This is a genomic window from Rhodopirellula sp. UH5 (assembly GCF_056839225.1).
In genome coordinates this window covers 7,406,247-7,463,917 of sequence record NZ_CM166390.1, presented here as the reverse complement: position 1 = coordinate 7,463,917, position 57,671 = coordinate 7,406,247, and the positions used below count along the sequence as shown (strand labels likewise).

40 protein-coding genes and 1 tRNA gene (2 of these 41 cut by a window edge) are annotated in these 57,671 nt (G+C 57.6%); 21 read left to right on the top strand and 20 right to left on the bottom strand.

Annotation, left to right across the window (positions count from 1 at the left end; all coding sequences use genetic code 11):
- The 5 genes from UH5x_RS26805 to hisD form a co-directional block, all read right to left on the bottom strand.
- Positions 1–287: the 5' portion of an NADP-dependent isocitrate dehydrogenase gene (locus tag UH5x_RS26805; RefSeq protein ID WP_047816002.1), read on the bottom strand. Its footprint begins 1,945 nt before the window's first position; only the first 287 of its 2,232 coding nucleotides appear in the window; its start codon is at positions 285–287; its stop codon lies off the left edge, out of view.
- Between the two features lie 161 nt (positions 288–448).
- Entirely contained in the window at positions 449–1,843 is a 1,395-nt protein-coding gene (locus tag UH5x_RS26800; protein ID WP_047816001.1) for a phytoene desaturase family protein, read from the bottom strand.
- Positions 1,844–2,070: 227 nt separating this feature from the next.
- Positions 2,071–2,322 carry an acyl carrier protein gene (locus UH5x_RS26795; RefSeq protein ID WP_047816000.1) on the bottom strand — a complete coding sequence of 84 codons (252 nt, stop codon included), beginning with the start codon at positions 2,320–2,322 and terminating at the stop codon, positions 2,071–2,073.
- A gap of 379 nt (positions 2,323–2,701) precedes the next feature.
- Complete coding sequence (locus UH5x_RS26790) at positions 2,702–3,961, bottom strand: beta-ketoacyl-[acyl-carrier-protein] synthase family protein (protein WP_047816058.1); 1,260 nt, start codon at positions 3,959–3,961, stop codon at positions 2,702–2,704.
- 201 nt (positions 3,962–4,162) lie between these two features.
- Entirely contained in the window at positions 4,163–5,545 is a 1,383-nt protein-coding gene (hisD, locus tag UH5x_RS26785) for a histidinol dehydrogenase (RefSeq protein ID WP_482636085.1), read from the bottom strand.
- A gap of 188 nt (positions 5,546–5,733) precedes the next feature.
- On the opposite strand from hisD, the gene UH5x_RS26780 reads away from it, so the two are divergent.
- The gene (locus UH5x_RS26780) at positions 5,734–7,413 is read left to right on the top strand and encodes a hypothetical protein (protein WP_482634247.1); all 1,680 of its coding nucleotides are present in this window, start codon (positions 5,734–5,736) and stop codon (positions 7,411–7,413) included.
- An 83-nt stretch (positions 7,414–7,496) separates the two neighbouring features.
- Positions 7,497–9,029, top strand: coding sequence for a carboxypeptidase M32 (locus UH5x_RS26775; RefSeq protein ID WP_482634246.1), 1,533 nt, complete (start codon positions 7,497–7,499; stop codon positions 9,027–9,029).
- Positions 9,030–9,387: 358 nt separating this feature from the next.
- On the opposite strand, the gene UH5x_RS26770 is transcribed toward UH5x_RS26775, so the two are convergent.
- Positions 9,388–11,112 carry a glutamine--tRNA ligase/YqeY domain fusion protein gene (locus UH5x_RS26770; RefSeq protein ID WP_047816056.1) on the bottom strand — a complete coding sequence of 575 codons (1,725 nt, stop codon included), beginning with the start codon at positions 11,110–11,112 and terminating at the stop codon, positions 9,388–9,390.
- A 234-nt stretch (positions 11,113–11,346) separates the two neighbouring features.
- Between UH5x_RS26770 and UH5x_RS26765 the strand changes: the two genes are divergently transcribed.
- The 5 genes from UH5x_RS26765 to UH5x_RS26745 all read left to right on the top strand — a co-directional run bounded on the left by UH5x_RS26765 (position 11,347) and on the right by UH5x_RS26745 (position 20,461).
- Positions 11,347–12,378 carry a sugar phosphate isomerase/epimerase family protein gene (locus UH5x_RS26765; RefSeq protein ID WP_236696476.1) on the top strand — a complete coding sequence of 344 codons (1,032 nt, stop codon included), beginning with the start codon at positions 11,347–11,349 and terminating at the stop codon, positions 12,376–12,378.
- 675 nt (positions 12,379–13,053) lie between these two features.
- Positions 13,054–16,188, top strand: a complete 3,135-nt coding sequence (locus UH5x_RS26760) for a type II secretion system protein GspD (protein WP_236696475.1) — start codon at positions 13,054–13,056, stop codon at positions 16,186–16,188.
- Between the two features lie 1,151 nt (positions 16,189–17,339).
- A complete protein-coding gene (gene rpe, locus UH5x_RS26755; RefSeq protein ID WP_047812487.1) occupies positions 17,340–18,047 on the top strand; it encodes a ribulose-phosphate 3-epimerase in 708 nt (235 codons plus the stop codon).
- A complete protein-coding gene (locus UH5x_RS26750; protein ID WP_047812486.1) occupies positions 18,044–18,625 on the top strand; it encodes a histidine phosphatase family protein in 582 nt (193 codons plus the stop codon). The genes rpe and UH5x_RS26750 overlap by 4 nt, the downstream gene beginning before the upstream one ends.
- A gap of 411 nt (positions 18,626–19,036) precedes the next feature.
- Positions 19,037–20,461: a Gfo/Idh/MocA family protein gene (locus UH5x_RS26745; protein WP_047812485.1), complete on the top strand. Its 1,425-nt coding sequence runs from the start codon at positions 19,037–19,039 to the stop codon at positions 20,459–20,461.
- A 383-nt stretch (positions 20,462–20,844) separates the two neighbouring features.
- Here the strand turns inward: UH5x_RS26745 and UH5x_RS26740 are convergent, their stop codons facing one another.
- From UH5x_RS26740 to UH5x_RS26725, 4 genes are all read right to left on the bottom strand, one after another.
- Positions 20,845–21,732 (bottom strand): hypothetical protein, encoded by an 888-nt coding sequence (locus UH5x_RS26740; protein ID WP_047812484.1) that lies wholly within the window; start codon positions 21,730–21,732, stop codon positions 20,845–20,847.
- Between the two features lie 266 nt (positions 21,733–21,998).
- The gene (locus UH5x_RS26735) at positions 21,999–25,814 is read right to left on the bottom strand and encodes a secretin N-terminal domain-containing protein (protein WP_482634245.1); all 3,816 of its coding nucleotides are present in this window, start codon (positions 25,812–25,814) and stop codon (positions 21,999–22,001) included.
- A gap of 242 nt (positions 25,815–26,056) precedes the next feature.
- Positions 26,057–26,141, bottom strand: a tRNA-Leu gene (locus tag UH5x_RS26730).
- A 255-nt stretch (positions 26,142–26,396) separates the two neighbouring features.
- The gene (locus UH5x_RS26725) at positions 26,397–27,647 is read right to left on the bottom strand and encodes a cupin domain-containing protein (protein WP_047812481.1); all 1,251 of its coding nucleotides are present in this window, start codon (positions 27,645–27,647) and stop codon (positions 26,397–26,399) included.
- A gap of 196 nt (positions 27,648–27,843) precedes the next feature.
- On the opposite strand from UH5x_RS26725, the gene UH5x_RS26720 reads away from it, so the two are divergent.
- Together UH5x_RS26720 and UH5x_RS26715 are read left to right on the top strand one after the other, a co-directional pair.
- Positions 27,844–29,028 (top strand): aldose 1-epimerase family protein, encoded by a 1,185-nt coding sequence (locus UH5x_RS26720; RefSeq protein WP_047812480.1) that lies wholly within the window; start codon positions 27,844–27,846, stop codon positions 29,026–29,028.
- Positions 29,021–30,937 (top strand): serine/threonine-protein kinase, encoded by a 1,917-nt coding sequence (locus tag UH5x_RS26715; protein ID WP_482634244.1) that lies wholly within the window; start codon positions 29,021–29,023, stop codon positions 30,935–30,937. The genes UH5x_RS26720 and UH5x_RS26715 overlap by 8 nt, the downstream gene beginning before the upstream one ends.
- A gap of 23 nt (positions 30,938–30,960) precedes the next feature.
- Here UH5x_RS26715 and UH5x_RS26710 read toward each other — a convergent pair whose 3' ends face one another.
- Positions 30,961–32,331 carry a hypothetical protein gene (locus tag UH5x_RS26710; protein WP_482634243.1) on the bottom strand — a complete coding sequence of 457 codons (1,371 nt, stop codon included), beginning with the start codon at positions 32,329–32,331 and terminating at the stop codon, positions 30,961–30,963.
- Positions 32,328–33,668, bottom strand: a complete 1,341-nt coding sequence (locus tag UH5x_RS26705; protein ID WP_482634242.1) for a B12-binding domain-containing radical SAM protein — start codon at positions 33,666–33,668, stop codon at positions 32,328–32,330. The genes UH5x_RS26710 and UH5x_RS26705 overlap by 4 nt, the downstream gene beginning before the upstream one ends.
- A 100-nt stretch (positions 33,669–33,768) precedes the next feature.
- On the opposite strand from UH5x_RS26705, the gene UH5x_RS26700 reads away from it, so the two are divergent.
- Positions 33,769–34,551 carry an SGNH/GDSL hydrolase family protein gene (locus UH5x_RS26700; protein WP_047812476.1) on the top strand — a complete coding sequence of 261 codons (783 nt, stop codon included), beginning with the start codon at positions 33,769–33,771 and terminating at the stop codon, positions 34,549–34,551.
- Between the two features lie 63 nt (positions 34,552–34,614).
- On the opposite strand, the gene UH5x_RS26695 is transcribed toward UH5x_RS26700, so the two are convergent.
- From UH5x_RS26695 to UH5x_RS26685, 3 genes are all read right to left on the bottom strand, one after another.
- Positions 34,615–35,541 (bottom strand): YdcF family protein, encoded by a 927-nt coding sequence (locus UH5x_RS26695; protein WP_482634241.1) that lies wholly within the window; start codon positions 35,539–35,541, stop codon positions 34,615–34,617.
- Between the two features lie 291 nt (positions 35,542–35,832).
- Positions 35,833–36,315: an Ig-like domain-containing protein gene (locus UH5x_RS26690; RefSeq protein ID WP_047812475.1), complete on the bottom strand. Its 483-nt coding sequence runs from the start codon at positions 36,313–36,315 to the stop codon at positions 35,833–35,835.
- Positions 36,312–37,415 carry a DUF1559 domain-containing protein gene (locus UH5x_RS26685; RefSeq protein ID WP_047812474.1) on the bottom strand — a complete coding sequence of 368 codons (1,104 nt, stop codon included), beginning with the start codon at positions 37,413–37,415 and terminating at the stop codon, positions 36,312–36,314. The genes UH5x_RS26690 and UH5x_RS26685 overlap by 4 nt, the downstream gene beginning before the upstream one ends.
- A 223-nt stretch (positions 37,416–37,638) precedes the next feature.
- On the opposite strand from UH5x_RS26685, the gene UH5x_RS26680 reads away from it, so the two are divergent.
- Positions 37,639–37,890, top strand: coding sequence for a hypothetical protein (locus UH5x_RS26680; protein ID WP_482634240.1), 252 nt, complete (start codon positions 37,639–37,641; stop codon positions 37,888–37,890).
- A gap of 218 nt (positions 37,891–38,108) precedes the next feature.
- Here UH5x_RS26680 and UH5x_RS26675 read toward each other — a convergent pair whose 3' ends face one another.
- Entirely contained in the window at positions 38,109–38,288 is a 180-nt protein-coding gene (locus tag UH5x_RS26675; RefSeq protein ID WP_150122462.1) for a hypothetical protein, read from the bottom strand.
- Between the two features lie 85 nt (positions 38,289–38,373).
- On the bottom strand, positions 38,374–39,633 hold the full coding sequence (locus UH5x_RS26670) for a DUF1559 domain-containing protein (RefSeq protein WP_047812472.1): 1,260 nt from the start codon (positions 39,631–39,633) through the stop codon (positions 38,374–38,376).
- Between the two features lie 641 nt (positions 39,634–40,274).
- On the opposite strand from UH5x_RS26670, the gene UH5x_RS26665 reads away from it, so the two are divergent.
- The 5 genes from UH5x_RS26665 to UH5x_RS26645 all read left to right on the top strand — a co-directional run bounded on the left by UH5x_RS26665 (position 40,275) and on the right by UH5x_RS26645 (position 48,125).
- Positions 40,275–43,343 (top strand): FG-GAP-like repeat-containing protein, encoded by a 3,069-nt coding sequence (locus UH5x_RS26665; RefSeq protein WP_482634239.1) that lies wholly within the window; start codon positions 40,275–40,277, stop codon positions 43,341–43,343.
- 39 nt (positions 43,344–43,382) lie between these two features.
- On the top strand, positions 43,383–44,072 hold the full coding sequence (locus UH5x_RS26660; RefSeq protein ID WP_047812470.1) for an ABC transporter ATP-binding protein: 690 nt from the start codon (positions 43,383–43,385) through the stop codon (positions 44,070–44,072).
- Positions 44,069–44,956, top strand: a complete 888-nt coding sequence (locus UH5x_RS26655; protein WP_047812469.1) for a DUF58 domain-containing protein — start codon at positions 44,069–44,071, stop codon at positions 44,954–44,956. The genes UH5x_RS26660 and UH5x_RS26655 overlap by 4 nt, the downstream gene beginning before the upstream one ends.
- 1,082 nt (positions 44,957–46,038) lie before the next feature.
- Positions 46,039–47,658 (top strand): hypothetical protein, encoded by a 1,620-nt coding sequence (locus UH5x_RS26650; protein WP_047817468.1) that lies wholly within the window; start codon positions 46,039–46,041, stop codon positions 47,656–47,658.
- Complete coding sequence (locus UH5x_RS26645) at positions 47,655–48,125, top strand: hypothetical protein (RefSeq protein WP_482634238.1); 471 nt, start codon at positions 47,655–47,657, stop codon at positions 48,123–48,125. Before UH5x_RS26650 ends, UH5x_RS26645 begins: the two co-directional genes overlap by 4 nt.
- 148 nt (positions 48,126–48,273) lie before the next feature.
- Here UH5x_RS26645 and UH5x_RS26640 read toward each other — a convergent pair whose 3' ends face one another.
- Positions 48,274–48,840, bottom strand: a complete 567-nt coding sequence (locus UH5x_RS26640; protein WP_047817469.1) for a GNAT family N-acetyltransferase — start codon at positions 48,838–48,840, stop codon at positions 48,274–48,276.
- 72 nt (positions 48,841–48,912) lie between these two features.
- On the opposite strand from UH5x_RS26640, the gene miaA reads away from it, so the two are divergent.
- Positions 48,913–49,917 carry a tRNA (adenosine(37)-N6)-dimethylallyltransferase MiaA gene (miaA, locus tag UH5x_RS26635; protein WP_047817470.1) on the top strand — a complete coding sequence of 335 codons (1,005 nt, stop codon included), beginning with the start codon at positions 48,913–48,915 and terminating at the stop codon, positions 49,915–49,917.
- Here miaA and UH5x_RS26630 read toward each other — a convergent pair.
- Positions 49,903–51,108 carry a hypothetical protein gene (locus UH5x_RS26630; RefSeq protein ID WP_482634237.1) on the bottom strand — a complete coding sequence of 402 codons (1,206 nt, stop codon included), beginning with the start codon at positions 51,106–51,108 and terminating at the stop codon, positions 49,903–49,905. The genes miaA and UH5x_RS26630 overlap by 15 nt on opposite strands.
- Positions 51,090–51,491: a response regulator gene (locus UH5x_RS26625; protein ID WP_083435202.1), complete on the bottom strand. Its 402-nt coding sequence runs from the start codon at positions 51,489–51,491 to the stop codon at positions 51,090–51,092. The genes UH5x_RS26630 and UH5x_RS26625 overlap by 19 nt, the downstream gene beginning before the upstream one ends.
- A gap of 292 nt (positions 51,492–51,783) precedes the next feature.
- Here UH5x_RS26625 and UH5x_RS26620 point away from each other — a divergent pair, with 292 nt between their 5' ends.
- The 4 genes from UH5x_RS26620 to UH5x_RS26605 all read left to right on the top strand — a co-directional run.
- On the top strand, positions 51,784–52,812 hold the full coding sequence (locus tag UH5x_RS26620) for an AAA family ATPase (protein WP_482634236.1): 1,029 nt from the start codon (positions 51,784–51,786) through the stop codon (positions 52,810–52,812).
- Entirely contained in the window at positions 52,809–54,224 is a 1,416-nt protein-coding gene (locus UH5x_RS26615) for a DUF58 domain-containing protein (protein ID WP_047817474.1), read from the top strand. The genes UH5x_RS26620 and UH5x_RS26615 overlap by 4 nt, the downstream gene beginning before the upstream one ends.
- A 432-nt stretch (positions 54,225–54,656) precedes the next feature.
- Positions 54,657–57,107 (top strand): DUF1592 domain-containing protein, encoded by a 2,451-nt coding sequence (locus tag UH5x_RS26610; RefSeq protein WP_482634235.1) that lies wholly within the window; start codon positions 54,657–54,659, stop codon positions 57,105–57,107.
- A gap of 76 nt (positions 57,108–57,183) precedes the next feature.
- A protein-coding gene (locus tag UH5x_RS26605) for a DUF1552 domain-containing protein (RefSeq protein ID WP_047817475.1) crosses the window boundary here: on the top strand, positions 57,184–57,671 show its 5' end (the start). It continues 805 nt past the right edge of the window; the window shows 488 of its 1,293 coding nt (coding positions 1–488); it begins with the start codon at positions 57,184–57,186; the stop codon falls past the right edge of the window.

Below are 57,671 nucleotides of genomic sequence, written 5' to 3'. Positions count from 1 at the left end.
ACCAACTGCGGGATCGAAGCGCTGATGTTGGGCAGCTTGATCACGTTGGCTTGCGGTTGAGTGACCAACTCGCCGAGCTCCGCCAGCGCATCTGGCACCTGCTGGTCTGCTGGCAGACGGTCGGCAAAACCGGCCAAAATTCGCGCGGCCAAGGAAATGTCCTTGGTCTCAAACGACAAGCCACTGCCGTTGGTGAACGCTCTCAAGATCGGCAGCAACGAACGAGTCGCCAGGGCGGGGGCTTCGTCGGTGTGCGTGTAGACAATCGCGGCAGTTTCGCTGGGCATTCCAACCTCGTCAGGACAAAGACCCCGAAATCACGGGAATCAAGAAGAATTTGCGACTGAAAGCCTGCGGCCCGAACGCTCAATTGTCAATGCCGGCGCGATCTCAACGGGCAAGCTGCAACCAAAAACCGCATCCTAGGACGCAGGAACGGCCTTAACCGTCAAACCTGAAGGCAGTGCCGGTTCGCCATGCTGATGCCACTGACGATTGCTCCCACGATCCCCACAAACCCCTGGTCCGTCCCACACAGGAAAACGTTGGGCAAGTGCGTGGTGCCATCGAGCTGCTTGTCCGGTGCGCCATACACGGCCCCGTTGTCGTGCCAAGTGAAGCGGCGGATGGTCTTGGGAGTGAAGACATCCGTGTCGATGACTCGCGAACGAAAGTCGGGCATGAAGCGAACCGCCGAGGCAACCGCCTCGTCGTACTGCGTCACCTTTTCCGCCCGGTACTTCTCCTCGGGCAATTCCGACCACAAATCATGATTGGCAAGCGTGGTGATTCGCACCACGCCGTCGGGCAACTCGCCTTCTTCCGCGTCGTAAATGTAGTTGTTCGGGCTGCAGATGACTCCCGTCCGAGCGTCACACAAGGAATCGTCGGGACGCTCCCAATGGAAGTTCGGCGAATCGTTGTAGAACACGATCGTGCGGTCGAAGCCCAATTCCTTGGGTTTGCAATCGAGCACGCTGATCGATTCGATGAACGACAGTTTCCCGGCCTTGGCGACATCGGGTTCGGTGATGTCGTCACACATCCGCATGGTTTCAACCGTGCCCGCGGAGGAGAGAATTCGCTTGGCCCGCAACTCGGTTCCATCGTCCAGCACCACCCCAACGGCTTTGCCGTCCTCGACGTGAATGTTGGCAACGCCGCTTCGTAGTTTGAGCTCGCCGCCGAGGCCCCGGAACTTGCGGACCAAGTTCTTCAGGATGACTCGCACACCTTTGTAAGGCCGCCCGAAACCCTCCAGGTAACAAGCCCGGAACATGATGCAGAATTGACCGAAGTCCATGTCATTTTCGCGAGCGTTGCCGTACCACATCAGGGGGCACAGCAGCATCTCGATCAACAAAGGGTCCGACAGATGCTCCGCCATGACCTCCCGAGCGGACCGCATGAATTCGGGCGCGTCGCCGTCCATGTCGCTGTAATCGAGCAGCGAACCACACAGACTGCGGAAGCCATCGATTTGATCGGGGAAGCGAGACTTGATTTCGCTTTCGAGCATCGCGATGTCGTTGGTGAAATCCAATTCCACACCGGGAAATCGGATCGAAGACCCATTCTGCTCGGCGAGCTTGAAATCTTCCCAACTAAACCGCAATTGCCGAATCAGCTTGGCCAGCGGACCTTTCTTGTCGCCCTTGCGAGCGAAGTTGGTCATCGCGTGCAGCCCCACGTCATAATCGCGGCCGCCCATTCGATAGAACGAGTTCAAACCACCGATCGTGTAATGCTTCTCGAGGATGCAAACGCGTTGGTCAAAGTGGGCCAGCCGAATGCCAGCGGCCAACCCGCTCATCCCCGCGCCGATGATGATGGTGTCGTACATTCGAAAGCCGCTAGCTGTTAGCGATTAGCCCCTAGTGGTCTGTCAAAGCTAAAAGTGAGGGTTGATCGTAGTGGACGAGGCGACGAGTCCTTGGATTTGACGCCAGTTCAGGACTCGTCGCCTCGTCCACTACCCTAAAAACAAGTCGTGACAGACCACTAGCTTTGTGGGTGACAGTGATCGGAATGCGAAAGGCTAGAAGCTAGTCGCGAGTTGCTCGAGAGCTCTCAAAGATCCTTCATCTTGGGTTCCAGGTACGTGACCGTGGAGTGCATGCTGGCGAGATGACCGTAGTCTTCCTCTGGAATTTGCACGCGGTGACGCTTGCGAAGTTCCATCACGATGTCCAAAAAGTCCATCGAATCCAATTCCAACTGCTCGCGAAACGCCTTCTGGTCGTCCAGGTTGTCGAGGTCCTCATCAGGAGAAATGTCGTCGAGGATATCGATGATTTCTTGGCGAATATCGGCAGGAGTCATGAAAGGAAGCAGGGATGCGAGAGAAACGGGAAGGAGAAACGTCCGTGTCCCAACGGCGGAGCAACCGCCACCGCGGGATGGAGTAGTTTCGACGGCAATGGGATTCGACACAAGGGGCACCCCGCGGCACCCCGCTCAATTGAATCGGGACAGATCGCCGCAGGGAGGTGGAAAGTGGCCCTGGACCACTGGACCACTGGACCACTGGACCACTGGGATCAGGGATCAGGGATCAAAACGCCTCGTTCCAATTCACCCTCCCCTGGGAGGGTCGAGCGAAGCGAGGGGAGGGCCAAGCACTGAAATTGCAAAGTGACAATTGCAAATTTGAAATGGGGATGCCGCCTCAGCCCTGACGAGTGGCGGAACGACTCCGAAATCAAACGCGGCCGACGATGACCACGGAATTGATGCCGAGCATCCCGAACGAATTGTTCAGGATGTAATCCACCTGCTTTTTCTCTTGAGGCTCGTTGAGCACCAAGCCTGGCAAATCGCACTCGGGGTCCAGTTCATCCACATTGATCGTCGGGTGAACGACTTGATCACGGAAGGCCATCATGTTGCCAGCCAACTCCAGCGCCCCGGCAGCGCCCATCGCGTGACCAATGTAGCTCTTCGTGTTGTTGATGCGGACGTTCTCGCATTTTCCAAACACGCTTCGCAGAGCGGCACATTCTTGGATGTCGCCGCTGTTCGTTCCCGTCGCGTGTGTGCTGACGATGTCGATTTGGTCCGCTTCCAACCCTGCTCGTTTGAGAGCCTTCTGAACACATTGGGCCTGGCGTTCCGGATTGGGCAACACGAAATCGGTTGCGTCTGTGTTCATCGCGTAACCGACCAACTCACCATGAATCTCGGCTCCGCGAGCCTTCGCGTCACTGAGTCGCTCGAGCGTGTACAGGCACCCGCCCTCGGCAACCACGATGCCGTTTCGTTTTTGATCGAATGGGCGAGACGCGAGGGTCGGATCGGCGTGGGTCGCCAACGCGTTTTGGCTGTTGAAACTGGCGAAGATCCCGAACGTGTGAATGCTCTCACTGGTTCCGCCCGCGATTGCCACATCGCACTCGTTCAGCCGCAGCATCTGAGCACCTTGGATGATGCCTGCGTTGCCGGCGGCACAGGCGGCACCGATCGTGTAGTGCGGACCGGTGATTTGCATGTTGAGTGCAATTTCACCGGCGGGGTTGTTCGCAACGGTGCGTGGGTTGTGATGGTGCGACCAGCAACTTGTGTCGTAGTCGAACCCTTTGATCACATGGATTTCGTTTTCAGTTTCGACGTTGCCGTGTTCGGTCACGCCGACGTAAATGCCGACCCGATCCTTGTCCACGTTTTCCCAATCCAATCCGGAATGCGCGACCGCTTCTCGAGCCGTGTAGACACCGACGCTGCCGGCACGAGTGCCTCGCCGAATGTCCTTTTTGGACTGGTACTTTTTGGCATCGAAGTCACACACCCCGGCCAGAGTCTCGCCGAAATAGCGGATTTCGTAAGGCTGCACCCCGCTGCGTTTTTCCAGCAACGCTTGGCGGAAGGAACCCCAGTCGTTGCCGTTGGGCGAAGTCAGACCGACGCCGGTGATGACAATGCGTTGGTCGTCGGGAAGTTGAGATGCGAGGTTAGGGGCGATCACGGATATGGAGGCCAAAATGAGCGATTGGTGCGTGGATGGCAACTCAAAAACGTAGCAATCTGACGTCGTTTCCTCAACGGGCAATGCCAGAGCGAATTTTGGAATTGCGGGGAAGTGCCCCGCCCAAACGGTGAAAAAACCGACCCAACGGACTGGTTGAGCCAAGCACAATGCCCATGCCAAATCCCGCTTTGCAGCAGCTCATTCGGTCCGAATCGAAATGCTGCGAGCGTGAGCGGTCAGGCCTTCTTTTTCGGCGACGGTGATCACATCGGGTGCGATCACTTCCAATGCCGAGCGATCGAACTGAGTCACACTGCCAGACCGCAAAAAGCTGTTGGCGGACAACCCGGCCGCCCACCGGCACGTGCCTCCCGTCGGCAACACATGACTGGGTCCCGCCGCATAATCGCCCAAAGCGACCGGAGTGTGGTGGCCCAAAAATGCCGCCCCACTGTGCCGGATCTTTGCGATCAAGCATTCCGGTTCACGCGTTTCGATCTGCAAGTGTTCCGGGGCGAACGAATCCGTCAGAACACACGCATGATCCGAGTCACGTGCCAAAATCAAAGCTCCGAAATCGGCCAGAGCATCGCGAGCCAAATCGCCACGCTCCAGTTGCTCCAACTGCTTCGCCAACTCCGTTTTGACCTGATTCAGCAGCGTTTCATCCCAGGTGATCAAGATCGCCGAACCGGGCGAGTGCTCGGCTTGTGCCAACAAATCCGAGGCAACAAACGAAGCGTCCGCGGAATCGTCCGCGATCACAATCACTTCGCTGGGCCCGGCAAACGAGTCGATGTCGACGGTCCCGAACACATGCTTCTTCGCCAAGGCCACGAACAAGTTGCCAGGGCCGACAATTTTGTCGACGGCGGGCAAGACATCACACCCATACGCCATCGCGGCGACCGCTTGAGCCCCGCCGCAACGATAGACTTCTTTGATTCCCAACTCATGACAGGTGGCCAACATGTCGGTGTTGTACGCACCAAACGGGGTCGGCGGAGCGACCACCGCAATCTCATCGACGCCTGCGACCTGAGCTGGAATCGCCGTCATCATCACGGTCGATGGGTACGCCGCGGCACCGCCGGGAACACAGATTCCCACCCTTGGAATCGGCACGTATCGCTGGGTCAATGAAACACCGGGACGCGGGGTGATGGTGACGTCGCGGTGCAAAATCGCCGATTGAAACGTCGCGATGTTTTCGCGAATGCGGCCGATGGTCTCGATCAGCTTGGGATCCGCCGCGGCATGGGCGGCTTCCAAGTCTTCCTCTGGCACTCGCAGCGTTTCGGCCGTCAGTTCGGCTCCATCGAGCGCCTTGGTGTATCGCAGCAAAGCCTCGGTGCCGTGAGTCTGAACGTCGTTGCAAATCGTTTCGACGACTTCGACGGGCGTCAGCGCTTTGCCGAACACTTTCAACGTCAATTCGCGACCTCGAGGGCTGACCAGATCACCACGCGGGCTCAACTTTTCACGCAAGGCGGCCAGAGTTTTCGCGGCATCACCTGAGGAGGCATCGCGAGCGTCAACGGTTTGGATTGAAAATTCAGGCACAGCAGCGACGCGGGACAAACGGAGGAAGGGGACGACCAACTTGGAAGCGGCTGGGAAAAAAGTGTCAGGTACCTTTTGCCGGAACGGCCCACTGGGTGCTTCGCACAAAAGGTACCTGACACTTTTTTCCCGCTCACCACTTCATGCAGCCGAGAAAGCTAGCCTGTCAGTTTACCGAGCCAACAACCTTGGGCTAGGCTTGGCCCATGAATCGTCCTTCCACACCCGCTTTGAAATCAGCCGAAGCACAATCGCTTCCCGAAAAACGACGCGTTTCCGCGATCGAATGGGTGGCCGCGATCGCAGTCTTCGCCCTCACCTTCGTGCTTCGATGGCCCTTTTTGGCGGAGAGTTTCTGGATCGACGAGCTTCACACGGCTTGGTGCATCGCCGACGACTGGAGCGAAGTGGCTCCGCGGGCGAAAATGGGCAATCAGCAACCGCTGTACTTCTGGTTGCTGTGGTTTTGGCAACAAATTCCCTGGCCTGAACCCTGGGCGAGCTACCCCGTCGAAGTCCTTCCCCGCCTCACCAGTCTCTGGTGCGTCAGCCTCTCGGCCGCCCTGATCGTCTGGGGATCCTTCCGCTACCACGGCAGCCTGGTCGCGGCTCTGGTGGCTGGAATCGCCGTGGCGATTGATCGACAAGCCGCTTTCTTTGGCGTTGAACTGAGGCCCTACGCCGCGGTGATTCTAGGAAGCACATTCGCAATCGGATTTGCTGCCCGACTCTGGGCCTTCCCCGATCGCGGCCTGAAACGAGATTGGACAGGGCTCCACGCGAGCGTGCTTTTCGCGATGTTGATGCACATCACCTCCCTGATCACGCTCGCCCCTTTGATCGCGGCCCTGACGGCCAGCGACCTGTTTCATTCTCGCCACAACTCCGCTGAACGGAAACGCAAGCTCTGGCGTCACGCCGGTTGGTTGTCCCTGTGGATCCTCGCTGGGCTGCTGCTGGCCAATCACCAACATGAAATCTGGAACCGCCGAGAAGCCTGGTCCTCTTTCGGTCGCCCCAACTCCATCTTTGCGTTTTGGAAGATGTGGCCCTGGTTGGGATGGACGATCATTCCGACCAGCATCGTCCTGCTCTGCTTCGCAATCTTGCCAACCCCAGGATCTCCCGAGCCGTCCCGTGCCAGCGTCACGACCGCTTCCAAACCCACCATTTCCCGTGACCGGACAACCTCCTTCGCGCTCCTTCTGCTTGGCGTTTTGCTGACTTCTGTCATCTCAGCAATGCTTCTGTCTGAATGGGGCGGGGTTCCGATTTGGCAACGTCGCTACCTCATCGCAGGCCTGCCACTCGGCTGCATCAGCCTGGGAGGCTGGATTGCATCGCTTCGCCATCATTCACACTCCCGATGGATTGCCCCTCTCATCGCAATCCCCTCCCTCGCTGCCATCGTCTGGTCGCAAGGTTCGATCCATCCCAACGTCGCGACTCATTGGGTTTATCGAGACGAAGACTGGCGGGGAGCCCTGCAACAGATCGCCGATTCGGCCCAACCGCAGGACAGCCATCCCAACGACGCGATCCAACATCACCTTTGGATTGACGGGGACCTGATCGAGCAACCAGCCATCACGGGCCGGGTCACCGACGTGGACCTCGCGACCTACCTGACCCTGCCTGCCAGGGGGCCCTACTCCCCAGGCAAGCACACACTTCTTCACGCAGTTGGTTCCCTTGCCCCGATGGAAGGATGGCAACAAGCGGTCCAATCATCAGGCTTGGACACACCGCATTCCAAGCATTGGTTTCTGTCGCGATGGCTGCCCTCCAATCAACGAACATCACCATTGCTGAACGGACGGGACATTCGATCCCATGGTCAATTTGGCAACCTCTTTCTGTACTCCCAACCGGCGAGTGAGGACTGACCTCGGCTTGTCAAACACCAGCGAACATGACAACGTCCTCGGCACATCCATTTGTGCCGGGGATTTTTTTGGGAACCATCCAGATGAGCCAAACCACCAACGACCACGCATCCACGTTCGATGCACTTTGCCAAACCTTTCGCGATGCAGCCAAGCTTTCCACCACCGCCGATTTGCTGGAGTGGGATGAACGAACCGGGATGCCACGCGGCGGGGCGGACTATCGCGCTGAACAAGTCGCCCACTTGCGAGGGCTCGTTCACAGCCTGCAAACGGCTCCCGTCATCGAAGAACAACTCGCCTCACTGACGGACTGGGACGCGGCGTCTGATCCACACAGTGACATCGGAGCCACGCTGAAGTGCTTGGCCGATGATTACCGGCGACAGTGCAAATTGCCCAGCGATCTGGTTCAGCGAACCGCATCCTGTTGCGTTCGTGGGCAAGGCCGCTGGGACGCTGCCCGGAAGGCGGACGACTATGCGATGTTCCAACCTGTCCTGGACGAAATGCTTTCGCTCAAACGAGAAGCGGGCCAGCTCCTGAAGTCGGACGGCCAAACGGTCTACGAAGCGTTGCTGGATGAATTTGAACCGGGTGCGAAAGCAGCGGCTCTCACAAAAACTTTCGCTGACTTGCGAACGGAACTGGTGACGCTGATCGGTGAAATCAAAGATTCACCGCGGCAAGTCGACACGTCGTTGATCACCCAAGACTTTCCGATCGAAGCTCAGCGAGCGTTCTCACGTGTGCTGGCGGAAGCGATCGGTTTCGATTTCAACCGCGGCCGACTGGATGAAACCTCACACCCGTTCTGCACCACGATCGGCCCTTCCGACTGCCGCATCCTGACGCGTTACGAACCAAACTTCTTGCCGACCAGCATCTTCGGAACACTGCACGAAGCCGGGCACGGGCTGTACGAGCAAGGCATGCGAGAGGATTGGTTTGGATTGCCACCGGGCAGCTACGCTTCGTTGGGCATCCACGAATCGCAATCGCGAATGTGGGAGAACCTGGTTGGTCGAACGCTTCCATTCTGGGAACACTTCACCCCGCAGATCCAGCAACACTTCCCAGCGCAACTCGGCAACGTCACCTCCGCCGAACTGCATCGCTGCTTCAATTCCGTTTCACCATCGCTGATCCGCGTCGAAGCTGACGAAGCCACCTACAACCTGCACATCATCGTGCGATTCGAACTGGAACAAGCCCTGATCAGTGGCGAGCTTTCCACCGACGATCTTCCCGTCGCTTGGGCGGATGCCTACGAACAAGTCATCGGGGTTCGCCCCCCCTCGGCCGCCGATGGCGTGCTGCAAGACGTTCACTGGAGTGCGGGTTTGATCGGCTACTTCCCGACTTACACGCTGGGGAACCTGGCGGCGGCACAGTTGTACGACGCGGCGAAGGAGTCACTCGGCGACATCGACGCCCTGGTTCGCGAGGGCAACTTTGCGCCGCTGCGAGAGTGGTTGGTCAAAAACGTCCATCAACTTGGACGCACCCGCACGGCGGATGAACTGGTTGAGCAAGCCAGCGGCAAACCACTCTCCGCCGAACCGCTGATCCAAAGCCTGCGAACCCGCTACAGCCAAGTCTACGACCTCGCCTGATCAATCCCTTCGTGGCATAGCGAGCTGTTGACTTTCGATTCTTCATATCAGCCGATTGGGCGTTAGCTTGGCCTGCTGAATGTTAGGCGTTGTGGAGCGTATTCGTTTGCGCAAGTTTTCATCCCGGTAGGGATGTCAGAGAGTAGCCGTCGGTAAGCGATAGCGCCACCGACGGACACGCAACCCGCGTCGCCACTCTCCATCCCGCCGTGGCCATCGGCCACGGCGGGATGGAGAGTTTTTCTGGGGCTCGTTTTCCGGGGGTACGCTGCTTCGCAGCACCCCCCGGCTACCATCTGGCATCCCTACCGGGATGAAGAAAGACAGGAGTCGGAAAAAAAGAAGAATCCCAGCCCTACTACTTCTTCCCCTTCGCCTCGATCTTGCCCCAGGTGTCACGCAGCGGAACGATGCGATTGAAGACCACTTCGTCGCTGGTGGTATCGGGATCCACGACGTAGTACCCCAATCGTTCGAACTGCACGCGATCGCCAACGGCGGCTTCCGCCAACGCAGGTTCCACGTGTGCGGTCAGCGTTGTCAGTGAGTCCGGGTTCAAGTGATCCAGGAACGTGCCGGTTTCCGAAGACGCGTCCGGGTTCTCGACTTTGAACAGTCGATCGTAATTCCGAACCGTCACCTTCTGGGCGTGCTCGCGGCTGACCCAGTGGATCGTGCCTTTGACTTTGCGCCCCGATGTGTCTTCGCCGCTTTTGGTTTCGGGATCGTACGTGCACAGAACTTCGGTGATGTTTCCGTCCGCATCCTTGACCACCTCTTCACAGTCCACGATGTAGCCAGACCGCAGACGAACAGCCCCGCCCTTCTTCAACCGGAAGAACTTGCGAGGCGCCTCTTCACGAAAATCTTCGGACTCGATGTACAGTTCACCGCTGAATGGAATCTCGCGACTGCCCGCCGATTCATCCCCGGGGTTGTTGATCGCATTCATCATCTCGACCTTGCCCTCGGGCCAATTCGTGATGGTGAGTTTGATCGGGTCCAAGACTGCCATCCGTCGCGGCGCGACCGAATTGAGATGTTCGCGAACCGCGTTTTCCAACCGCACGACATCGATCGTGCTGTTGAACTTGGCCACGCCGATGTCCGCACAGAACGCTCGGATGGATTCGGGCGTGTAGCCACGACGACGCAAACCCACCAAGGTCGGCATCCGAGGATCGTCCCAACCAGTGACGTGATTCTCCTTCACCAATTGCAACAACTTGCGTTTGCTCATGACCGTGAAGGTCATGTTCAAACGAGCGAACTCGATTTGGCGAGGGTGATGAATGCCGAGGTTCTCGCAGTACCAATTGTACAGTGGACGATGGTGTTCGAATTCCAGCGTGCAGATCGAAAACGTGATCTTTTCCAGCGAATCCGATTGCCCGTGGGCCCAGTCATACATCGGGTAGATGCACCACTTGTCGCCGGTGCGGTGGTGCGACACGTGAGCGATTCGGTACATCACCGGGTCACGTAGATTGATGTTCGGCGAAGCCATGTCAATCTTGGCCCGCAACGTCTTCTCGCCGTCCTTGAACTTGCCCGCCTTCATCGCCCGCAGCAGTTCCAGGTTCTCTTCCGGCGTGCGATCACGATGCGGCGAGTTTTTGCCTGGTTCGGTGAGCGTGCCACGGTAGGTGCGAGTCTCTTCGGCGTTCAGGTCACAAACGTAGGCCTTGCCGTCTTGGACCAGTTGTTCGGCCCAATCATAAAGTTGGTCGAAGTAGTCACTGGCGAAGTGCAGGTTGTCCCACTGGAATCCCAACCAACGCACGTCCTCTTGGATCGAGTCGACGTACTCGGTGTCTTCTTTGATCGGGTTGGTGTCGTCGAAACGCAGGTTGCACGTGCCGCCCATTTCCTTGGCCAAACCAAAGTTCAGACAGATGCTTTTCGCGTGTCCGATGTGCAGGTACCCATTGGGTTCCGGCGGGAACCGCGTGGCGACTCCGTCGAAGCGACCGCTTGCCAAATCCGCATCGATCGCTTGGCGAATGAAATGCTTGGGTGGCGTTTTGTCGGGGGTAGCCGAGTCAGATGGTTCGGGTGCGTTCACGTCAATTCGCCGGTACAGAAGGATCAAAAGGAGCCGCATTGTGACGCGATAGCCGAAACGTTGAAAGGGTGGAATCCACGCTTCGTTTTCCTCTCGATTGGCCTCGCCGGAATCGCGAGGAACGGGGCCGCTCAAGGAAGGAACCACGGTTGCGAATCTGGCAGGCTCGTCTCCTCCTCAACGGTGGCAGGGGGTTCGGTTAGGCTATTTGAACTCTCCATTGTCCCCGGTGCTGAAAAAGGAACCTGCCTCGTGAATTCTGCCCAAGACCCTCGTTCCAAACCGTCCGTCGATCGTCGCCAGTGGTTGAGCTACGCGGCCTTTGGCGGGGCTGCCGTCGCCGCCGGATCGGCTTCCACCCCAACGGCCGCCGCCGCGGCAGCGGTCAACCAATCGCCGCCCAAGTACAAGTTCAAAAAATCAATCAACCTGTGGGCGTTTCCTTATCCTGACAAAATGTCCCTGAAGGAATGCCTGCAACTGGCCAAGGACGCCGGCTTCGACGGCATCGAGCTGAACTACGACCTCGACAGTGATCTGTCGCCCAAATCGGGAACCAAAGAGTTCACCGAGATTCGCAAGCTGGCCGACGACATCGGCATTGCGATCAGCGGCCTGTGCTCGTTCCTGTTTTGGCCGTACCCGCTGACCAGCAACGATCCCGCCGAGCGGGCTCGTGGGATGGAACTGGCCGGCAAGATGACACAGGCGGCACACGACCTGGGGACCGAAAACCTGCTGGTCGTGCCTGGCGCCGTTCACATGCCTTGGCGAGAGGACCACGACCCGACGCCCAATGACGTTTGCGATCGCCGGGCTCGCGAAGCGATTGGCAAACTGCTGCCCCAGGCTGAGAAACTCAATGTCAAGCTGAACATGGAGAACATCTTCTTCAATGGTTTCTTGATGTCACCGATGGAGATGGCGGAGTTCGTCGACAGTTTCCAAAGCGATCACGTGCGAGTGCACTTCGACACCGGCAACATCATGGAATACCAGTTCCCCGAGCACTGGATTCCGATCTTGGGCGATCGAATTCAAAACGTGCACTTGAAGGAGTACACCAAAAAGGGAACCGACCATTCGCTCGAAGCGTTTCGTCCGTTGCTGGACGGAACCACCGACTGGCCCGCCGTCCTGGAAGCGTTCGAGACGATCGACTACGACGGGTACCTCACGTTTGAGTACTTCCACCCGTACGCCCATTTCCCCGAAGCGTTGATCTATCAAACGTCCGATTCGCTGGACCGAATGCTCGGGCGAGAGCGTCCCCGACTGGCCTAAGCCACGCACGATGAACAAGTGGCGGGTTTCGTAGTGGACGAGGCGTACGAGTCCCATGCAGGAGGATTCGTGGCCTCATCCACTACGCCAGGAATTGATCGTGCGTTGCCAAGCGGGTCGCTCGGCCCGAATGGTTCGCGGGATGCCGATTCTCCGTCTCGCAGGTTTCCCGATGAAGACCAGGTTGCTTTGGAGCCGCCTGGCTCGTCGGTACGGGGGTCCGATCCAGCCTGGCAAACCGGCTGGCGAGCAGTTTCATGCGCCAATCGAGTTTTCCGCTTGACAAAAATTCGATTTAGTCCCTCAAAGCCGTGTTGACACTGGTTGTCTGCAATTCGTATTGCCAACCTCGCTAGGAAGGTTTTCGTGCTGACTCATTGGGGGATTTCCATCAGGAAGATGGAATTCTGCCGAGGAGACCAGTTCGAAACGCGGGACACCCCGGTGTTCACGGCCGACAACCAGTCCACCGATGGTGAGTCTGGGCGAGAGCTTTCCAGCACTTTATGGATTTCATGTCTCACGCGAAGAAGGAGAGTCGCGTTGAACCGCTCGTATCATCCGCCCAGGCGGAACCGGTCATGTCCTGAGGGACAGGCCAAGGATGAATTGGGTCACTCGATGGCCTCGCCGACACGCGCCTCTGCTACAGAGGCCTCTGCCAAGGAATCTTTGATGTCAACGCCGGAATCTCGATGGCGACGCAAGGTCACCCGACCTTTGGTGTCATTGTCCATCGCCTCGTTGCTGTCGACCGTGGTCGCAGTCCCGAACGCCTCGGCCCAATTCTCATTGCCACCCACCGACTCGTCCGCGAAAGCAGATGCGACTTCGAAAGAATCGCCTGCCTCGTTGCCGTTGGCCATCCGTCGCACGGAAACGTTGCGATTGGTCGCCGCCGGACGAGCTGCGTTGGACAAAGGCGATGTCAAAAACGCTTACTTGATGGCCAACCAGGCCCAATCCTTTGGATTGAAAGAGCATGAATTCCAACCGGGCGACGCTCGCCCGTGGCAATTGCTTCTTGATACCCAAGCCGCCGCTCGTCGGACCGGTTTGGACTTGAACGCTTTGGCCAAGCAAGCCGCCAACCCGATCATGCAAACCAGCGGCCAAACCGCTGCCGGTGCACCATTCATGGTGCAACAAGCCGGCGGTGCCAGCTCGGCTCCTGGTGGCATCGCTCAGGTTCAAGCTGCCACACCACTGGGCAACTCCCAAGGCGATCGTCTGTTCCGAGAAGGAATGGATCTGTTGTCCCAGGGCAAGAAAACCGAAGCCCGTCAAGCGTTTGTGAAAGCCTGGAACTTTGAATCCGAGCTCGACACGCAAACTCGTCGTGCTTTGCAAGACAAGTTGACCTTGTTGCAACCCTCTCGTTTGCCATCGCCAACCGCGGGTCAGCCCCTGTCGGCGATGGACAAAGCGGACCTCGAAGCCCAACAGCAAACCCGTCGCTTGTATCGCGAGATCACGACGGAATTGTCCAAGGCCAACGAGAAACGCACGGACGCTCCGATGGACGCCGTTGACGACCTGGAACGCCTCCGTCGTCGTGTCGAAGGAGCCAGCATCGATGAAGCCTCCAAGGCATCGCTGGCAGCCATGGTTGACCGTGCGTTGTCGGATCAAAAGACTTACGTCGAACAGCATCGTGCCGAGATCCAATTGGACTTGGCCAACGAAGCCGTTCGCTCCGAAATGGCCACCGACGCCGCCAAAGAAGCTCGCATCGACGATGAAATTTCATCGCTGGTCGAGACCTTCAATGACTTGATGGACGATCGTCGCTTCAACGAAGCCGAAGTGATCGCAAAACAAGTCGGTGAGCTGAAACCCGGTTCGCCGATCGCTCAAAGCATGTTCCACAGCAGCCGCATGGGCGTTCGCATCCAAATGGATGAGGAGATCAAAGCCGGTGCCGAAGACGGTTTTGTTCGCGAAATGCTGGCCATCGGTCAAGCGGCAGTCCCCGGCGATCCCGATCGTCCGTTCGCCTTCCCCGAAATTCGTTCGTGGGAAGAACTGTCGCGTCGCCGCTTGCAGAGCAACGCTGAAACCAGCTTGTCGCCTCGCGAACAAGAAATCAAACGAAAACTCGCGACGGAAGTCGAAGTCAAGTATCGCGATCGTCCATTGGGCGAAGTCCTGGATGACTTGTCGAACATGACCGGCGTGCCGATCGTGATCGACAATCGTGCTCTGGCCTCGATTCGCATGAACCGCGAGACCCCGGTTTCGCAGAACATCAACACGCGAATTTCGCTGGACAGTGCTCTGAACATCATCTTGGGTGATCTCGACCTGACGCACGTCATCGACAACGAAGTCCTGAACGTGACCAGCAAAGACGCTCGCCGCACGATGGTCGAACGTCGCACTTACCGAGTCGCTGACTTGGTCACCCCCATCCCGAACTTCGTCACCGGTTACGACGATGGTTTGCGTGGTGCGTTGCGAAACGCCTACCAAATGATCAACCCACAGACCGACGTTCAAGTCGTGCCTGTCTCGGCGTCAGGATTGGGCGGGTTTGCCGGCAACAATGGCTCGGCATCAATGAGCCCCAACATGTTGGGGCAATACAACACCGGAAGCGGCTACGGCTCGGCCGGCGGCTTGGGTTCGCCCAGCAGCTTCGGCGGCTTGGGTGGTCAGTCCATGGCTGACTTCAGCCAACTGATGCAGTTGATTCAAACAACCATTGAACCGGAATCGTGGGAAGCCCTCGGTGGCGTCGGCACGATGGCTCCGTACCCACAAAACTTGTCGCTGGTTGTCAGCACGACGAGCGATGTGCACGACCAAATCGTTGACTTGTTGGAATCGCTTCGCCGTCTGCAGAACTTGCAGATCACAATCGAAGTTCGCTTCATCACCTTGTCCGACACGTTCTTCGAACAAATCGGAATCGACTTTGACTTGCAGTTCGATGACAACGCCCCTGGATTGCCAGGCGATGACAGCGGACCGGAAGTCACGATCGGCTTGGACGCCGACGGAACGCCAACGGCCGACCTCGACATCCGATTCGACAACAACAGCAGCGGTGTCACACCACCCTTTGGTGCTGACCCCGGTGCGATCTCGACCCTCGGGTTCGCGATCTTGAGCGACATCGAAGCTTACTTCTTCTTGCAAGCCGCTCAGGGTGACAGTCGTACCAACGTGATGCAGGCTCCCAAGGTGACGTTGTTCGACGGTCAGATCGCTTCGATCCAAGACCAGACATCGCGTCCTTTCGTGACCAGTATCGTTCCGGTTGTCGGTGACTTCGCCGTCGCACAGCAGCCCGTCATCGTCGTCCTCGACGAAGGCACACGACTGAACGTGCAAGGTGTTGTCAGTGAAGACAAACGATTCGTTCGCCTGACGCTGATTCCAACCTTCAGCCAAATTGGCGAAGTGAACGAGTTCACGTTCCAAGGCAACTCGACGACCCGCAACACCAGCAGTCGAAATGTCGACACCAACGGTGACGGCGTGATCAACGAAGAAGATGAGCAAGAAGAAGAAAGCGTCAACCAAGGCACGACGGTTCAACAACCAACGTTCGCCTTCACCACCGTGAACACGACCGTGAGTGTTCCCGATGGCGGCACGATTCTTCTGGGTGGGATCAAACGGATGAGCGAAGGCCGCAACGAACGTGGCGTGCCGTTCCTCAGCAAGATCCCCTACGTCAGCCGATTGTTCCGCAACACCGCGGTCGGTCGTCAGTCGAGCAGTCTGATGATGATGGTCACACCTCGGATCATCATCCAAGAAGAAGAAGAGATCGCCCAAACCGGATTCGATCCGGGTCGCTGATTGCGATTCGAATCTCTCAACTTGAGAATCGGAAGCGTCCTTCCGCTTTCGATTCAGGTGACCTGAGATTCGTTTTCTTCCAATGATCGATCTTTTTCTCAACCACACAACGGTCGTCGCGAGTTCTCCGGAACTTGCGGCGACCGTTTTTTAATGCGCGGTGGTGGCGTCCGAGATCCACGCCAGGCTCCGCCCCCTCCCATTTGCAGACGTCATGCAGTTTTGACGTCTTGTCTTGCCAGGCGTTTGTCATCACCCTCCGCTCGGGAGGGTCGAGCGAGGGGAGGGCTCAGCATTGGACCCAGCTCGTAACCCTCCCCGGCCCGAAGCGGCCCGACCCTCCCAAAAAATGGGGTCGTGCAGTTTTCTGGTGCTGGGTTTTGGCGGGTTTCTGCAGCAACCACCCATCACAACCCGAAGCGTGAGCGAGGGACGCCCCCAACTCCCACGACGGCCCCATCCGGGGCGACCGTTTGTTTTCCGGCATCGGTCTCTCGGAGCTTCCGCCCCGAGCGAAGCATGACGGCCCCATCCGGGGCGATACCCAGACGCCCGCCACCATTTATTTTTCGAACGTCCCAAGTTCGAACGTCCCAAGGGAGGGTGATAATAAACGCTTGGCAACACGGCACGACCTAAAGCGTGGTCGGTGGGCTGCCGCGATCCAAGCTTCCTGCCAGGCAAAACTTGCCGGACAGGCAGCCAACTCGCAAACTTCACCGTCTCCCAATCAAATTTCTACGGAAGATTCCCCGCCATTGCAATTGCTAGCAAATGCCGGTTGTTTTGAATTTGCGAGTTACGTCCGCCATTGTGGCTTGGAGGACTCCCCCTGAGTTTCCTCTGCCGATTGACAGCGGCACCGGCTCTTGTTCAATCTGTTGCCCCATCGATGCAATCGTGTGTCGTCATTTCGTATTCCGCCTTCCGATCGGATCGGATTTTGGCCGCGAAGATTGGCACGTCGATCGCATCACACCAACGCAATGTGGGCATTCCGCTGACAAATCAGCTGGATGCAATCGCAAATCGCAGGCGGCTCGGTTTCCCCGAGCTGGCGGCGAGACCTCGATTGAGCGTTTTCGGACGTTTCCATTGGCCACCTGGCGTGATCCCTGCGTGGTGAATCCATTCCCCGATGAGACAACTGTATGAGCCGAGCGAAGCTCGATTCCATCCGTGCTGCTGGGCCGGCAATTTTGCCGAGCCTTTTGCAATGTGACTTTGGTGATTTACGCACCGAGGTTGAAAAGCTGACCGCCGCGGGAACGCGTGTGTTGCACTTGGATGTCATGGATGGCCACTTTGTGCCCAACCTGTCCTACGGCATGCCCATTGTCGAAGGCCTGCGTCGTCACACGGACATGCCGTTGGATGTCCATCTGATGATCAGCGATCCTTTGGCGTATGCAAAGCCGATGGTGGATGCTGGCGCGGACATGCTGACCTTCCATGTCGAGGCCGTGAATGACAGCGTCGACGTGGCGGGAAAGATTCACGACCTGGGTGTGGGTGTGGGCGTTGCCATCAACCCCGACACCGATTTCACCCAGTTGGACGCCTGCCTGGATTGCGTCGACATGGTGTTGGTGATGAGCGTCAACGCTGGGTTCGGCGGCCAAAAATTCAATCCGGTGTCACTGGATCGGTTGCGTAGCCTGAAAGAACGTAAACCGGACTTGCTGCTGGAAATCGATGGCGGCATCAAAGCCGAGACCATTGGCGCCGCTCGCGCGGCCGGTTGCGATTTGTTCGTCGTTGGCTCCGCGATCTTCGGCCAGCATGATTACGAAACCGCGATCAACGAACTGACCCAAGCCATGCATGGTTCGCCTCCTCCATCAGGAGAACAGTCATGATTTCACTTTGGCCCAAAGCCGCTTCCAAGCTGGTTTTGATTCGTCCCGGCGCGACGACCTTTGATGAACAAGGTCGCATGAAGGGCAACCTGGACGTGCCGTTGTGCGAACGCGGTCGTTTGCAGGCGGAAGCTCTCGCCAGTGAATTGGCGGGCATTCGCTTGAATGCGATCTACTGTGCCCCCTGCCAATCCGCAGTGGAAACAGCAACCTGTCTTTCCGAAGGCCGCGATCTGCGTCCCAAGGTCATCGATGAGTTTCGCAACGTGGACCACGGCCTGTGGCACGGCAAACTGATCGAGGAAATCCGTCGCAACCAGCCTCGACTGTATCGGGAATTGTGCGACACACCGGAGTCGACTTGCCCTCCCGGCGGTGAGTCGATGCACGAAGCCGCACACCGTGTTGGCAAAGCCGTCCGACGAATCCTCAAACGCAACCGGAATCAAGTCGTCGCCTTTGTGATCCCCGATCCGTTGGCATCGTTGGTCGCCAGCCAACTGAAAGACGAAGCACTCCCGGAAATTTGGAAGGTCGAGACCGATGCCGGCAATTGGCAGCTGATCGAAACGTCCTGATTGAGAAACCGCCTCAACGGCGACGATTTGCTGCGGCACACGGCCTCCGGTGATCGCCTGCCCAAACGGGCGAATTCCCCCTAAAACAAATGCCTCAGGCCGCTTCTTCTCGGGAGCGGCTCTTTTTCTGGATGGTCATTTCGTTCCCCCCTGCACAAATTTGTGCTGTTCCCTGTCCTGTTCCGAGATTCCCAGAACCAGCGGACTCACAATCGTTCTTGCGGAAAGATTGAACGGCCTCTATTGAGTTGTTAATCTAGGCACTCAGGTGAAGTACAATCCGATTGCAGGATCATCGCTCCACTCTGCGATCACCTACGATATCTTGTTACAGAATCTCGCTGCAGCCTGATGCGGTGGCGATTCACACTTCCGCCCGCCCGCCCTTCCTACCTTCGGAATTGTTTGTCCATGACCTCGAAAACCAACCGCCGTCGTTTCATTGGCCAATCGGCCGCATTGACCGCAGGAGTCGGCTACTTCGCTGGCACCAGCGTGGCACAAGATGAGTCATCCTCCGCATTGAACTCGTTGTCAGCAGCCTGCATCGGCGTCGGCGGCAAAGGTGGCAGCGACACCAGCCACATCGCCAACCAAGGTGTGAAGATCGCCGCCCTGTGCGATGTCGATCGCGACACCCTGGCCAAGAAGGGACGTGAGTTCCAAGATGCGGAACAGTTCGATGACTTCCGCGAAATGCTGGACAAGATGGGCGACAAGGTCGACATCGTGACCTGCAGCACGCCGGACCACACACACGCTGCGGCATGTGTCAAAGCCATGAACATGGGCAAGCACATCTATTGCCAAAAACCCATGACTTGGTCGATTCGCGAAGCTCGCCTGATGCGAGAAACCGCTGAGAAGACGGGCGTCATCACTCAGATGGGCAACCAAGGCACCAGCGAAGACGGTCTTCGCGAAGCAGTGGAAGTCATCCAAAGCGGCGCGATTGGCGACGTCAGCGAGATCCACATCTTCAGCAACCGTCCCGTGTGGCCACAAGGTGGCGGACGCCCTGCCGGCGAAGACCCCGTGCCAGATTCGTTGAACTGGGACGCTTGGATCGGCCCAGCCCCGATGCGTCCGTTCGTCAAAGGCGCTTACCACTCGTTCAACTGGCGTGGTTGGGTCGACTTCGGCACCGGTGCTCTCGGTGACATGGCCTGTCACACCACCAACATGCCCGTCAAAGCCCTTCAACTGTGGGACCCCATCGCGGTCACCGCTGTGAAGAACCCTGGCATCGTCGAAGGCGAACAGTACCCCGGCAGCAGCTCGCTGATGTTCGAATTTCCAGAACGCGAAGGCGCCGACGGAAAAACGTTGCCACCATGCAAGTTCTACTGGTACGACGGCGGCAACCTGCCACCTGAAAGCATCATCTCGCAATTGCCCGAGTCGTTCCAAAAACGCGTTCAAGCTCAACGCGACGGCGGCCGGAAACAATCCGGTGCAGTCATCGTCGGCAGCAAAGGCCTCGTGTTCTCACCCGACGATTACGGAGCCAAGTACTACTTGCTTCCAGAAGACAAGTACGTCGACTTCAAGAAGCCCGAACCTTGGTTGCCTCGCATCCCCTTCAAAGCCAGTGGCGACGAGCGTCACAAATGGGAATTCGTCAGCACGATCAAAGGCGAGTACGAGCCCGGCACCATGTCGAACTTCGGTTACGCTGGCCGCCTGACCGAAACGATCTTGGTCGGCAACTTGGCGATGCGTGCCGGCGAAGGCCAACGCATTGAATGGAACGCCAAGGATCTGACGAGCCCCAATGTGGAAGCCGTCAACCAGTTCGTCCAACGCGAATACCGCGACGGTTGGAACTTGGGCTGATCTGCCTTGCGGCCAATTGAGCCGACAACCCCATGACAAACGCCAAGAGCCCGGTATCCACCGGGCTCTTTTTTTGTAGATCTGCCGTGCCGACCTCCCGAAATGCAGGCCGAACCTCACCTGGCCGACATTCGATCCGCTCGTAGGCCATGTCCCACATGGCATCCACGCCAATGCTTTGGAACAAAGCGAGGCGTGTTCACGGCCGGGCATGTCACTGCCCTGGCAAATCAACCGGCCAGTGACGTAGGCCAGGTTCTACCTGGCACTCACGCCAATGCTTTGGAACAAAGCGAGGCGTCGAACCACCCCTCAAAACTCAACGCAGCCCGTCCAAACCCAGCCAGTAAGACCTGGCCTACACACGTCCCCCGAGGTCTCACTCACTTCAATCGTGTGGATGCCGGCAGGACTTGTGGCGAACTCGTCTTGTCCGGCGAAGCGATTGCGTCGGCCGGTTCGCCACTGGCGTCCTCCGGTGCATTGCCTTGGTTCACCATCGCGATGTCAATCGAATTGGAAGAAGTCGAACGCGCGACGTTCCAGCTTCCCACCGAGGGTGGCAACTCGCTCGAGCGATCCCGAACCGTGGGGCGAGAAATCGTCGTCGTTGTCAAACCGCTGCTCGGCGAGGTCTTGCCCGACGAGGCGTGCTGCCACGCTCGGAAGTCAGGCGAATACCGATTGGCGAGTGCCATGTCAGCGTCGGTTTTCGACCCCGGCAACAAGACATTGGTTGGTTGCCCCTGAATGGTCTTGCCTTCTTGAGTCTTGAACGACGCCACCAACGAGATGTGACGTTGTTCGCCACCGATCGCATCCCACGGCACCCAAACACTGTAAGAGGCACCGACGTCCGACTGGCTGAAGTGACTGGTCAATTGCTCGGGAGTGAACTCATACCGTTTCACGGCCGCCTTTGGGTCCTTTGATTTTTCATCGAAGCCATGGATCACCAACGTGCCTTCCACCGGCACCGGCTTGGATTTTTCATCGTAGAAGAAGATGCGTCCGCCAAAACCACGCGTGGGCACACGGCCGACCTGAGTGAGTGACTCCGTCGACCAAACGGCCGCCAGCTTCGCGGGGTTGGGATACGGTTCAGGTGCCTGATCCTTTTTGGCCCAGGGCATCCGCTCCAACAGTGTTTTCTTCGGAGCCGCGGAGTCGGACTGGGTCATCGACGCACAACCGGTGCTGAGTGTCAGACTGACCAAGCAAACCCCGAGTGTCACTCGGGATGCAATTCGGGCGCGAGATTTCAATGACATGTCTGGGTCTCTGCTTTGAGGGTTGACCGCGAATGCTCCCCCGTGCGATTGGCACCTTGGGACGAAGATTCACGACGACACAAATTCCATCAACGCTGGTGACGATCACCGGAACAATTGCGGGATTGTTCTGAATGAAATTGCAACAACGTCGTCTTTGACGATCCGCCGGGACGTTCCCAAACGGATGCACTTCTTCGTTGCCATGTCACGCCAGCGTGAGTGCAGGACGCGATTCACGCCGGCGTGACTTGGCAATGGACTCACTACTTCGATCGATTGAAGTTGAACCAACGTTTCTTGGCAGGCACTTCTTCGCTCACAGATTTCTTGTCAGCGGGAGGCGTGCTCGTCGGCTGGTTGGCAGACGGCTGCGAAGGCATTCGAGCGGAGACCTGCTTGACCGGCACTTGCGATGTCGCGCCGTTGCTGGCTTGCTTGGTCGGCGTTGCTCCGGTGAAACCTGCTCCCGTTGCGGGAACGCCACCTGAAACAGGGGCTGGCAGAAACTCACCCGGTGCGGACATCACTGGTGCGGGCAATTGATCGACCGGCAACCCTTGCTGTGGCGTTGGCACGGATCCCTGAGGAGCTTCGATCCAGTCATTGCGAATGATTGATTCACCTGGATTCAAAGTCACATCGGGTGGCAATTGCCCTGCCGAACCGGGGACCACGTTTCCGTCGACCGAATTGATGACGCTTCCTGGTGGGATCACGCCCGCCTTCATCGCTCGATTGCCACCGGGCATATCGGCTGCAGGAAAGACATCCACGGTGGGATGCAAATCGGGGTAGATCGTTGGGCCCACGGCGGGTCCCCACAATCCATAGCCACCCGACAAACCGACGTCACCGTGCATCTCCACCACGTCGGCCAAGCACCAACTCATGCGGCTGGACTCGACCTGTTTGACGTATTCAAGGTCTTCGTGGCCGGTCACTAAGATAGGCGTCATGACCACCAAGAGTTCGCTCCGAGTTTCGATCTCGGAGTCGTACTTGAAGAACGTTCCCACTAGCGGGATGTCGGCCAGGTATGGGACTCGACGAGTCCGGTTCTGACGGAACTTCTGAATCAATCCGCCGAAGACAACCGTCTGTCCATCAAACGCAGTGACGGTGGCTTGGGCTTGTGTTCGATCGATCGCCGGCACGAAAATGGGAACATCGTCTTGGAACGAACCAATGATCTGCCCTTCATTCGGGTTGATGTCACTGCGACTGGCATCAATGGCCATCATGATCAGACCATCCGCACCAACCCGGGGAGTGACTCGCAAGATGATCCCGATTTCCTCGTCTTCAATCCCGATGATCGGTTGAGACGCCGTCCCGCCCGTTCCTCCGGTGAAGGACAATTCAGTGGGACGAGGGAAGCTTTGACCGACTTGGACATAACCTTCCGTGTTGTCGGCCGTCATGATCTCAGGCCGGCTGAGAATCTGCAGTCGATTGGCAACTCGCAGGGTTCGCAAAAACAGGTTGACGGACTCGCTGGCCGCAGAGAAGACAAAGCCACCGGAGTTAAGACCGCTGAGCTGTGTCAACTGACTGGCAGAGGCGCCAAAACTGGTCAAGCCTTGCGACGCCAAATTCTCTTGCCCAACCAAGTTGTTGTTCGGCAGATTCACACTAGTTCCGGTGAAGTTGAACCCCGGATCCGAGTTATTGATCGGATCTGCTGCAACACCACGGTCGAACAGCAACGAGTCTTGCAGCCCGAACTCACCGCCGATTTCAAAGCCGTCGTCCAGTTCCACTTCGGCGATCAAGGTTTTGATCAACACCATCGGTGGACGACGGTCCAAGCGATCGATCAGCTGACGGACCTCTTCATAGATCCGTGGCGAGACGCTGAGCAACACGCTGTTCGTTTGAGCTTCGGCAACCGCGACGATGTCGCGATCTGGCAGGTCCAAGGGCCCCAGGCCTTGCTGGAACTGCGTGATCACGTTGCGAGATTGCTGACGCTGCGAAACATAGTTCGTGATGGCTGCCGCGACGTTCTCCGCGATTTGGTGCTTGAGCCAAATCACTTCGGTGATGCGTTCGGCAAAACCTTCGCTGTCGAGTCGCAACAAGATGCTTTCGACCACTTCCAAGTCTTCGGCCGAGCCGCTGGCAATGATGCTGTTGGTGCGGATGTCGGTTGAGAAGACCAGCGGAGTCAACGCACTCTCGGAAGCTGTCAATGTCTGCAGATTGCCAAGGTTGCCTGCACCAACGCTGGTCCCACTGGTCGCAGCATCGTCGCCGAACAAGTTCTGCAGTGCGGTGGTCAACTGCGTCGCGTCACCATTTTCGATCGTGAACACTTTGACCAGCGAATCAATGCCGGGCGTTTGATCGAGCTGACGAATCAGTTCAGCGATCAATGGCATGCCACCAGCGGGAGCACGAACGACAACAGCGTTGACGTTGCTGTCCGCGGTGATCACGGCACCGTTCAAAACCCCTGAATCAAGGATCTTGTTGCCGGGTGAACTCAGTGAAACGATCGACAAGGACGATGCAGCGGCAGTCGTGTCGCCGGCGATGTTTTCAGGCTCTCCCGAAATCGCATCCTGCAAGACCTCGACCATGTCTTCGGCTCGTGCATTGGTGAGCGGAAAGACTTTGATTTCAGCCGTCGACGCAATTTTCTGGACGTCGATTTCCTCGACCAATCGAGTCACTTCCGCGAGGTCGCGCGGCGACGCACTGACGATCAACGAGTTCGTTCGATAGTCGGCCGTGACCCGAACGCGAACTCCCAATCCAGGACGATTTTCTTCATCGCCACCGGGTTGATTGGTGAAGAACCCTTGGATGGTGGCTTCCGCGTCCGTTGCCGATGCGTGCTGCAAGCGGAAGACACGCAAGCGATCCGAGTCTGGAATCGGCTGATCGATCTTTTCGATCAAGTCGTTGACCGCTTCGATCGCTTCTTTGCGACCGATCAACAACAATGCGTTGGGCGAATCCAGTGCGGTGATGCTGACGTCACCTTGGCGAGCCGACAACACGTCTTCATAGAGCTGCGTGAGCAGAGCCGACACCGCGTTGGAATCGGCATGCTGAAGTTGACGAACTTGGATCTCAGGCTGAGTCAGCTTGCTCTTTTCTTCGATGTCTTTGACGATATCCATGACGCGTTGGATATCGCGTTTGTTGCCTTTGACAATGATCAAACCCGACTCAGGAACGAACTGAATCTCGGGATCGCCGATCGGACCGGCAGCATCGTCGCCCTCCGAGTCGGAATCGGCTGCCGCCACATCAGCGGCTCCGTCCGGCGCCGCAGTGCCGCCCTCATTCTGAAATGCTGCGGTGCGGAAGTTGGCCTGAGTCCGGTTGGAAGCAGGGCGTGCCGAGGTGCCAGAACCGCTCTTGGGGTCCAGGTCTCGCAGCAAACGAATGGCACGCTGCACCGACGAAATCTTGGCGTGTTGCAGCATGTACACGCGAGTTTCTTCGCCTGCAAACCGAGGGGCTTGGTCGATCGCTTGGATCGTTTTCCGCCACGTGTTGTGCATCAGCGGGCTGGTCGTCAACGTCACCGCGTTGGATCGTCGATCGACTTCGACTCGCGTCGTCGTGCCGCCACGTTTTTCCATCGTCAACGTGAACGACGCTCGCTCCCCGTTGCGGCTGGTCGTCACAGGCACGTCTTCGCCAGCGATGATCCGCAGGGCGTCTTCCACTTCCCGCCACGTGATGTTGACCAAGTGCACCGTGATGGGCGTCGCGGACTGAGGTCCAGCGACTTGAGCCAAGCTGTTGGACAACGTCGCCGCGTCAGCCGCAATTTTGTTTTGCAAATCAGGCGGAGCCAGCACCAACAACCCGCCGCCGGGACGGTCATCGGGCGTGATGGTCACGCCCGGTTGGTCGAGGTACTGGAGACTCAAGCGAGTCGCCACGGAATCCGCCACGGAACCGGGCACATTGAGGTGCTTCAGCTGAGGCTGATTGGGACGCTGGGCAGAAACTCCCATCGCCGTGGACGTCGCGATTGCCAACGCAAGGGCAACACGTTTCGCGGACGCCAATTTTGCGGAACGCTTCCGTTGATTGAATCGAATGAGCTTGCCGGTCACGGTGCCACCTTGTGTTCGAATGAATCGGCGACCGAGTTTTCTCGCTCACCGGTGCAGAAAGCCCCTCCGCACAACCCACTGCATCGTCACAACCGGACCAGCCACTGCAATCAAATTGAGAGGCAGCGTCGGTTGTTACAAAAGCCCAGAACACAAAAACGGCACGAAAAAAGCCTCCTTGCCGGGCGCCGTTTCAATCACAGCGGCCCAAAGGGAGGCTAATTCGTTGAATTTCAATCAAGTACGGATGAGAGGATTCGAACCTCCACGCCCTTATCGGGCACTAGATCCTGAGTCTAGCGCGTCTGCCAATTCCGCCACATCCGCGGGCAAAGCGGCAGGATATCGTCTCAACTCAAAGTCGACAAGTCGCATCCATCCTGTCTTGGACACGTCTCGCAAACATTGCCGGTACGAACCGCAACACCGCTCCATTCAGCATCGAGATTCTCCACCGAGATCCCCCGCTGTTGGTTGCCACCGACCATCCGTCCTTGTCAGTTGACGCAAAAAAACGAGCGTCCCAGACGGAGGAACGCTCGCTTTTCGTGAATGGTCTCAATTCGTTTGGAACGAATGGGCTCAGCTACCGGCTTTTGGAATGTCGGTGTGAGCGTTGGGGCCGAAGTACCGCAAACCGACCAATGGTTCGCTGCCTAGGTTTTCGATCTCGACGCCGTTGGTCGCTGCCACGTGGCTGATGAACACCTCGTCGGTCGTGTTCTCGCCAAAGCGAATCATCGCGGGAGTTTGCAGGTCGAGGTTGCCGATCCGGCCGCGGCCCTGAACGGTGATCCAGCTGCTGGCCGCACCGTCTTTGAGAACGCACTTGGCACCCGGAGCGATTGTCAGCTCTTTGGCGCTGAACAATTGAGCCCCATCGACCGTGCCGTAGACGATCCACAAATCTTCGTACCCGTCGCCGCTGCGTTTTTCGTCGCGAACCGGTTCGAGGTAATTGCTGTTTTTGAAGTGCGTGTCAACGTTCTTGTCCCAGTCCAATTGACCGACGATGAAATCGAGGTCCTGGTGCTTGTCTTCCGGCATGTCCTTGACCAGCAACGACCAAGGCACATAGCGGCCTTCGACGATCGATTGGTACATGCCAAACACGTCGCTGCCCCATTGTGGCTCATACGTGCACAACGACCCTGGAGCGTGGAGAACTCCCGGTGGAATCAACCAACCGGTCCCACGTTTCAGACGGTAGGCACGGCTGAGATCCAAGATGCCGTTGTCGCCTTCGTTCCAGTTTTCCAGGCAACGCCGCACGTCCTCAGGCTGCGTGCCAGGTTCCAATCCCATGAACGTGTAGGAGAAATTGTTGTCGACGTTGTTCAACTGCGGCGGGAAGTAATAACTTTCCGGCTTGCCTTCCTGGCCAACCAATTCCGCGTCTTCAAACGACTGGTGCATGTGGTGCGGGATGGGGCCCATGTTGTCGAAGAACTTCGAATACACCGGCCAACGGTCATACTTCGAATAAATCGCTTCGCCGACGATGTCGTTGCCGCGTTCGGCCACAGCGTCCTTGAGCATGAATTTCTTGCCTTCGAACAAGCAAAAACTCTGCCCTTCGTGCCAAACTCGGCCTTCGTTGGCCGCGTCGGTCGTGCTTCCGAACCAGCGTTCGTCAATCCCGCCGCGATCTGCACCGAATCGATAGTAATCCGACGGATGCAATTTGATCCGTCGGCCGGGATGCAAGAATGAACGTGGGACCCAGGTTGGCGTCAACCGCAGTACACCACCATGGGCGTCCATGGCAGAATCGAGGATACTGGAAACGCTGTCGCCCTGAATTAATCCTTCGTCTAACTTCACGGTGCTCATCGGGTGCTCGGTTGGGAGGCGGGTGAGAATGGGGAGGATGGATGATCACTAGCATGGAACACAATCCACACGGATTGCGCCCAGACCGTTTCCACGACATGTTTTAGGCCGACGTGAAGGTCTATACAAGTTCAGAGGCCGGGTCCAGAATGCCCCCGCTTTGCACGCCACCCTCGAATTGAATTGGAAGCCCTTCATGGCCACCGAATCCATCGTTGTCCGAGAAGTTGACGACCGTGAGCAACGAATCCAGTGGGACACCACCAGCCCAATGCACCTGGATTTGTCCACCCGGGTAGGCGACTGGACGATCCGGCACGGGGTTTTTCGAGGTGGCGTCAGCGAAGGCGTGGAAATTGTCCGGCTGAAAAACAGCCGAATGCATGTCGATGTGCTGCCAACCCGGGGCATGTCGATCTGGCGAATCGAGTGCGATGGCGTTCGGTTTGGATGGCATTCCCCCGTGATTGGGCCGGTTCACCCCAATCACGTGCCCGTCTCCGAACCCAGTGGATTGGGGTGGTTGTCGGGTTTCGACGAATTGGTCGTCCGCTGTGGCTTGCAGAGCAATGGTGCTCCACAACACGACGCCAACGGCCAACTGGAATTTCCCCTGCACGGGCACATCGCCAACACGCCAGCGGACTCTCTGTCGGTGGAATTTGACGAGGCCAGTGGTCGCGTCGAATTGATCGCCGACACCGTCGAAACCCGCTTGTTTTTCAAGCGTTTTCGAATGCGATCCAAAATCCGCATCCATGCCGATCGCACGGAAGTCGAACTGCTCGACGACGTGACCAACGAGTTGGAGACGCCCCAAACCATGCAACTGCTTTACCACATCAACATCGGCGCCCCGATTCTGGGCGAAAACAGCCGTCTGGTAGCAGCCCTCGACGAATTGGCCCCCAAAGACGCTCACGCGGCGGGCCAAATCGATCGCTGGGACGAGTTCGACGGCCCCACCACCGGCCAAGCGGAACGGGTCTACTTCGGTCGCCCTCGGGCCGATGAAACCGGTTACACGCACACCATGCTGACGTCGCCCGAACAGGACCGGGGTTTTGCTGTCAGCTACAAAACATCGACGCTGCCCGCCTTCGTATTATGGAAGAACACGGCCGCCGAAGCGGACGGGTACGTGACCGGCATGGAACCTGCCACCGGTTTCCCAAACCGCCGCGGATTCGAAGAAAAACAAGGCCGATTGCTCGACATCGGTGCCGGGCAAACCAAGTCCTTTCGCATCAAACTGCAGCCCTTGATGGACGCAGAGTCGGTCGACACCACGCGACAAAAAATTCAAACGCTGGCCGATGAAGGCGAGCCGACCGAAATTTCCAACGATCCACGAGGCGATTGGACGGACCTTGATGGCTGAGCCTGAACTACTCGGACCGTATCAGATTGAAAGCGTCATCGGCCGCGGTGGCATGGGATCGGTCTATCGGGCTCGGCACGGCAAGACCGGCGAAGAAGTCGCCGTGAAGTTGATCGCACAACATGTTGCCGACGACATGCGGTTCCGCCGCCGATTTGATGCGGAAGTCGAAACCCTGCGTCGGCTGCGGCACCCGGGAATCGTCCGCTTGATCGGCTACGGCGAAGAAGCCGGCCAACTGTTCTATTCCATGGAACTGGTCCGCGGCGAAACGCTGCAAAAACGAATCCGCGACGTCAAGCGACTCGGTTGGCTGCCGACGTTGGACATCGCATCGCAAGTTTGCGCGGCGCTCAAACATGCCCATGACATCGGAGTGATTCACCGTGACCTCAAACCTGCCAACTTGATTCTGACCGAGGCCGGGGAAGTCAAACTGGTCGACTTTGGAATCGCCAAGCTGTTTGGATTCGGGGAGCAAACACTGCATGGTTCGGTGCTGGGCACGGCCGATTACATGGCGCCCGAACAAGCAGGCAGCCACTCGATCACGCCTCGCACCGATCTGTACGCGCTCGGCAGCGTGATGTACGCGATGCTCGCTGGACGAGCCCCCTTTGCAGGCAAGAAGGTCACCCAAGTCGTGGAGGCGTTGCAACGAGACCGCCCGGTGCCGCTGGATCTGATCAATCCGGACATCCCCGCCGAAGTCGTTGAGATCGTGCATCAATTGCTCGAAAAAGATCCGGCCAATCGTCCCCCGACGGCGCTGGCGGTGATGAACCGCTTGAAAGCGACGCGGGCTGGATTGCAACGTGGCCGAACGCTGAACGAGCAAGCGTCTCGTACCCAACTGGGTGACGAAGAATTCACGCCAGAACTGCCGCCCAACTTGGCCGGTGACTTGGACACGCGTGGCCACCATCACACCGATGCCTCCCGCGAAATTTCGCCCGACCTGCCAACCAACGAAACCGGCGGCAACCACGTGACCGGTCGACGCGTCGTCGCCAACGAACACCCCAGCAACCTTGCCGATCCGTTGACGGCCCCGGCTCTGACCAGCACCAACGAATCGTTGACGCAATCGAAACGCAACGAGGAACAGGCCAAGACTCATTTCCAGACGATCGATTCCACCGCGACTCCCGGTGGGTACCTGTCGGACCGTCACCGTGCCGAAAGCCATGATTCGAATTGGGTGCATTGGGCATCCATCGCCGGGATGGTCTTGATCTTGTTGGGTGGCATCGCACTGTTCGTCTATTCGATCCGCACCCCCTCGGCTTCGACCTTGTACGGGGCGTTCGAAGCAGCTGAAATGGACGGTTCGCTGGCTTCGGAAATCTCGCGAATGAACCTGTTTCTGGAAACTTACCCGGACAACGAAAACGCCGAACAAGTCCTCCATTGGCAGCGTTCCGCCCAGCTCGAATCCACCTATCGGCAGCTCAAGAATCGCTCCCGGTCCACCGGCCAAGCCTCCCAATTGCCGGCAGCCGAAGAAGCACTTTTGGATGCGTTGTCGCTTCGCGAAACATCTCAAGCTGACGCAGCGAAGCACCTGCAAGCTTGGCTGGACGTCTATTCACTCGACGTCGATCCCGAAGCCGCCGGCGAGATACTTTCGCCGGGCGACAAACTCAAACATCGCCTTCGGCTTCGAGAGTTGCAACAACTCGAGACACTCGTTCGTGACGAAATTGAGCGGCTGAACTCCGATCCCACGGATCAGGTTGCCAACACCCAGCGACAACAAGCCTTGCGACTTCGGCTCACCACCGCGTTGTCGCTCGAACCGCAAGACAAAGCCAAGGTCCTGCAGGGAATTGTCACGCTCTACGAAGGACAAACCTGGGCAACCGAAATCGTCGACGACGCCAAGCAACAACTGGCGGCAATTCAGTGAGTGAGGACGCACCAAGTCCCAACTCAGCTTCCGGGCTTCTCCGAAGTCTCCGCCGCAGCCCCTTCCGTCTGTTCCTCTTCGTCACTCGCCAATTCACTCGCCTCCGCTTCCTGCCGCTGAATCGCTGCCGCGAGTGAGACCTCCATCACCCGGATCAGCGCGCCCCGATGATTTTGCGTTTCTTGGTCCCCCACCTGGAGCGTGCGAAGCTTCCCGAGCGTCGTCAACATTCGATCGATTGTGTCCACGTCACGGTGCACGATGTAATCTTGAAAGTACTCCAAATCGGCGGTGCCCTCGAACCATCCTTCTTGTCGCAATGCAATCTCGTCGGCTTGCACCATCAACCGATCCACAATCCACCGCTCAACCTGCTGCGTCTGAAGTGCATCGGCGACGAGTGAGATTTTCGGCGACCAGTCGGCTCGATCGGGATACTTTGGAGGCGGATCCCAGACAATCGGAAAGGCTTCCTCCCCGGAGGCTTGCATCGTCGCGACGGCGTCGTCGATGTCACCACTTCGAAGCATTGCGTCCACTTTCGCCGATCGTATGAGTTGGGGCTGAAAGAAAGTCGCCGCGACCAGCAAGGTCACCGCTGACACCGCGGGCCACAACCAAACGATTCGTCGCATCGGGACGCTGCGACGACCAATTTCATCCCAGCGATGCTTCGATTTGCTTGACATCGCAATCGAACCCAATGCCGCGATCAGAACGGGAATGAAGCCATAAAAGCATCCGGCCGCGACGGTCGATTGATAGCTCCTCAATACCTGCTGCGTTTGCGTCAACCGAATGCCGCCCATGAGGGAAACCATCGACAACTGAGCCGATAGCAGTGCAAAGAACGCGATCACCATGCAGGGAACCAGAATCCAAGTCAGCGTGGCCCCAACTCGAAGTCCAAACTGAATTGCGATCACACGACTGAACAACACCACTCGCCAAATGGACACGATCGACAACAGTGTCAGATTGAAACGCAGCGAGACCATTTCATCCGCCATGACCTCGATTGGAATCGCGTACAACCACGCCAGCGGAGCGGTCATCCAATATCCGGTCAGGAAGGTTCGGTAGTCACCAATCAAGCTGGTCTTTGAATCTCGCTTCACGCCTGTCATTGCCAAACAGATCTGCACCGCAATGAACAAGATCGTGCAGATGACCAACGACGCAGCAAACGGCCCGAGCAAGTCCTGGGGCGCGTCCCACCAACTGACCGCGTCATACTCACGCGCCATCGATGCGGTCGCGACCAGAGCCAACCCCAACAGAAGCGACCAGGGACAACGAAGCACTCTTCGGATGGACGACTCCACACCCAACAAAAACAGCAACGGATCTCGCAAACGCAACGTCATTGGATCAGTGCTTGCTGAATCATTCATGCTTGTTTTCCTGAGGTGCGCCGGGAGGATCGAATCCGCTTTTGAATGGCATCGCGTCGAGCCTGGGCCTCGGGCCGAAACACTCGCTCCACCAAGTCGTTGAATCCACTTTGCAATTGCTCCGCCGTCATTTGGTCGGGCTGATACACGACATCAAACAACGTGTAACGAGAAAAGTCGCCCGGCAACAATCGCTGCGACCGCAACAACGATTCGTACAGGCTGGTCCCAGGAAACGGCGTCTGCAACGTCAATTGGATCTCACCCATCGGAGCTTCTTCCAAGAAGTCCCCGAGTCTTTCGATCGACTCAGACGTTTCGCCATCCGCCCCGACGATCAAGCAACCGTTGACCACAATGCCCGCCTCTTGGATCGCATCGACGGCATCCAACATGCGTTGCCAATCCGCGTTCTTGGCGCCCATGCCGGGATAGCGAAACACGTTGGATTCCAAGCCAATCAAGATCTGCCGACAACCGCTCTCGGCAATTTGCGAAAGCAGTTGTGGCTGATTGGCAATTCGCCAATCCGATTCGGTGAACCATCTGGCCCCGTGCCGCCGCAATGATTCCAGCATGGGTCCATGGTCGCGTCCGCTGGCGAACGTATTGTCGTCCGCCAATTCAATCCATGGACGCGACTTCTGACTCGCGATCGCACGCATCTCCGCTTCGAACCGTTCGTCCGGTTTGACTCTCGCTGGCCCCAGCAATCGGCTCGCGGCGCAGAACGAACACGCCCACGGGCAGCCTCGCATCGACTGAACCGTGTACCGCGGCGGCGAATGAACTCCCAACAAATCCCAGCGAGGAAGGGGCGAATCCGCAAGCGAGAAGGATCCATCCGCCTGATACGACCTCGCCAAGCTTCCTTCGGTGACATCCGTCAACAATTTCGCGAACGTGCTTTCGCCATCCCCCTGAACCACCACATCAAAATGCGGGCGGCAATGCTCGGGAGCTGCCGTGGCATGCAGCCCACCGATCACCGTCGTCACATTGCGGCCTCGAACCAGTCGACTGATTCGTGCCGCGCGATCGGCCGAAGGCGTCAACGCAGAAAACGCCACGACGGCTGGCTGTGTCGGCGAAGAGGTCCCCAGCAAAATCTGATCGGCCACGTCCCTCTCGTCGCTCGCCCCATCGTCCAGGACCAGTTCCATGTCCCAGCTCTCAGGCACCAAACCCGCGATGGTCAGCAGTCCCAGCGGCGGCAATTGGGAAAGCGCCGACGCACGCCGAGCCAAACCAGGCAACCTCAACCCGCGTTGAAGCAACTCTTCATGCCCCACTCGCAACCCGCTCATCGAGACCAACGTTAACTTCGGTTTGGGCATTGGCTCCTCCGTTGTGGATTCAGCGGCGACATCATTGTCGGGCGTCTTCCATGATAAACTACTGCGGTCCCACCTCGTTCCACCCGATGAGTTTGCCCCCATGAATCAACGCCGATTTTCCAGTCTCCGTCTGCTTTGCACTTTGATTGGCTTGGAAGCTGGAATGCTGTTCACAGGATTGCCGGCGATGACGCAAGACGCCACCGCAACCGTCGAAAAACAGTTCCTGATCCCTGAAACCAATGACTCGATGGCCGGTTCAGGACCGGTTCGCCGCTACGACTGGATGAAGCAGGTTTGGCAGCGGCGTCGATCCACCTTTGACGCCCGCACGCAACAAGACCAAAACGCGATCGTGTTTCTTGGCGACTCGATCACGCAAGGGTGGGGCGACGATTTCCGTGGCACGTTCGAAAACCGCAAGGTCGCCAACCGCGGCATCAGTGGCGACACGACTCGCGGCATGTTGTATCGCCTGAAAGAGGACGTGCTCGACCTGGATCCCCAAGCCGTCGTGATGCTGATGGGAACCAACGATCTCGAGGAACATGCCTCGCCGGAAACGGTTGCCAGCAACGTCCGATTGATTCTTCAAGCACTCTCAGAACACGATGCGGAAATGCCCATCGTGCTGTGCTTGGTCATGCCCAGCAGCGAAACCAAGTCCCGCCCAGCGACTCAAATCAAACGCATCAACGAACTGCTGACCGAGATCGCCGAAGAGAATGAAACGGTACACGTGGTCGACACCTGGACGCCGTTTGCAAATGAGCAGGGCGATGCCAAAGCGGAAGAATTCCCTGATCTGCTGCACCCCAACGAAGCCGGTTACTCCAAATGGAAAGCCGCCCTGGAACCGACCTTTCAAAAACTGAATCTGTAGCCATCCGGCTCAGATCACTGCCCCGCCATTTTCGCGACGGTTTCTTTGAACATCTTGCCAACGTCATCCAGTGAACCGGCACCAGGAACCAGCGACGACGCCAACCAAGGTCGTGGGTTGTTTTTGCGCACGGAACGCGCAAGGCAGCGGGATCAGATCCAACGATGCGTTGTTGGCCAAACGCATCGCTCTCGGGATGTGAAAGGCACTTGTGATCAGCCCCACCTGGGGCTCACCGGATTCCATCGACTCTTCCGTCCAACGATCCTTCCACTGGGCCGGCGGCGAGTCCATCAATTGCTTCAGCGATTTCATCTCCGCTCGAGTGTTGACGCCTTCGATCCGGAAAATCACCTCCTCAGGAACCCCCAAAGAGAGAAGCAACTGGGTCGATTGCTTCCATGGCGGTTCGTAACCATCGGTGGAAGATCCCGTCACGATGATCGCGCGTGTTGACTTGGCATGGTACGCCTGAGCAGCTGAGATCACTCGCTCGCCATCTCGCCCCAGTTCATAGAAACCAGGTGCAATCGCGGAGGAACCGCCTCCCAAAACAACCACGGCATCCAGCGGCCGATCCACCGACCGCTGCTCCAACGCCGGGTGAGGTTCTGACACCAGCGGGCTTTCAACCTGGGAACTGGCCCAATTCGCAAACCCCGCATTGCCAACGATTCCCCACAGGACAAAGCCAACCAACGATGCTATCGGCTTGAAACCAGAAACCGTCCCCCGTCTCCATTGGCGGACCGCATGAGTCGCCAGCGCCAACAAGCCCAGCCAAACCAAGCCGACCGGCTGAATCAAATCCATCCCGCATCGGATCCCAGCGACAAACCCTTGCTGCATCCAAGTCGCAATGACGAGCAAGAAAACGAGAGCGGCCGGAGCGATCAACGAAACAACAACCTCGGACAAGAAGGTTCGAGGTCCGCTTGGCGAGCGAGCTGGTTCGTCGGCGTCTGCCGAATGAGATGGAGATGGATTCATCCCAAACATCATAGTGAAAGACAGACAAATGTCCTGCCCAGGAAGCAAAATGACCGGATCAAATCCGGTGGGCTCTTGGTGCCCGCAATCAACCAAACAAAAAACCTCGACCGCGAAAAATCGCAGCCGAGGTGATCGGAGTTTGAACACGAAGCAGGTGAGCAGGAATGATCGGTCAGAATCACGTGAGCCGTTTGGGAGTTGGCCCCGGTTGCACTTGGGAGCACCACAACGCCTCCTGAAACGGTTCCAAGATCGAAAGATTCCTGTCGACCTGCTTAAACGACTCGTTCAAGAGGAAGGAATGATCAGATCGATTTCGTTCGGACCGGACTCAACCGTCACCATCTCTGGAAGCGTGACTTCCTTCGGTGGCGTCATCCCTTTGGAACGCGTTCGAGATTTGCTGGGACTCTCCCCAGGGCCGGTCGGCATGCTGGGTGCTCCCATCCCTCCTGTCATGATTTTGACTCGGTGCTGCCCGGTCACTGCTCCCGGCTGATCCTGGGCATACTCCAACGTGTAGCGTCCATCTTGGTCCGACTTCCCAAACGACTGTCGACCGGAGACAGGATAGAACGTGATCGAAGCATCAGGAACAGGATTCCCGCCCATGGTAACCACCCCAGAAACCTCTGCGATCTCGGGGCCCGATGGGCCACATCCAGACAACACGCTCAACAAACCGAAGAGCAAGAACGACGAGCCCAATAGCCGGTTCCGTTGACGTCGACTTTGATTTTCCAACATTGCTTTTTGATTCCAATTCATCATTCAAGTCCTTCCATCGCGGACCGGTCTGCACGATCCATCAACGCCGTGTAAATTTCGAACTGAATACTGTCCGTGATGAAGTGCACCGAACCGTCGCCCATCACGAATTGGGCACCGCCAACGTGTTGCGATCGAAACGCGGTGTTGTTGAACGCGGTTTCCATCCCGTTCTTCGCCCAACCGCCGTCCCAGTTCAATCCGCCCCACGACGGCCAATCATCGCCGGAGTAATTGATGGGATAACGAGTCACGACGTAGTTGTTCTTCGAGCTGCCGGCAGTGGCGGTTCCGCACGACCACATCCCCCCGAGAACTGCTCCGGCACGATGATCGTTGAAGGTTCCGTGAACGCCGCCTTGCTCACCCACTGCGATGGTGTGTGATGTTCCATCCAACAGCGAAGCGAACCGGGTCTCGGTACCAGGCCACGGTGAATCGAATCGCATCTTCATGCCAAAGAAACCGTTGTCAGCATGAACGCCACCCCAATCCCAAACTGCGGTCGGGTGATCGTCGATGGTTCCTCCGGTGAAGTTGCAACCGCTGTTGCCGGCATAGTCAGGAATCTGAACTTCTAAATTTTCTGGTGCACCCAACGCTTGAGTCGCATCATTCGTTGGGTACGGATTCGTTTTCGCGAGCACACTGGAAGGGCACCAAAAACCTGGCACACGTGCTTGATCCATTTCTTCCCAATGAACAACGGGTGCCGCCCAACTCGCGTTCGTCCCGTCAAAGGACGATCCCGAAAAATCAATGCCGTCGTAGATGGCGGATTGTTCCAATTGCGGCAAAATCGCGATGAACCACGATGGCTTCCGAGCCCAACCATTCGCGGTGTAGTTTTCAGGTCGCCCCGAAGCTGGGAACGATTTGAACGCGGAGTGATAGTTGTGAAGTGCCAATCCGATCTGCTTCATGTTGTTGCTGCAGCTCATCCGGCGAGCGGCCTCTCGAGCCGACTGCACGGCTGGCAACAGCAATCCAACCAACACGCCAATGATCGCAATGACAACGAGCAGTTCAACCAAAGTGAAACCACGTTGTGTACGAATCGTGTGATCAGTGCCTGCCGGAACAATGGGGGAACGCGATGACATAGACGGATACTTCAACATCGGACTCTCAATAAAACTGGGACGCGGTTGGAAGGCATCGAGCGAACTCGAACCTTTGAATGACGCGATGTCACGCAACCATCATTCCGCGTCAGAACCCCGCGATTTTGCGACAGCACCGTTTGCAAACCATTTGCTTCAAAATGCGCACACGAGAAATTCGGCCCGTAACAAGGGCTCCCGTCCCACCACAGCGAGCCTCTAGGTGACGCAGATCACCCTCTATCGAACTGAAAATCTTGTTTTTTTTGTCGGTTCGGATGTGTTATTTGCGGGCCAGTCGCCCGCCCATGCCCTTCAAAACATCAAGCTCGCATCAAAAGCTGGCGGGATTGCCTCAAAACAATGCGGCAACGCCCAAACAACAAGCGACCAGCCAGCGCAACGTTTTGGAACGTCTCGATGTAGTTGCGAGCCATCGAACCGACCACACATGATCGACTTAAGTTTGAGCTGAACACACGGCCCCTCCTTATTTACCTGATGTGTTCCCAACACCGATCCACCTCAGCAACAGTCAATCCAAGCCAGCGTCGTGGTCTGCCGTTCTGCTTCTCAGACAGGAATGCGAACACGGAATCTGCCGAGTTTGGTCACCAAATACGAAAAAACCTCCGTTGCCATCGCTTCAGCGACAACAACGGAGGTGGCAGTGGGCAGATCGAGCTCGGTCGCTCAGTTGCGTTTTTTCGCGTCCTGACTTGCGTCTTTCATCGCGTCTTCCATCGCTCCTGCGGGGGTTTCATAAGCGCTGAGGTCTTCAGGCGAAACCACTTTTTCCGTTTGTCCTGGGCCGCATCCGATGACGCACAATGACGAGAGAAACAACGCAGCCAGAGAAATTCTTGAGATCAACTTATTGTCCTTTGGAATGAAAAAGCCTCCGCCGCGAACCACTCGCGACGAAGACCGATTTTGAGAAGTCAGAGAAGAATTCGAATCAGAATTCTTCTTCGATCGTTTCTTTTGCAGCACGCGTGCCAAGAGCACCCCACAATCCATACGGGCTCTGTGCACCAGGTCGATTGATTCCGGATCCGTTCCAGATCACTGGAGGTGCCTCTTGATTGCCGGCTTCGATCGATTCCGTGATGAATTTCACGGCCCCGTCACCCATCAGCATGTGAACACCACCTTGGTGACGACTGCTGGGCGAAACGTTTCCGCCATCGCGTTCTGGGAACCAGTCCCCTGTTTGGAACACGCAAATGGGAGAGTTTGGTGGGTTGACCGTCGAGACCATTGACTGAGCGGGATAACCACTGTGCCAACGGAATCCACGACCGTAACGCAGCGTCCATGACGTCGCGGTGTTCCCACTCAGATCGGTTGTGTCCAAGTAAAACTGAGGACGGGTTGGATCCACGTAAGCTTCTTGGAAGTTCACGTCGGTCTCGCACTCGGTGTAGTTGGCCGCGTTGGTGCGGTTGTCCAAATCCATCAAGTCCGTCGCCAATTCACCGGCAGCGAACGTGTTCGACAACCCGTCCAACACATCTCGGAATCGAGTCGTTGTACGACCGATGAAAAATCCACGCGTCGCAGCAGGCGAGCGTTCGGCTGGCCAGCCCTTGCGAGCCGAAAGGTCCCACTCGTAGGTGCCCTGCGTCATGTAATCAAAGCCATCCCCCATGCTAGCACCGTAGTTGGTCCGTCCGTGAGCAGGCGCTCCGGCACCAGGGTCGCTGGGGCAACGGAAACCAGGGACTTCCGTCAACCAAGGGTCATAGTTGTTGCCTGCATCGCTGTCGCCGGCGTAACCGAACGCAGGAACATCGATGTTTCCGTCACCGTCGTTGTCACGGGGATTCGCAATTTGCTCCCACAGACCTTGTTGCTCCAAGAACGGCAGAATACCAACCAGGAAACTGTTGGTTCCCATCGCGTTGTAAGCCGGATTGCCAGAGTTCCATTCGCCGCCAGCAGGATCCTGGCTGTGCAACCAAACTCCAGCCCGGTGTGGACCCGACATTTGTTGCGGCAACATGTTGAAGGCAGCGTGGTAGTTGTGCAACGCCAAGCCGATTTGCTTGAAGTTGTTGCTGCAGCTCATTCGGCGAGCTGCCTCTCGGGCGGCCTGGACGGCGGGCAACAACAGCCCCACCAAGACGCCGATGATCGCAATCACGACCAACAATTCCACCAGCGTGAAACCACGCTTGGCTGACTGCGGTGCGAAACGGGGATTGAAGTGAGTCATTCGTTTTCCTCAAAAGAACGGAAATGAAATCAAAAGATATTTCAGCAACGGTCTCTAGAAACGCCGCCGTGTAACCAATCGTACTCATTTGTTCCGTTACAGTAAGACGAATTCCTCACCCTTACAGACGCACTACGAAGTCACCCCTCCCTTAGGAGGCCCGCGTGACGCCATTCCTTGCACCCCTGTCGCATTTCACTGAATCATTTTGTAGACACGCTAGCAAATAAACTTCGCCACGAAGGCCAACCTCTTTTCTACGGCGAATCGCGGTATCCCCCCGAATGAAACCGGTCTCAAAACCATCGGTATATTCGCACTCAAACTCGTCAACACACGGTTCCAGCCTTTCTACGACTCCCTAGAACTCAGTTGCGCCGCACACTCCAACCCACATTCAACCCGCTTTCATCTAACACATATTGCCAAACGCAGATGTGACTGAATCAAACGGATCGCTTTCGCTCCGTCTCCGGAAAATATGTTTTGTACACCACTGAAAATTTTATATTTTTCCTCCGACTAGGGTCCGTTTCGCAACTGTCGCTGTCGCTGAACGGCGTTTCAGGCCGCCCAATGCGAAGAGAGAACCGTTGAAACGTGCTTCGTACCAGTCGAGGATGGGAAGACGGCTCAACCTCTTGAACGCCACGCCTGAAATGGACGTGCCGTCCGACTTCGATCCCCCATGCCGTCGCGGCACCGATATTCCAACTTGCTTTGCGAAAGCCACCATGACGGCAACCGACGATTCTCTCTTGCTGCGTTTGGGCGTCCTGTTGCTCTTGGCATTGACCGTTGGCTGCCCGTCCCAAACGCCCGGCTCCGGTGAATCGCTGAGCGAATCTGGATCCGATCAACAACGTTCGCTCTCGCCGTCGGCCCCTGAATCCCCTGACCCGATGGCTGAGCGACACCGCCGCTGGCAACAGCACCTGGAAGCGGGACAAATGGCGGAAGCTGCCCGAATTGCCTCGCAACTCTCGCGTACCGGCCAAGCCACCCTGGACGAATCTCTCTCCTTGATCGCTCAAGGCCAGAGCTTTCCGCCGGCCAAGTTTGCTCCTCCGGGCCCCACCGCAATGTCCCAAGCGGTCTGGCATTCCAGCCTCCGGGAATACGAAGCGGCACTGGAACGATTGCTTGAAATCTCCCCTGCATCGGTGACGGCGGATCAACAGGCGTTGCAAGGACGCGTTCTCGCGGAAGCTCAGCATTTCGATGCAATCCCCCATTGGATTCGGCAAAGCGAGCCATCGACTCGTCAGCAAGCCAACTTCTGGGCGACGCTGGGAATCTGGCTGGGGCACCACCAGCAACCACACGCCGCAATCGGGGCCACGCTGCAAGCAATTCGACTGAACCCAACCGATCAACTCAGCACCCAACGCGTTGGAAATTGGTTGCTGGCAATTGACCGGGAACACGATGCGGCACTGTTCTACCAGCGTGCCAGGCTGATCGCCGAAACGAACGACCTGCGAGACCAGTGGATTCATCTGCACCCGATCAGCGACGAAGCCAGCGACAGTCGCGATCAAAGGGCTCGACTCGCTGACAAACTCGCCAAGGCATTGATGGAAGCCGGTCGGCCGTTTGAATCGTTCCAGTGGCGACTGCACCAACTCGACGTCTTGGCGCCAACGCTCCCTCCATCAGATAGCGGCCCCTCATCCAACGTCGCGAAAAGCCGAGCCTTGATTCACCAACAGATGCAGGCGTTGGCCAGCACACCCGACTTGGCAGCCATCCTGGCCGAGGAACATTGCTTGCAACTTCGACCGGAGGACTTCCCCTTTCAAACGGCTCTTCGGACCGCGATGGTCGAACAAGAAACGCAATCCGCGCAGGCCCTCCAAGCCATCGCCTCCAGCGAGTCACAGGTCTCAGCCAACAACACCTTTAGACCGTCGAGCGATCTGGAGTCCTACCAGCCAAGACTGCCTGATTTGGCAGCGGAGGCCGGACTGAACTTTCGCTTTCGACCGCGCCGTCTTTCTCAAGGGCAGAATGAAAGGGACGTGGCTGCGGACATGAGCACGCAGACCGAATCGCTGAGGATGCATGAAGCGCTCGGATCAGGAATTGGCGTGCTCGACTACGACCGAGATGGTTGGCCCGACATCGCGTTTGGGCAAGGAGCCAGTGAACCGCCCGAGTTGATGGGCGACCAGAGTGACGCCCTCTTTCGAAACTTGGCGGGCCAGTTCCTCGAGCAAACCGAGGCGACCGGCGTCTCCAATTTCGGCTACTCGTTTGGGATTGCCTGTGGAGACATCAACCAAGATGGCTTTGATGACTTGCTGATCGCGACACTGGGTACCAACCAGCTGTATGTCAACAACGGCGACGGCACGTTCACCAACCACACCGCTTCTTTGGGAGACCAAGCGGTTAAAAATCATCCGGGTGCTTTCACAACCTCCGTCGTCATCGCCGACCTCAATGGCGATCAATTGCCCGATCTCTTCGAAGCCAACTACGTGGAACAAAACGACCTCTTTGTTCGCTTGCCTCCCGACGAAAACGGTCGAGTGCCTCAGAAGGCACCGCGAAGTCTATTCGCTGAAGCAGACCGAATTTGGATTCAGAGCGAAACGCAAAACTGGCAGCCAACGACCATTGATGAATCGGTTGCTCGTGCAGGCACATCGCTTGGTGTGATCGTCGGTCACTTTTCGGAAGAAGCTCGGACAACAAAATCAAACGAACCGCTCAGCAAGAGTGCCCCCACACCAACCCAAAATGAAATCTTCGTCGGCAACGACGGTCGTCCGAATCATTTGCTGCGGTTCGATGCCTCCCAAAACCGATGGCAAGAAATCGCCAACCTGATCGGCCTCGCCAACACCGTGGACGGCCTGCCATCCGCCAGCATGGGCATCGCCGCAGATGATTTGGATCGTCGAGGAGGCCTTGATCTGTTCGTCACGAACTTCTCCACCGAATCCGTTTCGCTTTACCTTCAAAACAAGTCGGGTTCGTTTTCTGATCAATGCGTGCGGCAACGCCTGGACCAGCCTACCCGGCCAATGGTGGGATTCGGATGCAAAGCGATTGACTTGAATCGCGATGGCTGGCTGGACGTGTGTTTGGTCAACGGCCACATCGATCGGATGCCTGGTGAACCGTACGAGATGCCTCCTCAATGTTTTCTTTCAGGCGGCTTCTCATCAGGACAATCCAGCGACTTCCTCGCCAACCCGTCAACGCCGTCAGGTTTTGTCTCGGTCATCCCTGATTGCCCCACTGATTACTGGACCACTCCGGCACTGGGACGAACGATGGCCAAACTGGACTTTGATCGTGACCACCGGATGGACTTGGTGGTCAATCACGTGGATCGCGACGTCGCACTGCTACACAACGAGTGCGTTGGGGAGGGTGGCTGGATCCAGTTGGAATTGATCGGCTCACAAAGCGAACGCGGAGCAACCGGAACTCAAATCGAAGTGCAGTGCAACGATGGTGTCCGAAACGGCTACGTGGTCGCGGGTGACGGTTACATGTGCACCGATGAAAGCGTCGTCGAGATTTCTTTGGGAGACGCTGAAATTCAATCCCTCACGGTTCACTGGCCGTCCGGCCTCACTCAAATCATTCCCAATCCCAGCGATTGCGTTGATCAACGCGTCACCCTGGTGGAAAACCAACCCGTCTGGAACAACGCCAACGCATCGCGACGATCCGACGGAAGACTGCTAGACTGACCGTCTTGCATTTCAGTCGTCAAACCGGAGTTCACGGACGTGTTGGTCGTTTCCGAACTGTCAAAATCGTATCCCACCGCGGGGGAACCGTTGTCCGTCCTGCGAGGCGTCAACCTGGAATTGACCCCCGGTCAATCGGCGGCCATCGTTGGCCCCAGCGGCAGTGGCAAAACCACGCTGCTGCAAATTCTCGGAACGCTCGATGAACCGGATTCCGGATCGGTTCACATCAACGGCCAAGATCCCTTTGCCCTGGACGCTCGCAAACGCGCTGCCTACCGAAACCAAACGATCGGGTTCATTTTCCAAGACCACCATTTGCTGCCGCAATTGTCGGTGACCGAAAACGTCCTCATCCCGGCGCTCGCCAACGGCAAACCCACGCGAGACGATGTTTCGCGTGCGAGCGAATTGATCGAGGCCGTCGGGTTGTCCCACCGCGCAACTCACTTGCCGCAAGAATTGTCAGGCGGCGAACGCGAACGGGTCGCGATCGCGCGAGCGTTGTTGATGCAACCGTCCGTCGTGCTGGCGGATGAACCGACCGGCAACCTCGATTCCAAGACCGCGAAAACGATCACGGAGTTGTTGCTGCGTTTGCAAGCCGAGCAGAACACCGTGCTGGTGACCGTGACGCACTCGCTGTCCTTGGCCGACGAAATGGACGAACGCTTTGAATTGGTCGAGGGCGTGTTGGTTCGTCGCGAACGCTTTGGCATCACCGCATGACATCGACGCTTTCGCCGGAAACGCTGCAGCAAATCAAACGACTCGACCTGCGTGCCCGGATGGTCGTGCGAGGGTTCTTGCAAGGCTTGCACAGCAGCCCGCTACAAGGTTTTTCGGTTCAGTTCAGCGATCACCGTCGTTACTCACGTGGCGATGATCCCAAACTGATCGATTGGTTGGTGTATGCCAAAACAGACAAGCACTACATCAAACGCTTTGAAGCCGAGACCAACCTGACCGGCTACTTGTTGATGGATCTTTCCAAATCGATGGGTTTCCGCCAAGGAACTTCGATGACGAAGTTCGAATACTCCACGTGCTTGGCAGCCGCACTGACGTATCTGATGTCGCTGCAAAAAGACCCGGTTGGCTTGCTCACCTTCGACGACAAACTGCGCGCGATCCTGCCCGCCCGAAGTCGACGAGGGCACTTGGGCGACGTCTTGGCGGCTCTTTCCGGCATGACCCCCGAAGGCACCACGGAACTGCCGACTTGTCTGGTCCAGGTCGCGGCGATGCTGAAGCAACACAGCCTGGTGATGTTGTTCTCCGACTTGCTAGGCGATCCCGAGGAGACGCTTGCCGCCCTGGCTCGATTGCGACATGGCGGCCACGATGTGATCGTCTTTCATGTCCTCGATGATGCAGAAGTTCGCTTTCCCTACGAAGGTCCCGTGGAGTTCGAAGACCCTGAATCCGGTGAACTCGTCACCGTCGATGCGACCGGGTTCCGCGCCGAGTACCTCGACCAAATCACCGCCTTCCGCGAAACCTACTCGCAAGGGTGTGCCGCTCTCCGGATCGACTACGTGCCGCTGGACACCAGCATGCCGTTTGATCGTGCTCTGACCGAGTACCTGCAACAACGCCAGGCCCGGTTCTAACACGCCGCTGATCTGTCCCGGATCAGAGGCCGTGCAGCTTTTAGGCGCCTTGCTCGCAACGTCTTGCGAACCCCGCCCGTTGCAAGAGGTCGTGCAGTTTTCTGGTGCTGGGTTTTGGCGGGTTTCTGCAGCAACCACCCATCACAACCCGACGCGTGAGCGAGGGACGCCCCCAACTCCCACGACGGCCCCATCCGGGGCGATACCCAGACGCCCGCCACCATTTATTTTTCGAACGTCCCAAGGGAGGGTGATAATAAACGCTTGGCAACACGGTACTTCAAAACTGCACGACCTCGCAAACGGGAGGGGTCGGAAAACGAGCGTTCAGCGAGTTTCCGGGGGAGGGCAATCCGCTGGACTGCGAAAAGTTCGGTGTTGTGGAGCGTATTCGTTTGCGCAAGTTTTCATCCTGGTAGGGATGACAAAGAGTAGCCGTCGGTAAGCGATAGCGCCACCGACGGACATGCCCGCGTCGCCACTCTCCCTCCCGCCGTGGCCGATGGCCACGGCGGGAGGGAGAGTTTTTCAGGGGGGCTCGTTTACCGGGGGTGTGCTGCTACGCAGCGACCCCCGGCTACCATCTGACATCCCTACCGGGATGGAGAAAGACAGAAGCCGGAAGAAAATTTGCATCCGCTATCAGAGCGCCAATAGCAAACATTTAGCAGTCCAGAGCAGTGCGCGCCGCTTCCCATGCCCGGCCCTCTCCCTCGCGGACGCCTGAACGGCGTCGCTCGACCTAGTATATCGCTGTTGCTCTCCCCAAACTTCGTTTCAGGAGAGGTGCACCATGTGGAAATCCGCCGAGAAGCGATGTCAGAAATCGGCAGACCTCAGAGAGTGAACGTGTGAGCGAGGCTCCAACCGTCCTGAGGGGCCCCGTCATTCGTCCCAAACGCCACAATTGCGACGGAACGCATCACCAGAGCGTCTCCTCGCACGCATTGCGGGCAATGATCCGATTGTGAGGGCCAGCCAAGCGCCGCGAGATCCTTTTTCAAAGTCGCCGCAGTGTCGGCATCCAACCAAGGGGTACGTTTGACTAAGTCATCGTTTCTCCTTTTCCGGTCGTTCGAATCATGTCTTCCCTGGACGTCACGTTCGAAATTCTCAAGCAAAACACGTCTCCCTGTGCCGGCGAAGTGTTGCAACTCGGCGCAGCGAGCGACGATCGGTCCACGCGGCAACGTTGTCTGCATGCGATGGCGCATCGCAAAGACGTCAAAACGCTCAATTGGCTCATCAATCGCTTTGAGAAGTGTCACGACGACCTCCTGTCTGCTCTGACCACTTCCAAAGTCGAGATCGATGCGGGGTGCTTGGGCAGCGTCGTCACCAAACAACTCGCCAAAGGCGGCTGGAATCAATCCGTGGGCTTGCGATTGATCGAGATGATCGACTGCTTGAACCAAACCGCCGCTCTCGAGACCTTGATTCATTTGGCCCAGCATCACGAAGACTCGTTGATTCGCGCCGCGTCGGGGGAAGTCACACTGTCCCTGGTCTGCCCGCTCTCCAAGCCCATCCGTCAGCGAGCCCCTGAGCACCGCATCTACCCCGAGTCCGAACGATTCCGCCAGCGAATCACAGAACAACTGGCCGCCGCGGTCGAGCGACACAACGCTCATCGCAACAACGATTTGCTGGATGCCTTCTTGGTCATCTCAGACTGGAACGATGCTTTGCTGCAGCGGTTGCTCAGCGATGAATCCTCCACCCAAGAAACGCTGCTGCGCCGCATGCGGACGAGCGAGCATCAAGCGGTGCTTCAGCTTCTATCGGGCTTCATCCGACGTCGCAAAGTTTCGGGACCGATGGTTGGACTGATCCTTCGCCGACATGACGCGATGTTCTGCGAAGCATTGTTGGATGCCATCGGCGAATCCCCCACGCCTGTCACTTCGATCAATTTGCGGGAATACGGATTGCCTGATTGTTTGCGTGGAGGCGAATCCTTCATGCGGTCCCTTGGCAGCGATCGTGACGCTGCCATGTGCAACGCTTACTCGATCGCGATGCCCCATGAGTCCGAATCCGTTCACATGGTTCTGGCGATGCTGGAACGAGGGGGCGAACACAGCGTCCGAGTTGCCGAAGTCTGCTTGAAACGGATCGAAGCGCCGTCGTTGGCAGACTGGATCGCGGACCTGCAAGCAGCCAGTGAACAGCAAGCCGCCCTGGACCAAGCAACCGCGAACTCCCAAGCCTATCAACGCGTCCCCGAAATCGATCGTCAGATTGATTTGCTGAACGGATTGGTGGAACTCTCCGACCACGACTCACCATCGCTGGCCCAAGCCGCGCAAGCCTTGCTGGTTCATCTGAACACCCACGAAGCGCTCCCGATCTTCGCCGGACTCACCCCCGACGTCGGTCGTCGACTCGGTCGCATCCTGATGCAAGTCGACTCCAGCACGCTGGACGTCATCCGCCATGGCCTGCGTCACGCGGTCATGCAAAACCGACTCGATGCGATCGCGTTCACAGAGTCACTTGGCCTGATCGACTTGATGATCGATCCGCTTCGAACGATTGCCGAAACCGATCACCAGGTTGCCAAACTGCGAGCCGCCCAAGCACTTGCACATGGAACCGGAACACAATCAGAGACCGTGCTGCGAGAACTCTGCGCCGTTCCAACAGGGTCTCTCCGAGATGCCGCGTTTGCGGCCATGAAAGAGCGAGGATTGGTCGCATGAGTTTTCTCCACCACATGGACCGCCTGCCGTTGCTTGCCGAGTTCACCGAATCAGTGCTGCACCCATCGCGGTTGCTGATGAATGTCACCCGCATGACGGACTTGGCACCACAATACGAAACCACCGCCAACCACTCATCCATTCCGATCGTGGTTTTTGCTGGCGTTGCGATGGCACTGGTCGCGATCGGCGGTGCCTTGACATGGCACTACCGCACACGCGAACCCGAAGTCCCAACCAGCGACGCTCTGACCATGGAATTGTGTCGGGCACACTGCCTGCCAATTTATCACCGTGGCTTGATCGTTCGCTTGGCTACCGCGGCCGAACTGCCCCACACCGCGGAAATGTTTCTGTCAGCTTCGCATTTCGACAACGCGGTCGCGAAAGCCAAACAAGTCGTCCGGTTGCGCCGTCATCACCAAAGCTGGTTGGGCGAAATTCGCCGCACACTCTTTGACTCGTGAGCCGCATGCATCTCAATCACGCGTCAATCCGGGTGGGAAGATCAACCGCCGCTGCAACACGATCTGCCGGTGACAACCAACGCGGCACCGCACAGAAATGAGCCTGCCGTTGGAATTGCCCCGCGGTGAAAAGATCGAACGCTGGAACTCAAACGCCTGTCACTTCACAAGCCTTGTAGACGACCTTGGTTTGACGAAAACCAATTCGCTCGTACAGCTTGACCGCGTGTGAGTTGGCCGTGGTGACTTCCAGGTGCATGCGTTCCAACCCCGCGGATCGAAATCCCGCGGCGGATCGCATCATCAGCAATCGTCCCAAGCCGTTTCCGCGGTGCTCCGGAACAACACCCAGGTTTTGCACCGCACCCCATTCGTCCAGATCCAGCCCTTGGATGGTTCCCACAGCGAGGGGACGGCCTCCCGGACGATCTCGATAGCGGATCAACCAAGTCGCTTCCGGAACAAACGTGGCGCGACTGGCTATCTCTCGCATCAATCGCAAACAACCGTCTCGCCGTCCCAAACAAGGGAAAACATCCGCGTCCATCTCACAGCGGAAAGACTGAAACTTCGCCGCCGCATGTTCGCGAATCAGACCTTCGTCAAACGCGACCAACTCATAACCACGAGCGGCCAAATCGGCTGCGTCCCAGGATCCGCTCCACTGGCGCAGGTCCATCTCCATGCGGTAACGGCGAAAGTAAGTCATGCCCACTCGGGTTGCCCCCTTTCCGGGATCACGGTCTCTTGTGAACAATCCAGTTTACCACATCAGCTGACTTTCGAGATGCAACCTGACACCCGATCCCAGCCCTTTGCCCCTTTGTTCGATGACGTGATCGTTCTGACCGGTCCGACCGCTTCGGGCAAAACAGAATTGGCTCTGCGGGTTGCGGAAACTCTCGCGGCCAAAACGAATGGCCGGCAAAAACTCGAAATCCTTTCACTCGATGCCATCGCGGTCTACCGCCGCATGGACATCGGGTCAGCCAAACCCACCCCCGACCAACTGGACCGAGCCCCCCATCACCTGATCGATCTGGTCAATCCCTGGGACGAATTCAGCGTCGCTGAATACTTGCAATCCGCCCACGCTCGCGTCCGAGAGATCAAGGATCGCGGCAATCGCCCGATGTTCGTCGGAGGCACCCCGATGTATTTGAAAGGCGTTCTGCGGGGGTTCGATGCCGGACCGCCCGCGGACGAAGCCTTCCGCCAAGCCGTCGAAGAGGACTTGCGGCAACATGGCATCGGCGCACTGCGTGAACGATTGCAACAAGTCGACCCGTTGTCGGCGGCCAAAATCGATCCGGGAGATTCGCGACGGATGATTCGGGCGCTCGAGTTTGCTCGTGCAACCGGAACCCCCATCAGCCACCGTCAATTGCAATTTGAGTCGGCACGAGCCAGCCACGAAGGCCTCGTCTTCGCGCTTCGTGTGCCACGCCCGATTCTGCATCAACGAATTGAACAACGCGTCGAAGCGATGTTCGACGAAGGCTTGGTAGCGGAAGTCCAAAGCCTTCTGGCACTGGACCACCCCCTTTCCAAAACGTCCCGCCAAGCGGTTGGCTACCGTGAAATCATCGAAGCAATCGCGGCCGGGGAAGCCCCTGAAACCGCGGCAGAACAAGTCGTCTTCCACACCCGGCGTCTGGCCCGACGCCAAGAAACCTGGCTCCGTTCATTCTCCGAAATTCGCGGCCTCGGTTCCTTCGAAGCCGACTCTGCACCGGACATCGATCAGTGCGTCGAAACGATGGTCAAAGCCATTGCCTCATTCGATCGTTGAAACGGTCTCGGGCGAGCTTGATTCGCAAACCCAGTTCCAGTCCTCGTCGCTTTGAAAGTGCTCCCGCGAAAAATACATCGCACGGTTGTTTCGCAAATGCCACACCAGCGTTTCGTCGATCCACTCGATTCTCAAACATTCCTCACGAGACAAACGGATGCCGTTGTTCTCGTTGACGCTGACAACTTCCTCGGGGCTGATCCATCCATGCTGTCGCCAGGACGTTTCCTGAGTTGGAATCGATGTCCAACGCCAACTGTTGTAAAAGTATCGTGTGGTGCTGAGGGCCAGAATCAGCAACCCCGCGGCAATGACCCAGAATCCAAAGTGCCAGGCGATGAACATCGCCACCCCGTAAACGACAATCAACCCGCCGTTTCGAATCATGATCCGCCGCACCGCTTTCTGGTCCACTGGCACATGAAGCGTGACTTGCCCGTCGAACGAAATCGCCGACTCAGGACGTTCCCCCAATTGCTGGCAGTTCCGTTCCACGACGGCGTCTGGATCCAACTGAGCTGCATCATGTTGCAGCCAGATCGCTTGCAGGTGTTTCCAAACGGCCTTGTCAAAACGCTCAAACAAACGCGTGGCGAGGTAGAGCTGAACGTAGGGGCCTTCCAACAGCGGAACTCGAACACCGTGCCTGGTGGATTGAGCCTGCCTGCAGTAGTCCGCGTTCAAAAGATGGGTCCGCTCACCATCGTTGAACAGCAAACCCCACGGCACGAACCGGCCGACCGCACGCCCCACCAAATCCGGCCGCTGCTTCAATGCCCGCCGTGCTCGCCGGGAAGAACTGACGTACTGCGTCGCAATCGCGAATCCACATCCAACGCCGATGCAGGTGAAGATCAGCCCAACCGATTCGGAATCCAATCCTTCTCGAACCGCATTGATGATTGTGACCACGGCACCAATCGCAAACGCGGGAATGAGAAACCCCCACATCAAAACCGCTAAAATCATCCACAACTCTCGTTCTGGAATCAATCGCCGAATGTCGTCTTCGGTGATCTCGCCATCGAAGGCGAGAAAGCAGCCGACTTGATCGGAGTTCGTGATGGGGTCGGGGTCCGAACCATTCAGTTGCATCGATGACGCGTACGGATTGACCGACGCTCGATCCGATTCGGACGTCGAGGTCGGCTCGACTTCGCTGCCATCGTCCGTCATTCCGGCGGACGCCAACCGTACGTTTCCGTCAAACCGCCGCAGACAATTTCGCGAAGCTGTCCCAACCGAACCGGCTTGCGAAGAATCTTGTAGGCCCGCATCCGAGCCGCTTCCCGCTCGATCGCTTCGTCCATCAGGGCGCTCATCAGCACATACGGCATCGAATTGGGACGCTGCGACAAGATCCGCATCACGTCCAATCCGGTCACACGAGGCATGTGCACATCGAGCAGCACCATGTGAATCGCAGTCTTTTCAATGACACGGAGCGCTTCATCACCGTCGGCGGCTTGAGCGGTGTGCACGCCACGGCGCGCGAGAGCCTCACAAACCACGCCGCGAAAATCGGCGTCGTCGTCGGTCACCAAGACTGTTGGGATCATGCCAGCGTCGACCATGGCTCATCCACATCCCCGCAAACAAAGAAAAACTTGATCACTGTTGATCGTGATTCCATCCATTATACGTCACAGGCTCGGTTTTGGGTTGCCTTGCCAACAAGAGCGTTTTTCCCGCATGATCCGTTCAATCGGGCCAAGCATTCCCTCCGTGTGAGCAGCCGCCGCCTGCCGTTGGCCCGGCAATTCCCCCGGCATTCGAACATCCCGGCTATCATGGAACCCGCGTCGTGGCCCCGTTCCAAGACGACACCTTTTCCATCGGAGTCATCCGTCACCGGAGCGTTTGCCCTTGAATTCCAAAGCGACCTCGTCCGCCGCTCCTCGCCGCGACCCCCCCCCTTCGCCACCAACGGCAAGCAACGCCCCGGCAGATGTCTCGGCGGTGGCCGAGCTTTCGAAACGCGTCATCGGCAACGTCGAAAACGCGATCGTGGGCAAACGGAAACAACTGGTTCTTTCGATGGTCGCTTGGCTCAGCGGCGGACACATTTTATTGGAAGACGTTCCCGGTGTGGCCAAAACCATGCTGGCCCGAGCGCTGGCGAAAAGCCTGGGCTGTCACTTCAAACGAGTCCAATGCACACCGGATTTGCTTCCCACGGATGTGACCGGCACGTCAATCTTCAACCAGAAGAACTCGGAATTCGAATTTCGGCCCGGCCCGGTGTTCACCCAAATTTTGCTCGCCGACGAAATCAACCGAGCCACGCCACGAACACAAGCCTCGTTGCTGGAAGCGATGGCGGAAGCCCGGGTCACCGTCGACGGAAAATCCTACACACTGACTCCGCCCTTCCTTGTCATCGCGACTCAAAACCCCGTCGACCACGAAGGCACGTTCCCGCTCCCAGAGGCACAACTGGACCGTTTCCTGATGCGGTTCTCGTTGGGGTATCCCTCCATCGAAGAAGAGCTGCGGATGTTGGATCTGTTGCAATTCAAGCACCCAGTCGATTCGATGACCGCCGTTGCAACCGCCGAGCAATTGGTGGCGGCTCAACAGGCGATTCGGTCCGTTCACGTTGACCCGCGAGTCCGTCACTACCTGCTGCAAATCGTTCACCAAACGCGCCACAACGAGAACCTGGCCCTGGGGGGCAGCCCCCGCGCAACGATCGCCTTGTTCCGGTGCGGACAAGCGATGGCGGCCATCCGGGGACGCACGTTCGTCACCCCCGATGACATCAAAAAAATCATCGCCCCCGTGATGAACCATCGACTGATCCTCCGACCCGAAAGTCGCCTGCGAAAAATGACCACAGAAAAGGTGCTGGAGGAAATTCTCAGTGAGATCGCGGTGCCAACCATCTCATCATGACCAACCAAGGCACCGCTGCGGATTCCAATTCTGGCCCGCCCGCTCCTTCGCGTTGGCTGACAATCGTCGTCGTGTGCGCGATCGTTGTCTTCCTGGGAATGGTCGCGGGCGCCGGGTTGTGGATGACCGCCGCGATCACGGTGGCCTCGGTCGTCGCGATCGGCAATTGGGTTGCCACGCAGTGGTCCGCCGGTGTCGTTGCCGTTCGCCTGGACTCCCCCGAAGAAGGTCGCGATCTGGAGGTCGTGATTGGATCCTTGGTTCCCGTCACCGTCGAAGTCACCAACCAAGGCAAATTACCCGTCGCCTGGGTTTTGGCCGAAGACTTGATCCCTCGCGCCGCCACCCAGCAAGCCCGCCAGGCCGACGGCATGGCCCTCGATCCAAGAACCAGCCCCTTGGCCACCGAAGGAGCCCGCCTCGCCGTCATGGCATTGCTACCCGGACAAACCAAGCGAATCGAATACTCGGTGCGATGCCACCGTCGAGGTTACTTTCAAATCGGTCCAACGGTCCTGGAAACCGGCGACCCGGTTGGCATGTTCCGCCGCTATCGATTGGGAGCACCGCCGATGTTTGTGACCGTGCTTCCCAAAGTCAAACTGCTGTCGACCTACGAAATTGGCTCGCGGCGTCCGATCGGTGAAATCAAAATCCGAGCCTCTTCGATGACGGATCCCACGCGTCTGCGAGGCATCCGGCAATGGCAGATCGGCGACCCTCTGCGCAGTGTTCACTGGGCCGCCACCGCGCGAACCGGCATCCTGCACAGCAAAGTCTACGAGCCATCCTCGGTCGCCGGCGCGACGATTATTCTGGACTTGCACGTCGACACCAATCCCGATCAACACGAACCGCTTCGCACCGACCTGACGATCACCACCGCGGCCACGATCGCAGCGGCCCTGCACGATGCCGGCGAGCCCTTTGGTTTGGCCACCAACGGTCGCGACGCAGCGGACCGAATCCGCACCGAGGGATTCCGAGGCGACCACCGCGTGCGAGACGCATCCGTGCAAGCCGCCTCGCTCAAACAACGCAATGAACGAATGCGACCGGTGCTGGTGGACGTCGATCGCGGTCCAGTGCACCTCAAAGAAATGTTCCGCACGCTGGCTCGACTGGAACGAACCGACGGTCTGACCCTGGCCGAATTCTTAATCGAAACGGAGTCGCAACTTTCCAGCGAGACAACCATGTTGGTGATGCTGCAACAATCGACCGAAGCCGACATCGCCGCACTGGTTGGATTGTCTCGTCGCGGCTGGGCCATTGCAGTCATCATCAACACGCTCGACATCGACCGCTACTCACGGATCGCCGGTCCGCTGCTGGCCGAACGCATTCATGTCAGTCACCTTCAAAACGAAGACAGCATCATGGATGTTTGCCGAGCCCAAATGGCTCGTTGATTGCAAACTGCTCTTCCCGGCCTCATCGCGTTCGGGCGAACGAATCGGCCGTTCCACTCGTCTCCATAGAGCAGAAACAACGAGCACCCAATCGCAAAAACTCTCTTGCTGCTCTATAGCCTTGGGCTTCCACGCGGCTTTTGAAGCAAACGATCGAAGGAACGCGCACACAATCACCGGTCAGACAGACGCAAAGCGTCTGAATCCGCCAAAGAAGTGTTGAATTCAGCGTCTTCGAAGAATACGTTTCCATTGGAAGTCGACGGTTCTTGCCCTGCAGATCTGCCAGCGATTTCTCTCCCGCCCCCACCCCACCTACCAACGACGTTGCTCGAAGCACCCACCCAGCGATCATGGTGGCGATTCGTGCTGGGTGTCTCCACCAACGTCGCGAGGCCTCGCCTCTCAATCCGATCCCCCTCGTTGCATCCGATGAAAACCAACTCGTTCCCCCTCAGCCTTCCGCGGCTCTTGTTCGCATTCGCTTTGCTTCTGGCTGCGTCCGGTTGGTTCATAGGCCTGCCCCGCGTGTCCGCGGAGCAGCCTTCCGAACAGATCACCGAGTTCCTCGAACTGAACTGCACCGCTTGCCACGACTCCTCCACGCAAGAGGGCAACTTGGACTTGGAGTCCCTGACGTTGGAGCTTGCCGACCCTGACAACTTTCATCTTTGGGAACGCGTGTTCGATCGAATTGGCGCCGGTGAAATGCCGCCCGAGGAAGACTTGGATCCATCGGAGTCCAAACCATTCTTGTTAGAACTGCATGGCATCCTCGAACTCAGTGACCAACAACGCATTGCAACCGAAGGCCGAGTGCCTGCACGTCGCTTGACACGCACTCAGTACGAACGCAACGTCTGCGACTTGCTCGCGATCGATGTTCCGCTGAGAGACTTCCTACCAGCAGAATCGCTCGCCGATGGCTTCGACACCGTCTCCAGCAGCCAACAAGTTTCGGATCACTCCTTGGCGGCGTACCTCGATGCCGCCGACTTCGCATTGCAAACGGCCTTCGATCGACTGCTCGCTGCTGATCCATCCGGTCATCAATCGCTCAACCAAATCCACTTGGACTGGACCAAACTTCGTCGAAACGAAAAACGCACCAACCGGGAACCGGAAGGTCGTCCCGAACACCAGGACATCGTTTCATGGTCCAGCAGCCAAAACTTCTACGGCAGAATGCCAGCCACCTCCGTCCCTGCGACGGGACGCTACAAAATCCGGGTGAAAGCACACAGCGTCAACACGCCTGAAATGGGGCGTGTCTGGTGCAGCGTCAACAGCGGCGTTTGTTCGGGCAAGGCATCCACGATGTACTGGATTGGAAGCATCGAAGCGACGGACGAACCCCAAGTCCACGAATTCGAAGCCTGGATTCGCGAGGGGCACATGCTCCAAATTGTCCCCAACGACCACGGCATCCGTCGCCTTGCCGCCAAAGCCGTGGAATCAAAACCCGGTGTGGTGGAAGAGATGGGAGTCGCTGGGATCGCGATCCAGTGGATTGACCTGGAACGTCTCGAAGGCGACCGAGAAGAAATCCGCCACGCCTTGATCGGCGACATGGAACTGCAGCCACTCACAGCGACGAACAAGCATTCCACGCAGCGATTCAAAATCGTATCGGCCAATCCCAAACGAGACCTGAAAGAGCGAATCCAGGCCTTCGCCGAGAAGGCCTTCCGCCAAGAACTCACCGCCCAAGAACTGCAGCCGTACTTCGAGTTCTCGGAAGCCAAACGCCAGGTCAACCATTCCATGCAGGACGCGCTTCGAGCGGGATACCGAGCGATCCTTTGCTCCTCCCGTTTCCTCTACTTTGATGAGACCCCCGGCCGACTGTCCGATGCGGCGGTCGCCAACCGCCTCAGCCACTTCCTCTGGGGACGCGCGCCCGACATTGAGCTGCGACAACTCGCCGAATCAGGCCAACTGCGAAATCCCGATGTTTTGCGGGCCCAAACCGAACGCTTGCTCAACGACACGCGTTCGCAAGTTGCCATCAACGACTTCACCGATCAATGGCTGCAACTCTACGAACTCGAAAGCACCACCCCGGATGGTCAACTGTACCCCGAGTACGATCTCGTGCTGCATCATTCCTTGCCGGATGAAACTCAAGCGTTTGTGGGCGAACTGATTCGGCGCGACCTTCCCGTGACTCATGTCATCGATTCTGACTTCACGTTCCTGAACCAGCGATTGGCGCGTCACTACAAAATCGATTGGCCCGGTGGAACCGGCCTGAAGCGTGTCTCCCTTGCCTCGGATTCTCGTCGAGGTGGCATCATCTCTCAGGCCAGCGTCCTGAAGGTCACCGCAAACGGAACCACGACCTCGCCCATCATTCGGGGCGTCTGGATGCTGGAAAGGATCATGGGCGAACACGTCCCACCGCCTCCCGCGAACGTTCCCGCTGTCGAACCCGATATTCGCGGCGCGATCTCGATCCGAGACCAACTCGACAAACACCGGAACCTGGAGATGTGTGCCTCCTGCCACGTCAAAATTGACCCCCCCGGATTTGCCTTGGAAAGCTATGACGTGATCGGTGGCTGGCGAGATCGTTACCGCGCCGCGGCTCCCAACAATGGCAAACGCTGGGTACCAGGTTTGCCGATTGACCCCAGTCACGAATTCACCACAGGCGAAGCATTCGAAGATGTCACGGGCCTCAAGTCGATCCTGCTCCATCGGCCCGCACAACTGGCCAAGAACATGGCCTCTCAGTTTGTGACCTACGCCACGGGTGCAGCCCCGACTTTTGCCGATCGAGACGAACTGCAGAGCATCGTCCAGGCCACGAAACCCAATCACTACGGCGTCCGGTCGTTGATCCACGAAGTGGTCCAAAGCCCCTTGTTCCTCCGCAAATGACGAGCGTCGTCACGACAGCTCGACGCATTGCCCCCCTCTCAACTCAATCGAATCTCAACACCACCTGGTTGCCACGATGAAAATCAAACCCTTTGTGACCAATCAATCTCTGTCACGCCGAACCGTGTTGCGCGGCGCAGGCATCACCATGGCCCTGCCTTGGCTGGACTCGATGGTGCCAGCCTTTGGACGCGAAGCGACCTCGGCCGCCCACCCACCGCGACGATTCGTTGGGATCAGCAACGCCCTTGGTTTTCACGCTCCGTTTCTGTTTCCTCAAAAGAGCGGCCGGGACTACGAAACCACTCGCTACCTCAAACCGATCGAAGATCTTCGCGACCAATTCACCGTCATCTCCGGGGCCTCGCACCCCGGCGTCGGCGGCGGGCACAAAGCCGAACCCTGCATCTTGTCAGCGGCTCCGTACAGTGGATCGAACTTTCGCAACACGATTTCGCTCGACCAACTGATGGTCAGAGAACTCGGTGGCGAAACTCGCTTCCCGTCCTTGGTGCTGAGTTCCAATGGCACGACCAGCACGTCGTACACCGCGAACGGATCGAT

What these genes read in the sequence shown, in the direction of transcription:
- UH5x_RS26775 (WP_482634246.1), top strand. Translation starts at nt 7,497, where the DNA reads ATGAGCCAAACCACCAACGACCACGCATCCACGTTCGATGCACTTTGC.
- UH5x_RS26690 (WP_047812475.1), bottom strand. Translation starts at nt 36,315, where the DNA reads ATGATGAATTGGAATCAAAAAGCAATGTTGGAAAATCAAAGTCGACGT.
- UH5x_RS26715 (WP_482634244.1), top strand. Translation starts at nt 29,021, where the DNA reads ATGGCTGAGCCTGAACTACTCGGACCGTATCAGATTGAAAGCGTCATC.
- UH5x_RS26745 (WP_047812485.1), top strand. Translation starts at nt 19,037, where the DNA reads ATGACCTCGAAAACCAACCGCCGTCGTTTCATTGGCCAATCGGCCGCA.
- UH5x_RS26705 (WP_482634242.1), bottom strand. Translation starts at nt 33,668, where the DNA reads ATGCCCAAACCGAAGTTAACGTTGGTCTCGATGAGCGGGTTGCGAGTG.
- UH5x_RS26780 (WP_482634247.1), top strand. Translation starts at nt 5,734, where the DNA reads ATGAATCGTCCTTCCACACCCGCTTTGAAATCAGCCGAAGCACAATCG.
- UH5x_RS26740 (WP_047812484.1), bottom strand. Translation starts at nt 21,732, where the DNA reads ATGTCATTGAAATCTCGCGCCCGAATTGCATCCCGAGTGACACTCGGG.
- UH5x_RS26795 (WP_047816000.1), bottom strand. Translation starts at nt 2,322, where the DNA reads ATGACTCCTGCCGATATTCGCCAAGAAATCATCGATATCCTCGACGAC.
- miaA (WP_047817470.1), top strand. Translation starts at nt 48,913, where the DNA reads ATGCAACCTGACACCCGATCCCAGCCCTTTGCCCCTTTGTTCGATGAC.
- UH5x_RS26645 (WP_482634238.1), top strand. Translation starts at nt 47,655, where the DNA reads ATGAGTTTTCTCCACCACATGGACCGCCTGCCGTTGCTTGCCGAGTTC.
- UH5x_RS26725 (WP_047812481.1), bottom strand. Translation starts at nt 27,647, where the DNA reads ATGAGCACCGTGAAGTTAGACGAAGGATTAATTCAGGGCGACAGCGTT.
- rpe (WP_047812487.1), top strand. Translation starts at nt 17,340, where the DNA reads ATGAGCCGAGCGAAGCTCGATTCCATCCGTGCTGCTGGGCCGGCAATT.
- UH5x_RS26650 (WP_047817468.1), top strand. Translation starts at nt 46,039, where the DNA reads ATGTCTTCCCTGGACGTCACGTTCGAAATTCTCAAGCAAAACACGTCT.
- UH5x_RS26655 (WP_047812469.1), top strand. Translation starts at nt 44,069, where the DNA reads ATGACATCGACGCTTTCGCCGGAAACGCTGCAGCAAATCAAACGACTC.
- UH5x_RS26760 (WP_236696475.1), top strand. Translation starts at nt 13,054, where the DNA reads ATGTCAACGCCGGAATCTCGATGGCGACGCAAGGTCACCCGACCTTTG.
- UH5x_RS26615 (WP_047817474.1), top strand. Translation starts at nt 52,809, where the DNA reads ATGACCAACCAAGGCACCGCTGCGGATTCCAATTCTGGCCCGCCCGCT.
- UH5x_RS26625 (WP_083435202.1), bottom strand. Translation starts at nt 51,491, where the DNA reads ATGGTCGACGCTGGCATGATCCCAACAGTCTTGGTGACCGACGACGAC.
- UH5x_RS26710 (WP_482634243.1), bottom strand. Translation starts at nt 32,331, where the DNA reads ATGAATGATTCAGCAAGCACTGATCCAATGACGTTGCGTTTGCGAGAT.
- UH5x_RS26695 (WP_482634241.1), bottom strand. Translation starts at nt 35,541, where the DNA reads ATGAATCCATCTCCATCTCATTCGGCAGACGCCGACGAACCAGCTCGC.
- UH5x_RS26700 (WP_047812476.1), top strand. Translation starts at nt 33,769, where the DNA reads ATGAATCAACGCCGATTTTCCAGTCTCCGTCTGCTTTGCACTTTGATT.
- UH5x_RS26750 (WP_047812486.1), top strand. Translation starts at nt 18,044, where the DNA reads ATGATTTCACTTTGGCCCAAAGCCGCTTCCAAGCTGGTTTTGATTCGT.
- UH5x_RS26685 (WP_047812474.1), bottom strand. Translation starts at nt 37,415, where the DNA reads ATGTCATCGCGTTCCCCCATTGTTCCGGCAGGCACTGATCACACGATT.
- UH5x_RS26800 (WP_047816001.1), bottom strand. Translation starts at nt 1,843, where the DNA reads ATGTACGACACCATCATCATCGGCGCGGGGATGAGCGGGTTGGCCGCT.
- UH5x_RS26670 (WP_047812472.1), bottom strand. Translation starts at nt 39,633, where the DNA reads ATGACTCACTTCAATCCCCGTTTCGCACCGCAGTCAGCCAAGCGTGGT.
- UH5x_RS26610 (WP_482634235.1), top strand. Translation starts at nt 54,657, where the DNA reads ATGAAAACCAACTCGTTCCCCCTCAGCCTTCCGCGGCTCTTGTTCGCA.
- UH5x_RS26720 (WP_047812480.1), top strand. Translation starts at nt 27,844, where the DNA reads ATGGCCACCGAATCCATCGTTGTCCGAGAAGTTGACGACCGTGAGCAA.